Source organism: Microbacterium resistens NBRC 103078 (assembly GCF_001552355.1).
Classification (GTDB): domain Bacteria; phylum Actinomycetota; class Actinomycetes; order Actinomycetales; family Microbacteriaceae; genus Microbacterium; species Microbacterium resistens.
Genome location: NZ_BCRA01000040.1, coordinates 1 through 47916, shown reverse-complemented (window position 1 = coordinate 47916; position 47916 = coordinate 1). Strand labels below are relative to the sequence as shown.

41 protein-coding genes and 1 tRNA gene are annotated in these 47916 nt (G+C 71.1%); 25 read left to right on the top strand and 17 right to left on the bottom strand.

From position 1 onward, the window contains the following. The 5 genes from MR1_RS20050 to MR1_RS08420 form a co-directional block, all read left to right on the top strand. Positions 1-572 (top strand): FAD-dependent oxidoreductase (locus MR1_RS20050; RefSeq protein ID WP_169797669.1); only part of this gene is annotated, 572 nt, incomplete at its 5' end. A 175-nt stretch (positions 573-747) separates the two neighbouring features. Next, positions 748-1773 carry an SIS domain-containing protein gene (locus tag MR1_RS08435; RefSeq protein ID WP_169797668.1) on the top strand — a complete coding sequence of 342 codons (1026 nt, stop codon included), beginning with the start codon at positions 748-750 and terminating at the stop codon, positions 1771-1773. Between the two features lie 18 nt (positions 1774-1791). After that, positions 1792-2661, top strand: a complete 870-nt coding sequence (locus MR1_RS08430) for a PfkB family carbohydrate kinase (protein ID WP_067244990.1) — start codon at positions 1792-1794, stop codon at positions 2659-2661. After that, positions 2658-4721: a hydantoinase/oxoprolinase family protein gene (locus tag MR1_RS08425; RefSeq protein ID WP_067244988.1), complete on the top strand. Its 2064-nt coding sequence runs from the start codon at positions 2658-2660 to the stop codon at positions 4719-4721. The genes MR1_RS08430 and MR1_RS08425 overlap by 4 nt, the downstream gene beginning before the upstream one ends. Next, on the top strand, positions 4718-6352 hold the full coding sequence (locus tag MR1_RS08420; protein ID WP_067244986.1) for a hydantoinase B/oxoprolinase family protein: 1635 nt from the start codon (positions 4718-4720) through the stop codon (positions 6350-6352). The genes MR1_RS08425 and MR1_RS08420 overlap by 4 nt, the downstream gene beginning before the upstream one ends. Positions 6353-6362: 10 nt before the next feature. Here MR1_RS08420 and MR1_RS08415 read toward each other — a convergent pair whose 3' ends face one another. Next, the gene (locus tag MR1_RS08415) at positions 6363-7439 is read right to left on the bottom strand and encodes a LacI family DNA-binding transcriptional regulator (RefSeq protein WP_169797667.1); all 1077 of its coding nucleotides are present in this window, start codon (positions 7437-7439) and stop codon (positions 6363-6365) included. 337 nt (positions 7440-7776) lie between these two features. Between MR1_RS08415 and MR1_RS08410 the strand changes: the two genes are divergently transcribed. From MR1_RS08410 to MR1_RS08385, 6 genes are read left to right on the top strand one after another with little or no spacing between them, the layout of a single operon-like run. After that, entirely contained in the window at positions 7777-9381 is a 1605-nt protein-coding gene (locus tag MR1_RS08410) for an ABC transporter substrate-binding protein (RefSeq protein WP_067244982.1), read from the top strand. 40 nt (positions 9382-9421) lie between these two features. Further along, positions 9422-10378 carry an ABC transporter permease gene (locus MR1_RS08405; RefSeq protein ID WP_067244979.1) on the top strand — a complete coding sequence of 319 codons (957 nt, stop codon included), beginning with the start codon at positions 9422-9424 and terminating at the stop codon, positions 10376-10378. 5 nt (positions 10379-10383) lie between these two features. Then, entirely contained in the window at positions 10384-11298 is a 915-nt protein-coding gene (locus tag MR1_RS08400) for an ABC transporter permease (RefSeq protein ID WP_084344464.1), read from the top strand. Continuing rightward, positions 11295-12968, top strand: a complete 1674-nt coding sequence (locus tag MR1_RS08395; RefSeq protein WP_084344463.1) for a dipeptide ABC transporter ATP-binding protein — start codon at positions 11295-11297, stop codon at positions 12966-12968. Before MR1_RS08400 ends, MR1_RS08395 begins: the two co-directional genes overlap by 4 nt. A gap of 31 nt (positions 12969-12999) precedes the next feature. Beyond that, the gene (locus MR1_RS08390) at positions 13000-14601 is read left to right on the top strand and encodes a gamma-glutamyltransferase (protein WP_067244974.1); all 1602 of its coding nucleotides are present in this window, start codon (positions 13000-13002) and stop codon (positions 14599-14601) included. Between the two features lie 56 nt (positions 14602-14657). Continuing rightward, entirely contained in the window at positions 14658-15551 is an 894-nt protein-coding gene (locus MR1_RS08385; protein ID WP_174522522.1) for an alpha/beta fold hydrolase, read from the top strand. Here MR1_RS08385 and MR1_RS08380 read toward each other — a convergent pair. From MR1_RS08380 to MR1_RS08335, 10 genes are all read right to left on the bottom strand, one after another. Beyond that, positions 15533-16264: a glycosyltransferase family 2 protein gene (locus MR1_RS08380; RefSeq protein WP_067244969.1), complete on the bottom strand. Its 732-nt coding sequence runs from the start codon at positions 16262-16264 to the stop codon at positions 15533-15535. The genes MR1_RS08385 and MR1_RS08380 overlap by 19 nt on opposite strands. A gap of 83 nt (positions 16265-16347) precedes the next feature. Then, positions 16348-17805 (bottom strand): sugar porter family MFS transporter, encoded by a 1458-nt coding sequence (locus tag MR1_RS08375; protein WP_067244966.1) that lies wholly within the window; start codon positions 17803-17805, stop codon positions 16348-16350. Positions 17806-17840: 35 nt separating this feature from the next. Next, positions 17841-18242, bottom strand: coding sequence for a sensory rhodopsin transducer (locus tag MR1_RS08370; protein WP_067244964.1), 402 nt, complete (start codon positions 18240-18242; stop codon positions 17841-17843). After that, positions 18232-19020, bottom strand: coding sequence for an SDR family NAD(P)-dependent oxidoreductase (locus MR1_RS08365; RefSeq protein ID WP_067244962.1), 789 nt, complete (start codon positions 19018-19020; stop codon positions 18232-18234). The genes MR1_RS08370 and MR1_RS08365 overlap by 11 nt, the downstream gene beginning before the upstream one ends. Next, entirely contained in the window at positions 19017-19685 is a 669-nt protein-coding gene (locus tag MR1_RS08360) for a GntR family transcriptional regulator (RefSeq protein ID WP_067244960.1), read from the bottom strand. The genes MR1_RS08365 and MR1_RS08360 overlap by 4 nt, the downstream gene beginning before the upstream one ends. Positions 19686-19726: 41 nt before the next feature. After that, complete coding sequence (locus MR1_RS08355; protein WP_067244958.1) at positions 19727-21325, bottom strand: N-acyl-D-amino-acid deacylase family protein; 1599 nt, start codon at positions 21323-21325, stop codon at positions 19727-19729. Further along, positions 21325-22053, bottom strand: coding sequence for an amino acid ABC transporter ATP-binding protein (locus tag MR1_RS08350; RefSeq protein ID WP_067244955.1), 729 nt, complete (start codon positions 22051-22053; stop codon positions 21325-21327). Before MR1_RS08350 ends, MR1_RS08355 begins: the two co-directional genes overlap by 1 nt. Continuing rightward, a complete protein-coding gene (locus MR1_RS08345) occupies positions 22050-22757 on the bottom strand; it encodes an amino acid ABC transporter permease (protein WP_067244953.1) in 708 nt (235 codons plus the stop codon). The genes MR1_RS08350 and MR1_RS08345 overlap by 4 nt, the downstream gene beginning before the upstream one ends. Further along, positions 22757-23416, bottom strand: a complete 660-nt coding sequence (locus MR1_RS08340) for an amino acid ABC transporter permease (protein ID WP_067244951.1) — start codon at positions 23414-23416, stop codon at positions 22757-22759. Before MR1_RS08340 ends, MR1_RS08345 begins: the two co-directional genes overlap by 1 nt. A 46-nt stretch (positions 23417-23462) precedes the next feature. Continuing rightward, on the bottom strand, positions 23463-24278 hold the full coding sequence (locus tag MR1_RS08335; RefSeq protein ID WP_084344462.1) for a transporter substrate-binding domain-containing protein: 816 nt from the start codon (positions 24276-24278) through the stop codon (positions 23463-23465). A 192-nt stretch (positions 24279-24470) separates the two neighbouring features. Between MR1_RS08335 and MR1_RS08330 the strand changes: the two genes are divergently transcribed. Further along, positions 24471-25610 carry a mandelate racemase/muconate lactonizing enzyme family protein gene (locus MR1_RS08330; protein WP_067244948.1) on the top strand — a complete coding sequence of 380 codons (1140 nt, stop codon included), beginning with the start codon at positions 24471-24473 and terminating at the stop codon, positions 25608-25610. 32 nt (positions 25611-25642) lie between these two features. Here the strand turns inward: MR1_RS08330 and MR1_RS08325 are convergent, their stop codons facing one another. Further along, positions 25643-26935 (bottom strand): FAD-dependent oxidoreductase, encoded by a 1293-nt coding sequence (locus tag MR1_RS08325; protein ID WP_067244946.1) that lies wholly within the window; start codon positions 26933-26935, stop codon positions 25643-25645. An 86-nt stretch (positions 26936-27021) separates the two neighbouring features. On the opposite strand from MR1_RS08325, the gene MR1_RS08320 reads away from it, so the two are divergent. Then, complete coding sequence (locus MR1_RS08320; RefSeq protein WP_067244944.1) at positions 27022-27636, top strand: TetR/AcrR family transcriptional regulator; 615 nt, start codon at positions 27022-27024, stop codon at positions 27634-27636. Positions 27637-27795: 159 nt separating this feature from the next. Then, entirely contained in the window at positions 27796-28605 is an 810-nt protein-coding gene (locus tag MR1_RS08315) for a CPBP family intramembrane glutamic endopeptidase (protein ID WP_067244942.1), read from the top strand. Positions 28606-28614: 9 nt separating this feature from the next. Here MR1_RS08315 and MR1_RS08310 read toward each other — a convergent pair whose 3' ends face one another. Beyond that, positions 28615-31527 (bottom strand): FAD-binding and (Fe-S)-binding domain-containing protein, encoded by a 2913-nt coding sequence (locus MR1_RS08310; RefSeq protein WP_084344460.1) that lies wholly within the window; start codon positions 31525-31527, stop codon positions 28615-28617. Here MR1_RS08310 and MR1_RS08305 point away from each other — a divergent pair. Next, positions 31517-32179 (top strand): GntR family transcriptional regulator, encoded by a 663-nt coding sequence (locus MR1_RS08305; protein ID WP_084344467.1) that lies wholly within the window; start codon positions 31517-31519, stop codon positions 32177-32179. The two genes, MR1_RS08310 and MR1_RS08305, sit on opposite strands and share 11 nt — an antisense overlap. Before the next feature lie 169 nt (positions 32180-32348). Further along, positions 32349-34235, top strand: coding sequence for a VaFE repeat-containing surface-anchored protein (locus MR1_RS08300; protein WP_067244937.1), 1887 nt, complete (start codon positions 32349-32351; stop codon positions 34233-34235). A gap of 134 nt (positions 34236-34369) precedes the next feature. Here MR1_RS08300 and MR1_RS08295 read toward each other — a convergent pair whose 3' ends face one another. Further along, positions 34370-36679, bottom strand: coding sequence for an ATP-binding protein (locus MR1_RS08295; RefSeq protein WP_067244934.1), 2310 nt, complete (start codon positions 36677-36679; stop codon positions 34370-34372). Positions 36680-37113: 434 nt separating this feature from the next. After that, positions 37114-37761, bottom strand: coding sequence for a response regulator transcription factor (locus tag MR1_RS08290; protein WP_067244932.1), 648 nt, complete (start codon positions 37759-37761; stop codon positions 37114-37116). 210 nt (positions 37762-37971) lie between these two features. Between MR1_RS08290 and MR1_RS08285 the strand changes: the two genes are divergently transcribed. The 6 genes from MR1_RS08285 to MR1_RS08260 all read left to right on the top strand — a co-directional run bounded on the left by MR1_RS08285 (position 37972) and on the right by MR1_RS08260 (position 44068). Next, entirely contained in the window at positions 37972-39225 is a 1254-nt protein-coding gene (locus MR1_RS08285) for an extracellular solute-binding protein (RefSeq protein ID WP_084344458.1), read from the top strand. Positions 39226-39227: 2 nt separating this feature from the next. Then, positions 39228-40190 carry a carbohydrate ABC transporter permease gene (locus MR1_RS08280; protein ID WP_169797666.1) on the top strand — a complete coding sequence of 321 codons (963 nt, stop codon included), beginning with the start codon at positions 39228-39230 and terminating at the stop codon, positions 40188-40190. Then, complete coding sequence (locus tag MR1_RS08275; protein WP_217996206.1) at positions 40187-41068, top strand: carbohydrate ABC transporter permease; 882 nt, start codon at positions 40187-40189, stop codon at positions 41066-41068. The genes MR1_RS08280 and MR1_RS08275 overlap by 4 nt, the downstream gene beginning before the upstream one ends. A gap of 26 nt (positions 41069-41094) precedes the next feature. Then, the gene (locus MR1_RS08270) at positions 41095-42015 is read left to right on the top strand and encodes a dihydrodipicolinate synthase family protein (RefSeq protein WP_067244927.1); all 921 of its coding nucleotides are present in this window, start codon (positions 41095-41097) and stop codon (positions 42013-42015) included. Positions 42016-42031: 16 nt separating this feature from the next. Then, positions 42032-42721: a FadR/GntR family transcriptional regulator gene (locus MR1_RS08265; protein WP_067244925.1), complete on the top strand. Its 690-nt coding sequence runs from the start codon at positions 42032-42034 to the stop codon at positions 42719-42721. A 108-nt stretch (positions 42722-42829) separates the two neighbouring features. Then, positions 42830-44068, top strand: coding sequence for a sialidase family protein (locus MR1_RS08260; RefSeq protein WP_067244922.1), 1239 nt, complete (start codon positions 42830-42832; stop codon positions 44066-44068). 154 nt (positions 44069-44222) lie between these two features. Here the strand turns inward: MR1_RS08260 and MR1_RS08255 are convergent, their stop codons facing one another. Further along, positions 44223-44555, bottom strand: a complete 333-nt coding sequence (locus MR1_RS08255) for a carboxymuconolactone decarboxylase family protein (RefSeq protein ID WP_067244920.1) — start codon at positions 44553-44555, stop codon at positions 44223-44225. A gap of 128 nt (positions 44556-44683) precedes the next feature. On the opposite strand from MR1_RS08255, the gene MR1_RS08250 reads away from it, so the two are divergent. Together MR1_RS08250 and MR1_RS08245 are read left to right on the top strand one after the other, a co-directional pair. Continuing rightward, positions 44684-45580 (top strand): helix-turn-helix transcriptional regulator, encoded by an 897-nt coding sequence (locus MR1_RS08250; protein ID WP_067244918.1) that lies wholly within the window; start codon positions 44684-44686, stop codon positions 45578-45580. A 2-nt stretch (positions 45581-45582) separates the two neighbouring features. Continuing rightward, the gene (locus MR1_RS08245) at positions 45583-46569 is read left to right on the top strand and encodes an aldo/keto reductase (protein WP_067244915.1); all 987 of its coding nucleotides are present in this window, start codon (positions 45583-45585) and stop codon (positions 46567-46569) included. 436 nt (positions 46570-47005) lie between these two features. Here the strand turns inward: MR1_RS08245 and MR1_RS08240 are convergent. Next, positions 47006-47079, bottom strand: a tRNA-Gly gene (locus tag MR1_RS08240). A gap of 143 nt (positions 47080-47222) precedes the next feature. Here MR1_RS08240 and dcd point away from each other — a divergent pair. After that, positions 47223-47828 (top strand): dCTP deaminase, encoded by a 606-nt coding sequence (gene dcd, locus MR1_RS08235; RefSeq protein ID WP_067244913.1) that lies wholly within the window; start codon positions 47223-47225, stop codon positions 47826-47828. Positions 47829-47916: the final 88 nt, after the last annotated feature.

Below are 47916 nucleotides of genomic sequence, written 5' to 3'. Positions count from 1 at the left end.
TCCTCGCCGCCGGAGCGGCCACGCCCGCCCTGCTCGCGACGGTCGGCGTCGCGCTGCCGGAGGCCACGGTCCCGTCGTGCATCGTGCACACCGCGCCGCTGGCCGAGCGCGTGCGGATGGTCATGAACACCCCGCGCGTGGCCGTCCGCCCCCTTCCCGACGGAGGCCTCGCGCTCGACTCGGGGTGGGCGGCGCGGACCGTGCGCCGCTCCGAGGACGGGACGTGGACGGTGCCCGCGGAGACCGTGACGGGGCTCCTCGACGAAGCGTCCCGCGTCCTCGCGCGGACGGAGAGCCTCCGGGCGAGGCGCGTCGCGGCCGGCCCGAAGCCGATCCCGGCGGACGGCGACCCCGTCGTGGGCGCGGTGCCCGTCGTGCCGGGGCTGTCGGTGCTGTTCACCCACTCGGGCGCCACGCTCGGGCTCATCCTCGGCGAGCTGCTCGCCGAGGAGATCGACACCGGGGCGGCCTCCCCGGTGCTGGAACGGTTCCGGATCGACCGGTTCGACGGATCCGCCACCGCAGGGCCCGCCGCGGACGACGACGCCTGGACGCCGGTCGTCCCGGCCTGACGCCGTTTCCGCCGCGAGTCTGCCGGCCTGCGGGATTGCCCGACTCGCCGAGTCGAGTCGGGATCGTTGTCCTCGCCACTATTGACACCGTTCCCAATCTGCGTCAGAGTACCTGTGTGGGAACGTTCCACATTCTTGGCCCGCAGGGCGATCCGACGCAGAGAAAGCGATGGCGATGAGCGACTTGATCCCGGTTCCGGACGACTTCGAGGCGTGCGTGCAGCATGCGATCGACCAGGACGGCAAGGCGCGGTCCCTGGTGGCGCGCGCGGTCGAGCGCGGTGTCGAGCGCGTCTACCTCGTCGGTTGCGGCGGATCGCACTTCGGCACCTACCCCGCGTTCGACCTGCTCGACCGATACGCGCCCGAGCTGGTCACCCAGCGGATCACCAGCGCCGAGCTCACCTCCCGCGCTCCGGTGGGGCTGGACGAGAAGGCGCTCGTCGTCGCGGCCTCGCACTCCGGCAACACGCCCGAGACCGTCGCCGCCGCGGAGTTCGCGAAGGCGCGCGGCGCGCTCGTCGCGGGCATCTCCCGTCAGGGGGACAACGGGCTGTCGCGGATCGGCGACGTCCACCTCGACTATCCGGACACCATCTCGATCACCGAGCCCAAGCTCGTGCACAACGAGCAGATCGCGGCGGCTCTGCTGGAGGCGTACGGCGCGCCGGAGAAGGCCGCCGACCTCCGTGCCGGCATCCCGGCGCTGCCCGGCGCGCTCCGCGCGGTGAAGGACGAGGTCGCGGACGCGGGGGAGCGCGTCGCCGACCTCCTCGCCGCCCCCATCGCGCCCCTCAGCTACATCGTCGGCGGCGGGCCGGCGTACGGCATGGCGAAGATGATGGCCTGGTGCTACTTCCAGGAGATGAGCTGGATGAACTCCGCCGCCATCAACGCGGGGGACTTCTTCCACGGCCCGCTGGAGATGATCCTCGAGGACACCACCGTCGTGACGCTGGTGGCCGAGGACGACAGCCGCGCGCTCGGCGAGCGCGTCGTCCGCTTCGCCGAGGCCCGCACGCGCAACTCGGCCGCCGTCGACACGGCGGGCTTCAGCCTTCCGGGCATCCCCGCGGCGGCGCGTCCGGACCTGAGCGTCCTCGCCCTGATGAGCGCGGAGCGGCGCGTGCTCGACCATGTGGCCGCTCGGCGGGGGCACGACACCTCCCAGCGTCGCTACATGTACAAGATCGCCTACTGAGCGGGGCGGGAGCGACCGATGAGAGTCCTCGGTGCCGGTGACAACGTCGCCGATCGATACCTGCATCAGGCGATGATGTACCCGGGCGGGAACGCGGTGAACGTCGCGGTGTTCGCCGCTCGGCTCGGTGCGCGGGCCGGCTACCTCGGGGTCCTGGGGGACGATGCCGCAGGCCGCCAGATCCTGCGGGCCCTCGAGGCGGAGCACGTCGACACCGCCCTCACGCGGGTGGTCCACGCCCCCAACGCCACCGCGGACGTGGAGCTGATCGGCAACGATCGCGTCTTCCTGCGCTCGGATCGGACCACGGCGCTGTTCGACCTGGACTCCGCGCAGCTGGAGGCCATGGCGGCGTTCGACGTCGTGCACTCGGGCTACGCGGGGCCGCTGCTCGATCGCATCCCGGAGATGGCGGCGCGGACGCGGGTCTCCTTCGACTTCGGCAGCCGATTCGACGAGGCGTCCGTCCTCCCGTACCTGCGGCACCTCCACCTCGCCAGCTTCTCGGGCGGCCACCTGGCGGAACCCGAGGCGAGGGCGCTCGTGGCGCGCGCCCTCGACGCCGGCGCCGAGCATGCGCTCGTCACGATGGGGGCGGCGGGCGCGCTCCTCGGATCCGCCGAGGGCATCCGCCACCAGGAGGCGGACCGGGTGAATGTGCGAGACACTCTCGGAGCGGGAGACGCGTTCATCGCCGGAGTCCTGGTGGGACTGGGCACCGGACGCAGCATCCGCTCGACGCTGGTCGCGGCGAGCGCCCATGCCGCCCAGGTGTGCCAGGTGAACGGCGCGTTCGAGCACGGCATCCCCTTCGACGCGGAGGCCGTGCGGCGCCTCCACTCGACCGACGACAGCAACGACGACCAGGAAGAAGCGGTGACGGCATGACCCTTCGCATCGGAGTGGACACGGGAGGAACCTTCACCGATGTCTGCGCGTTCGACGAGGAGACGGGACGCGTCCACGTGCGCAAGGTCTCGAGCACCCCGGACGACCCGGGTCGGGCCATCGTCCAGGGGGTCACGGAGATCCTCGATCAGATCGGCGGGCGTGAGATCGGCGAGGTGGGCTACTTCGCGCACGGGACGACCGTCGGCACCAACGCGCTGCTGACGGGGCGCGGCGCGCGCACCGGCCTCATCACGACCCGCGGGTTCCGCGATCTGCTGGAGCTCGGACGAGGGCGCCGGCCGAGCATGTACGACCCGCAGGCGGACAAGCCGACCCCGCAGGTTCCTCGGCACCTGCGGATGGAGGTCACCGAGCGGGTGCGGCACACCGGAGCGGTCGAGACGCCGCTCGACGAGGCCGACGTGCGCCGGGCGGTCCGGGAGCTGCGGGGGGCGGGGGTCGGCGCGATCGCCGTCTGCCTGCTCTACAGCTACCTCAACCCCGACCACGAGCGGCGCATCGGCGAGATCATCCGCGAGGAGATGCCGGACGTGTACGTCTCGCTCTCCTGCGACGTCCTTCCGGAGTTCCGCGAGTACGAGCGGTTGTCGACGGTGGTGACCAACTCGTATGTCGGTCCCGTGGTCGCGAACTACCTCGCTCGGCTCCGCGGCGTCCTCGCCGACCGAGGGCTGACGGCCGTGCCGCACGTGACGCAGAGCAACGGCGGCGTGATCCCGTTCTCGACCGCCGAGGCCCTCCCGGTGCGCCTGGTCCTGTCCGGGCCGAGCACCGGCGTCGTGGGCGCCGCGCAGATCTGCGCGGCCGCCGGCTTCGAGGACATCATCACCTTCGACATGGGCGGCACGTCCTCCGACATCTCCCTCGTTCAGGAGGGGCGGCCGAAGGTCACCGCCGGGATGGAGCTGGACGGGCGTCCCGTGCGCTCGCCGATGCTGGACATCCACACGGTCGGCGCCGGCGGCGGGTCCCTCGCCTGGATCGACAGCGGAAACCACCTGCGCGTCGGGCCGCAGAGCGCGGGGGCCTTCCCCGGTCCCGCGTGCTACGGCAACGGGACCGACGCGGCCGTCACCGACGCGAACGTCGTCCTTCGGATGCTCAACCCGGACTACCTGTTGAACGGCCAGATGAAGATCGACCGCGAGGCGTCGGTCGCGGCCGTGGCCCGGCTGGCCGAGCCGCTGGGACTCTCCGTCGAGGAGACCGCGCTCGGGATCCTGCGCGTCGTCACGGCGAACATGGCCAGGGCGATCCGCGTCGTCAGCGTCCAGCGGGGATACGACCCCCGCGCCTACGCCCTCGTCCCGTTCGGTGGCGCCGGTCCGCTGCACGCCTCGCGCCTCGCGCGCGAGCTGGGCATGAAGACCATGGTCGTCCCGGAGATCCCCGGCGCCCAGTCGGCTCTCGGCCTGCTCATGACCGATGTGAAGACGGACTTCATGCGGACCCACATCACCCGCGTCGACGAGTCCACGGCCGCGGACGTCGACGAGGTCTTCGACGAGCTCACCGAGCGCGCCGCGGCCTGGTTCGTCGAGGAGGAGGTGGAGGAGGCCGGGCGCACGCTGCGGCCCCGACTGGACCTCCGCTACCGCGGCCAGAACTTCGAGCTCGCGGTGGAGGTGCCTGCGGGGCACCGGTTCGCGCGCGACGGTGTCGACGCCGTGGTCGAGCTGTTCCACGAGGCCCACGAGCGGGTGTACGGCTATCGCTCGGAGGACGCGACCGTGGAGGTCGTCACGTTCCGTCTCGAAGCGTCGGGCTCGGCGGCCCACGTGGACGTCCGACGCGACGAGATCCGCGCCTCGGAGCCGGAGAAGGCGATCATCGGCACGCGCAGCACCTGCTTCGACCCCGCGGAGGGCTACGTCGACACCCCCGTGTACGACCGCGCCCGTCTGACCCCGGGCGACGTCGTCACGGGCCCCGCCATCGTGGAGCAGATGGACACCACGACGGTGCTGCTGCCGTCCGACGTCTGCCGCGTGGACGCCTATCGGAACCTCATCGTGGAGATCGGAGACCAGTCATGACCGCCATCGAATTGGACGCGGTGCTCGTCGAGGTCGTGGGCTCAGCGCTCTCGACGATCGTCGAGGAGATGAGCGAGACCCTGGTGAAGGCGGCGTACTCGCCGAACATCAAGGAGCGCCGCGACTGCACGGCGAGCCTCTTCGACGCCGAGGGGCAGGCCATCGCCCAGGACGAAGGCGGCTCGCCGCTGCACCTGGGCTCGTTGATGGGGATCGTCGCCGCGCTGCGCGCGCAGTACCCGATGGAGCAGATCCGGCCCGGGGACGTCTTCATCGGCAACGACCCGTACACCGGCGGCGGATCCCATCTTCCCGACATCGTCCTCGCCACGCCGATCTTCGTCGGCGGGGAGCTGCGCGCCTGGGCGGCCACGCTGGCCCATCACGCGGACTTCGGCGACCGGGGGCACGCGCACATCTTCCAGGAGGCCATCCGGATCCCGCCCGTCCACCTCGTCCGGGAGGGCGTGCGGCAGGAGGAGCTGCTCCAGCTGATCCTGCTGAACTGCCAGGTGCCGGAGGAGCGCATCGCGGACCTGCGCGCGCAGGAGGCGGCGCTGCGGGTGGCCGTGACACGCTACGGCGAACTGTGCGAGCGCCATGGCACCGAGGTCGTCCAGGCGATCGGCGCGGAGCTCCTGGACTACACCGAGCGACGCACCCGTGCGGCGATCGCGGAGTTCCCCGACGGGGAGTACTCCTTCGAGGACCGCTTCGACTGCCCGGAGCTCGACGACGAGCTGGTGCTCCGCGTGCGCATCGTCGTCAGCGGCGAGCGGATGCTGTTCGACTTCGCCGGGAACCCTCCGCAGGTGCGGGCGAGCGTCAACGTCGTGTGGACCGGTCTCTACGCCGCGGTTTATTACACGATCAAGACGATGATCGATCCGGACATCGCGCCGAACGCGGGCCTGTACCGCCCGGTGACGATCGAGGCGCCGGAGAACTCGATCGTGAACTGCTCGGCCCCCGCCGCGGTCAACGGCCGCAGCGAGACCTGTCAGCGGATCGTGGACCTCATCCAGGGGGCCCTCGCGGAGGCCGTCCCGGAGCGCATCACGGCGGCGTCGAACGGGGCGAACACCGGCGTGCACTTCTCCGGCCACGACCCGGCACGGGGTCGGGACTTCGTCTACCTGGAGACGATCGGCGGCGGAAGCGGCGCCCGTCACAACAAGGACGGCCTCGACGGCGTCCAGGTCCACATGACCAACACCTCGAACCTCCCGGTGGAGAGCCTGGAGACCGAGTATCCGCTCATGGTGGAGGCCTACGAGTTTATCGAGGACTCCGGCGGCATCGGGGAGCACCGCGGCGGGATGGGGATCCGTCGGCGGATCCGGGCGGAGGCCGCGGACGTCCACTTCTGGCTGGACACGAGCCGCCAGCGCTCGCAGCCGTGGGGCGTGTTCGGCGGGGGCCCCGGCGCCTCGGCCCGATGCGTGCTCAGCGAGGGCGCCCGCCCCATCGACCACGGATACACGGTGCTGCAGCCCGGGCAATGGGCCTCGATCGAGACCGCGGGCGCCGGCGGCTACGGGGACCCGTCCGCACGGGAGGAGCACGCGCTGGAGGCGGACGTCCGCGACGGCCGCGTCTCGGAGGCCACCGCGCGGCGCTATCGCGCCTGAACGATCCGTGTCACCGCGGGGCGGCGGAACCGCGCACCAGCAGCTCGGCAGCGAGCATCTGGCGCCGCGGCTCCGCCGTCCCGCCGCGGATCATGCCGACGAGGGTCGTGGTGGCGGTCGCCCCCAGGCGCTGTCGCGGCTGCTCGACCACGGAGACGGGCGGCTGCACCATCGTCGTCCAGTCCTGATCGTCGAAGCCGATCAGGGAGAGGTCCTCGGGGATGCGGAGTCCGCGGGAGCGGATGCCCCGATAGGCGCCCGAGCTCAGCACCGCGTCGGTGGCGTGGAGGGCCGTGACGTCGGGGGAGCGGTCGAGGAAGGCCTCGACCGCCTCCTGGGCGAGCTCCGTGGTGTAGCCGGAGCGGATGATCAGGTCCTCGTCGATGGCGATCCCGGCCTGGCGCAGCGCCCGGAGATAGCCGATCAGGCGTTGCGCGGACGGACGCAGCAGCGACACGTCGGAGCCCTGGCCCGGACCCTCGGTGAAGGCCTCCAGGGTGGAGTGCACCTGGACCGCCTCGGTCAGCAGAGCGATCCGGCGATGCCCCAGCTCGATGAGCGAGCGGACAGCCTGCTCCGTGGCGTCGACGTGGTCGATCGAGACGAGCGGCAGCTCCTCCAGCCCGGGCATCCGGCGGTCGAGGAGGACGATGGGCATGCCCTCGTTCTGCAGCCGGATCAGCGCCGAGGGCTCGGGCTGGAACACCGGTGCGATGACGATGCCGTCGACACGCTGCTCGGCCAGCAGCTCCAGCGACCGCGCCTCGATGTCGGCGTCGTTGTCGGTGTTGCTCACCAGGACCTCGAAGCCTGCCGCTCGGGCCGTGTCGGTGAGTCCTCGCAGGACCGCGGAGAAGAACGGGATCGCTACGTCCGGCACGACGATGCCGATCGTGTTCGTGGCGCCGGACTTCATGGCCCTGGCCAACTGGTTGGGCCGGTAGCCCAGGCGATCCGCGGCCTCGAGGACCTTCTTCCGGGTGACGTCGCTCGCCGATCCGTTCTGCGCGAGCACGCGTGCGGCCGCCGACTTCGACACCCCCGCGGCCCGGGCGACGTCGATGATCGTCACTGCTCCGTGCGCCATGCGTGGTTCCCCCTCGGTCGATCGCATCGTAGCGGACGGGATCGCGCCGGCCCGGCCGCAGATCACCGCACGGTAAATCTTCCCCCATGATATTGACATCGTTCCCAACGTGCGTCAGAGTGGGACGGAAGCCGGTAGGGAACGTTCCCAAACCGGTTCGGATTCTCGCAGTTCTCCCAACGACGAAGACAGGAGGAGGAGGTTCACCGCAGAACCGGGCAGGACGCCTCGGAGCACCCGAACGGCTCGAGGCGACCGTGCCAGGAGCTCGGCATCGCCGCCGAGGACGACGCTCTTCCTCACGCCCCACGGGGCCCTCAAGGACGGAATCACAGCTATGGACAGTCTCATCACCCGACGGCTCGCCGCAGGCCGGTCCCGGCGCGGCGCGCGCCTGATCGCCCTCGCCGGCGTCGCCACCATGACCGCCACCCTGGGGCTCGCCGGTTGCGCGAGCGATCAGGGCGCGGCGGCCGGCGGCGGGGAGGCGGCCGCCGATCAGACCCTCTCGATCGGATTCTCGGCCGAGCCCCCCGGCTTCAAGACCGGTGTCGACCAGGGCTCGGCGAACCGGCAGCTCATCACGCTCGTGCGTCGAGGCCTCCTCTCCTACGGGCCCGACGGCGCGGTCGTGCCGGCCCTGGCGTCGGACTACGAGGTGAGCGACGACGGACTGACGTACACCTTCACGCTCCGGGACGGACTGGCCTTCTCCACTGGCGAGGAGCTGACCTCGGAGGACGTCAAGCGGACGTTCGAGTTCCTGGCCGTGCCGGAGAACGGCGCCGCCGACCAGACCTCCTTCGCGAACATCGCCGCGATCGACACCCCCGACGACACCACCGTCGTGCTCCGTCTGACGGAGCCGCAGACGGCTCTGCCCAAAGTCATCGCGAACCCGCTCAACGCGATCGTGCCGGAGGAGGCCGTCGCCGCCGACGGGACGCCGATCGGGGCCGGGCCGTTCATGGTGACCGAGTACAAGAAGGGCGTCTCCTACACGCTGGAGGCGGACCCGAACTACTACGACGCCGATGCGGTGCAGCTGGACGAGATCGACATGACGTTCATGGCCGACGCGCAGACGCGGGTCAAGGCGCTCGTCAGCGGTCAGGTGCAGTTCATCGACTACGTCCCCGCCGCCGACTACGCGACGCTCGAGAACGCGAACGGCATCACCCTCGACACGGCGCACGGTCTGTACGGGGCTCTCCAGTTCAACCTCACCGAGGGGCCGCTGGCGGTGCCGCAGGTCAGGCAGGCCATCGCGTACGCGCTCGATCTGGAGGCGCTGAACGAGGTCGGGACGCTCGGCTACGGAACCTCCAACGGCGGTCTGCCGATCCCGGAGGACAGCGAGTACTTCGACAAGGAGCAGGCGTCCCACTTCGCCCAGGACGTCGACAAGGCGAAGGATCTGCTCGCTCAGGGCGGGTACCCCGACGGCGGGTTCAGCCTCACCCTGCTCACCAACTCCCAGTACTTCGGCTACAGCGAGCGCGCACAGGTCATCAAGAGCGATCTGGAGGAGATCGGCATCACGGTCGAGATCGAGACCGGCGACTACGCCAACCAGATCGCCAAGGGCAACAGCGGGTCCTACGACCTGATGATCGGCGGCCCGCCCGCCGCCATCAACGACCCGTCGGCGCTCACCGGCGCGTTCATCGGCGGACCGACGTTCGTTCGCAGCTTCGGCATCGACCAGAACCTCTACGCCGCACTGCTGGACGAGGGCGCGAAGACCCCGGACGGCCCGGAGCGCGAGGCGATCTACCGTGAGATCGGGGAGATCTACCTCGAGGACGTGCCCTTCGTGACGTGGGGCCAGGGCGCCGCCGCCTACGCGTACTCGGACGCCCTCGAGGGCTTCGAGATGCTCAGCGGGCCGATCGTCTACTCCTCGATGTACAGCCTGGCCGGGGCACGTCTCACGAACTGAGTCGCGCCGCCACGGCGTCCAGGGATCGGATGGGTTCTCAATGATTCGCTACATACTGCTTCGGCTCGGACTCGGTGTCGTCACCGTCTGGGGCGTCGTGACGGCCGTCTTCCTGGCGCTGCACGCCGTTCCGGGCGGGCCGGCGGCGATCATCCTCCAGGGAGGCGCCGGCGGCGGGGACGTCAACCCCGCCGCCGTCGCGGCCCTGGAGAAGGAGCTCGGGCTGGACCGCCCGCTGCTGGTGCAGTACGTGACGTATCTGGCGGACCTCATCCGGGGCGACCTCGGAGACTCGATCAAGTACTCGGCGCCGGTGACGGAGATCATCGCCGCTCCGCTGGGCAACACCGTGGTCCTCGTGATCATGGCGCTGGTGATCGGCGGCGCGGTGGGCATCGCGTTCGGGGTGCTCTCGGGCAACTGGCCGGGCAGCGTCCTGGACCGGGTCCTGTCCGGGCTCATCTCGGTCGCGGTGTCCACGCCGGGCTTCGTGATCGCGATCTTCCTGTCCCTCGTCGTCGGCCTCGGCCTCGGCTGGTTCCCCTCCCTCGGGTACCGCGCGCCCGAGGACGGCATCGGGCCGTTCCTCTACCACGCCTTCCTGCCGAGCCTGGCGCTGTCGTTCGGCTTCCTCGCGATCGTCGGTCGTGTGACGAGGACGTCGATCCTGTCGGTTCGGCGGGAGGACTGGGTGCGCACGGCCAGGGGGATGGGGCTTGCGCCGGGACGAGTGTTCCGGCGTCACGTCTTCCGCAATGCGCTGAACCCCGTGGTGACCGTCGCCGGCCTGCAGCTCGGCGGCCTCCTGGGCGCCACGGTGCTCATCGAGCAGGTGTTCAACTGGCCGGGCATCGGCGGAACCCTGCTGAACGCCATCAACGGGCGGGACTATCCGCTGGTGCAGGGGATCGTGATCCTCTTCGCCGTCGTGTTCATCCTGACGAACCTGCTCGTGGACCTCCTGTACCGATTCCTCGACCCCCGAGTGGAGGGGTGACCCCGATGAAGACCGCCGTCCGTTCCCTGTGGAGAAGGTCCAGTCCTGGACTCTTCGTGACGAGCTGCGTGATGCTGCTCGTCGTCCTGTTCATCTTCGTCTACCCGATCCTCAGCCCGGTGAACCCGCTCGCGCAGGACGTGGCCAACGCGTTCGCGCCGGTGGGAACCCCGGGGCATCCGCTCGGAACCGACAATCTCGGCCGCGACACCTTCGCCCGTCTCGTCGTCGGGCTGCGCACGGAGATCATCGTCTGCGCGTCGGGGACCCTTCTCGCCGCCCTCCTCGGCACGCTGATCGGCATCCTGGCCGCGTACTTCCGCGGACTCGCCGACCTCCTGCTGATGCGGACGGTCGACATCGTCCTCGCCTTCCCCAACCTCGTCTTCGCGATGCTGATCGTGTCCCTGTACGGGGCCAGCGACCTCACCGTGGTGGCGGTGTGCACGATCGCCTTCTTCCCGAGCTTCGCGCGGCTGACCTACGGTGAGGTGCTGTCGCTGCGCCAGGCGCTGTACGTGGAGTCGGCGGAGCTGTTCGGCGGGACCCGCTGGCAGATCATCCGCGGACCGCTGCTGCGGGGCGTGGGGCCGCTCGTGCTCGCGCAGGGGTTCCTCACCCTCGCGTTCGCCGTCGGCCTGGAGTCGGGCCTGAGCTTCCTCGGACTCGGGATCACCCCGCCGCGTCCGTCGCTCGGCCTCATGATCGCGACCGGACAGCAGTACTTCATGCAGAGCCCGTGGCAGCTCCTGATCCCGAGCATCGTCCTCGTCGCGCTGCTGGTCTCGCTGGGGTACGTCGCGGACTGGGTCCGCGATCTGCTCGACCCGCGGGGCGTCACGCGTCGCCGCCGGACCGGGCGATCGCCGCTGGGTCAGGGAGGCACCGGCACGCCGGTCGGACAGGGGGTCAACGCATGAACGCACAGGACGACATCCTGCTGGAGGTCACGGACCTGGAGATCGCCGTCGACGGCACGCCGATCGTGCACGGCGTCTCGTTCACCGTGGCGCGTGGTCAGGTCGTGGCCCTGGTGGGCGAGTCCGGCGCCGGCAAGTCGATGACGGCCATGGCCGTCCCCGCCCTCCTTCCGCCCGGGATCTCGCGGGCCGGATCGATCCGCTTCGACGGGGTCGAGCTCATCGGGGCCACGGAGGCGGAGATGCGCCGGCGCCGGGGAGCGGAGATCGCCTGCGTGTACCAGGAGCCGATGACCGCGCTGAACCCGCTCCACACCGTCGGCGACTTCCTGTCCGAGGCCATCGGCGCGCATGAGGGCCACGGCCGCGGGCGCCGACGTGAGCCGCAGGAGCTGCTGGACCTCGTCGGCCTGGGCGGTCACGACGACCTGCTGCGCCGCTACCCGCATCAGCTCTCCGGCGGGCAGCGGCAGCGGATCATGGCGGCCGGCGCCGTGGCATGGGAGCCCAAGCTCCTGATCGCGGACGAGCCGACCACCGCCCTCGACGTCACCACCCAGCGGAACCTCCTGTCGATGTTCCGTGAGCTCGTGCAGCGGGAGCGCATGGGCATGGTCTTCGTCACCCACGACATGGGGGTCGTCGCCGACATCGCCGATGCCGTGGTGGTCATGCGGCACGGCCGCGTCGTCGAGGCGGGTGACGTGTTCTCGATCTTCGAGAACCCCCAGCACGAGTACACCCGTTCGCTGCTCGCCGCCGCGCGCGTGCTGCACGGCGCAGAGAGCGCCGAGGCGACGCCGCCCGAGGGGGAGTCCGAAGACCCGGCGGACCGCGGCCCCGCGATCGAGGTGCGCGATCTCGTCGTGGAGTACCGGCGGCGGGGTCTGCGCGCCCCGCACGCCGGGGGAGGACGCGGCGCCGCCGTCCAGTCCGCTCGCCTGACGGTGGCGCGGGGGGAGACGCTCGGCATCGTCGGGGAGTCGGGGTCCGGCAAGTCCACGATCGCCCGCGCGATCCTGGGCCTCGCCCCCGTGACCGGCGGGTCGGTCACGCTGGCGGGCACGGAGCTGGTCGGGCTGCGGGGGCGGAGGCGGCGCAAGGCGCTCTCGCGACTGGGCGTCGTGTTCCAGGATCCGACCTCGTCGCTCGATCCCAGCCTCCCGCTGTGGCGGGTGGTGACCGAGCCCCTGTGGCGCAGCGGCGCGGAGCGCGACGCACGTGAGCTGCGTCGCCGCGCGAGGGACCTGCTCGCCGACGTCGACCTCGACCCGGACTGGATCGACCGGCGCCGTCACGAGCTCTCCGGCGGGCAGCGGCAGAGGGTCGCCATCGCGAGGGCGGTCTCCCACCGGCCGGACGTGCTCATCGCCGATGAGCCGACCTCGGCGCTGGACGTCACCGTGCAGGTGACCGTGCTGGAACTGCTCGCGCGTCTCCAGCGGGAGCACGACTTCGCCTGCATCTTCATCAGCCACGACCTGTACGTCGTCTCGACGATCTCGGACCGCGTGCTCGTCATGAAGGACGGCAGGGTGGTCGAGGACGGTCCCACCGCGGACGTCATCCACGATCCCGAGAACGAGTACACGCGCACCCTGCTCGGCGCGATCCCCGTGCCGGACCCGGCGGTCCAGCGCGCGCGCCGGGAAGCGGGCGACCCGCGATGAACGTCCGGACGTGCGGGCACGAGGAGGAGTCATGAGAGCCGAGTACGCGACGCCCGGTCGGTTCGGGGTCAAGCAGGTGGCGACCGGCTCCGCCGGGATGGTCGTCAGTTCCGAGCCGATCGCGGTGGAGGCCGGGGCGGCGGTGCTCCGCGACGGGGGCAACGCCCTCGATGCCGCGCTCGCCGTCGCCGCGACGCAGCTCGTCACCGAGCCGCACATGACGGCGATCACCGGCGGGGTCTCCCTCGTCTACCGCGAGGCGTCGACCGGGGTCGCCGCCTACTTGTCGGGCAACGTCAACGCGCCGCTCGCCCCCCTGCCGGACTTCGGCGGAGCCGACCTCACCCGCGCCCGGGGCGTGCCCGTTCCCGGATGGTGGCCGGCCTTCACCGCCGCGCACGAGCGGTTCGGGACGATGCCCGTGGCCCGCCTGCTCGCCCCGGCCATCGACATCGCCCGCGAGGGATTCGCGGTCTCGCCCTACCTGTTCGGCGAGATGTACAACGCCCGGCAGAACCTGGGCCGCGATCCGCAGGCGCGGGAGATGTACTTCCGCGACGGATCGCTCATCGGCCCGGGACAGGAGCTGCGGCAGGAACGCATGGCGCGGACCCTGGAGCGGCTGCGCGACGAGGGCATGGACTACTACCTGGGCGACTTCGCCCGCGCGTTCTGCGCGGCGAGCGACGCCGACGGGGGCGTGATCACCCCCGAGGACTTCCACGCGTACGAGCCGGAGTGGGCGGACCCGGTCCGCGGGACATACCGGGGCTTCGAGATCGTCGGGTCGGCTCCGCCGGATGACGGCGGCCTTCAGCTGGTCGAGGCGTTCAACATCCTGGAGAACCTCGACCTCGCCGCGCTCGGCCCGGCCAGCGCCTCGCCCGAGACGCTCTCCGCGCTCATCGCCGCCCACAACGCGGTGTATTACGCCGCCCCGCGGGAGCGGCGGTTCCGCGACGACGCGCGGGTCATGGACGTGCTGCTGTCCAAGGAGTACGGCCGGCAGCGCTTCGCCCTCCTCGACACCCTCGCGGGGCCCGCGGGGACGGCGCCGCCGACCCCCGGGACGATCCACCTCTCGGTCATCGACGCGGCGCACAACGTGGCCACCCTGACCCACTCCCACATGGCGTCGCCCTGGGTGAACGGCCTCTTCGCCGAGGGCTTCCAGCTCGCCGGCGGCGGATCCTTCTTCCAGCGGGTCATGCCTCAGCCCGGCGAGCGCGCCACGATCTACCTCGCGCCCAGCATGGTGCTGCGCGACGGCGCCCCGGTGATCGTCGCAGGGTCTCCGTCCGTGTCCCTGGTCGCCTGCGTGCTGCAGAACCTCGTCAACCTGATGGACTTCGGAATGCCGATCGAGCAGAGCGTCGCCGAGCCCAGGTTCGGCGCCCGCCCGCACGAGCCCGCGCGAGGCTGGGTTCCCGGGACCACCCTGGAGTCCGGCTTCCCGGACGCGATCCTGCAGGACATCCGTCGATGGGCTGGTCGGAACCGGCTGTGGACGCGCGAGATCGGTCCCTGGAACTCCATGACGGGGAACTTCGACGGCATCACCGTCGACCCCGTCACGGGAGAGATGCGCTCCTGCGGGGATCCGCGCCGCATGGGCGTGGCCGTCGCCGTCTGAGCGCGACCGGGCAGCGCTCCGCCCCGACCCGGTCCGGCGCGGATATCGTGTGTCCCGTGACCACCTCGTCGTCGCTGGACGCCGAACGGCTCCTCGCCAGAGAGCGCGACCGTGCCCTGGCGGACATCGACTGGACGGAGCTGCCCCCGGATGCGGTGCGCGGCCGGTTCGCCGCACCGAGCGGTGAACTGGCGGTCGTGTCGATGGGCGATCCACAGGCCCCGCGGGTGGTCCTGGTCCCCGGCGTCACCGGGTCGAAGGAGGACTTCGTCCGGATGATGCCGATCCTGGCGTCCGCCGGCCACCACGTGCAGTCGTTCGACCTCGCCGGGCAATGGGAGTCGTCCGCGGCGGGTCCCGCGCCGGGGCGGCCGTTCACCGAGGAGCTGTTCGCGGAGGACCTGGTCGCGTTCCTCCGGGCGGGCCCGCCCGCGCACCTGCTCGGCTACTCCTTCGCCGGGATCGTCTCGCAGCTCGTCGCCGTCCGTCATCCGGAGCTCATCCGCTCCCTGGCGCTGCTGACGACGCCGCCCGGATCCGGCAACGTCTTCCGCGGCATGCGGGTGCTCGGGCCTGCGGCACCGCTGGCGAGCCCGAGGACCGGAGCGTCGCTCATGATCTGGGGGATCATGACGAACAAGAACCGGGTGCCGCCCGGACGACTCGCCTTCGTGCGCTCCCGGTTCGCACGGACGAGCCGCCGCAGCGTCGACGACATCATCGGGCTGATGATGCGCACACCCGACCGGCGTGCGGCGGTGCGCGCCCTGGACGTGCCCAAGCTCGTCGCGGTGGGTCGCCGCGACCTCTGGCCGCTGTCGGCGCACGAGCGCTTCGCGTGCGCGATCGGGGCGGAGATCCGGGCATACGACACCGGCCACAGCCCGTGCGAGACCACGCCCCACGAACTGTGCCTGGACCTCCGGGAGCTCTACCTCCGCGCGGCGTGAGCCGCCCGCAGCGCTCGCCGGTGCCGCATGGCGCGTGCGCCGGACGGATGCAGGCGCAGGGTGGGCACGACGCGGGAGAGCCGTCGGCGCAGAGACGGCCAGCCGTCGAACGGGCGCGCCGAGACGTCGACGATCAGGTCGGGGAGGTAGCGGACCGTCATGTCCGGTCGGATGTGGAACGAGAGGTCGAGGTCGTCGTGGATGCCCGGGTCGTCGCGGTGCACCTCGGCGCTCAGCGTCCGCCAGGCCTCGGCGCGCATCGCCATGTTCGATCCGTAGAGAGGCGGGTGTCCGAGGTAGGGGGTGAGGACGCCGTACATGCCGCCGATATAGAGGTGGCGCCCCGCCCACCGCACCGCGGCGGAGGCGCCGTAGAACCGGGCGCCCCCGGTGACGAAGTCCGGCGGCGGGTCGCCCTCGAAGGCGCGCTCCAGCGCGGCGAGCCACCCCGGCCCCGGCACGGAGTCGGCGTCCAGCCGGGCGATGACGTCTCCGGTCGCAGCGTCGTAGCCGGTGGCCGCGGCCCGCGGGATGCCGACGACCGGCTCCGCGACCACCTGGGCGCCGTGCCGTCGCGCGACGGCGGCGCCGTCATCGGAGCTCGCGTTGTCCACGACGACGACCTCGTCCGCCCGGCGGCTCTGCGCGGCCAGCGCCTGCAGGCACGCGTCGAGCATCCTCGCGTCGTCCCGCACCGGGATCACCACGCTCATCCGCACGATGACGGCCTCCTCGTCCGATCCTCCCCGTCGTACGCTACGCCCGGACCGCCCCTCCGCGGCGGACCGGCGGCGGCTCAGCCGCGCCGGCCGCTGCGCTCCGCGGTGCGCACGACCTCGGTGCGCATCTCCTCGAGCGTCCTGCCCTTCGTCTCCGGCACGAAGAAGTACACGAGGAGCCAGGAGAGCAGGGCCATGACCGCGTACACGGCGTAGCTCCCCGGCAGCGACAGGTCGCGCAGGGTCGGGAACGTGAAGTTGAGGACGACGCCCGCGATCCAGTTGGCCGACGCGCAGACCGAGAGCGCGACGCCGCGGATCCGGTTCGGGAACATCTCGCCGAGGAGCACCCACACGACCGGGCCCCAGGAAACCGCGAACGACACGACGAAGAGGTTCGCCGCGATGAGGGTGACCGGGCCCCAGGGGCCCGGGAGGGCCGGGGCGCCGTCGACGATCGTCGCGGTGGAGAACCCGATCGCCACCACGATGAGGGCGACGAACATCCCCACCGATCCGGCCAGGAGGAGCCGGCGACGACCGAGGCGGTCGATGAGCAGGATCGCGACGACGGTCGCGACGACGTTCACGAAGGAGCTCAGCACCGACAGGCCGAACGCCGCCTCCTCGTCGAACCCGACCGTCTGCCACAGCGAGGTGGAGTAATAGAAGATGACGTCGATCCCGACGAGCGCCTGCAGGGCCGCGATCCCGATCCCGACCCAGACGAGCGGGAGGAAGCCTCGCCGGCGGTCGATCACGTCGCGCAGCCGCCCGCTCGGGCGCTCGCGCAGGGTGGCCTCGATGTCCTCCGTGGTCCGTCGGGCCTGGTCCTCGGAGACTCCGAGGAGGCGCACGAGGACGCGGTGCGCCTGGTCGCTGCGGCCGCGGGCGACGAGGTGGCGGGGCGACTCCGGGACGGAGAAGGCCACGACGAGGTAGACGATCGCCGGCACCACGCCGGCGATGAACATCCAGCGCCACGCGGGGAGACCGAGGAACAGCTGTGCGTCGGCGCCGCCCAGCGTCATCGCGATGCCGGTGTCGGACAGCAGTGCGGCGAAGATCCCGAGGACGATCGCCATCTGCTGCATCGACGACAACCGGCCACGGAACTCCGCCGGCGCGATCTCGGAGATGTACAGGGGCGCGATCACCGTGGCGAAGCCGACCCCGTAGCCGGTGAGCAGGCGCCACAGGGCCAGGTCCCACAGGCCTTGGGAGAGGCCGCAGCCGATCGCGGCGACGAGGAAGACGGCGCCCGCGACCGCCATCGTCCGCGGTCGTCCGATTCGATCCGCGACGCTCCCGGCGCTCAGTGAGCCCAGGGCCGCGCCGACGAGCGTGACGGCGACGACGACGCCGAGCCCCACCGCGGAGAGGCCGAAGTTGTCCTCGATGGCTTGGACGGCGCCGTTGATGACGGCGGTGTCGAAGCCGAAGAGGAAGCCGCCGACGGCGGCCGCGACGGAGATGACGACGACGCGGGAAGTGAGGCGACCGCCGTGCGGCCGAGGAGGGAGGGAGCGGGTCACGGGGAACTCCTCTTGTCGATTGTCGACCACTTTGGTCAGGGGGAGACGGGAAAGGCGATCGTCGTCATCAGGGCGTTGGCCGCCTGGCGCGAGTCGAGCCGGGTGTGCTGCACGACGATCGGCCGGTCCGAGCGGATCACCAGGCAGTAGTCGACGCCCGGCGGCACCGGTTCCGGGTCGTCGAGTCGGTTCACCTGCTGGTGGAACGCGCGGCGGGCGGGCGCGACGAGCCGGTAGGGCCCCGCCGGCTCGCGGTCGGCGAAGTACACGAGGACGATGATCTGCGCGTCCTCATCGCCCGCGTTCAGGACGCAGAAGCTCTCGTGGCTCTGCAGCGCGGGGTCGTCGCCGGTGCTCCCGGGAGGGATGCATCCATCGGCGATGACCCAGGTCCGTGCGCCGAGACCGGCGCGGTCGTCCCGCACGTCAGAAGTCATTCGCGCTCCGGGCCATCAGGCCGCCGTCGCACACGAGGTGACTCCCCGTGACGTACGAGGCGGAGTCCGAGAGCAGCCACAGGCAGGCCTCGGCGATCTCGTCCGGCCGCGCCATCCGCCGCAGCGGGATCTGCTCCTCGGCGCTCGCCCGGAGACGCTCTCGCTCGGCCTCCAGAGCGTCGCCGCTGAGCCCGAAGTAGAGCATCGGCGTGTCCGTGGCCCCGGGGACCACCGCGTTCACGCGGATCCCGTCGTCGGCGAGGTCGATGGCCGCCGCGCGCACCAGTGCGGACACGCCGCCCTTCGAAGCGCCGTAGGCGGCGTTGGACCCGCCGGCGAACCCGGTGAACGCGGACGGGGAGGACAGGCACACGATCGCGCCCGGGGAGCGCTGGGCCCGGAACCGTCGTGCGGCCTCCTGGACCGTGTGGAAGACCCCCGTGAGATTGACGTCGACGACCCGTCGCCACAGGTCCTCGGGGATCTCTCCGAGCCGGGCGTTGCGCTCGATGCCCGCCGCGGCGACGACGCCGGTGAGTGGTCCGAGCTGCTCGGCGGCGGCGACCACGGCGGCGGACACATCCTCCTCGCGCGCGGTGTCGGCGGTGAGGACCGCGATCCCGGCCGCGCCGAGGGACAGGGCCTCCTCGCCGGCGGATCGCCCCGCCTCGGGGTCCACGTCGACGATCGCGATCGCGGCGCCGCGCGCGGCGGCCGCGCGGACCACGGCGCGACCGATCCCGCTCGCGCCGCCGGTGACGAGGACGACGTCCGTCATGACCGGGGTGCCTCCGATTCCGTGAAGTGGGTGCGGATGTGGTGGGCGACGACCTGCTCCAGCGCCTCGGTGTCGCCGGCGCGCAGGGCGGCGAGGAGCTCCCGGTGCTGCGCGGCGATCTCGGAGGCGTCCTGGTAGTAGCCGGCGTCGCGGCGGAAGTACGCGCGGACGCGCGGCTGGATCGACCGCCAGATCTGCAGGCAGTGCGGTTGCGCGGAGTACGTCACGACGGCCTCGTGGAACCGGACGTCCTGGTCCGCGAGCGCCGTCGCGTCCCCGGCGGCCGCGGCCTTCTCCATGTCGGCGATGATCGTCTCCAGCTGTGCCAGCCGCTCCTCCGTCAGGAGCGGGACGGCCTTGCGGAAGGCGTACTGCTCGAGCGAGATGCGCACGGGGACGAGGACGTTCTCGATCTCCTCCTGCGAGACCCCGAGCACCTCCGTCCCCCGGTACGGGTAGGACACGACCAGGCCCTCCTGTTCCAACTGACGCAGCGCCTCGCGGACGGGGGCCCGGCTGGTGCCGAGTTGCTGGGACAGGGCGATCTCGGTGAGCTTCTGCCCGGGCTGGAGCTGGCCCGAGGTGATGGCGTCCCGCAGCCGATCCGCCACGGCCTCTCGGCGAGAAGCGACGGGGATGGGCGGAAGACTGTGCAGATCGGACATGGCCGGAGCGTAACACGATTGCACTTTGTCGACATTCCTGCTCATCGCGCACTCAACCGCCGACCGGGGCGCAGGGCCGTGCGGAGCCCGTCGGCCACCGCCGGCACGCCGTTGACCCAGACGTGGCGGGCCGCATCCGAATAGCCGTCGGGCACGGAGAACGTGTCGACGGACGCGAGGCGGACCGGATCGAACACGACCAGGTCGGCGATGGCTCCGTCGCGCACGACGCCGCGGTCGCGGATGCCGAAGTGATCCGCGACCGCTCCGGTCATCTTGTGGATCGCCGTCGCCATGCTCAGCGTCCCCGTCCGCAGCACGTGGTGAGACAGGTAGTGCGTGTGCCCGTAGGAGAAGAGGGGGTGCCGGGTCCGCGCCGCGAGCGGGCCGTCCCGGCGGCTGGTGTAGGCGTCCACGCCCAGGAGGAAGTCGTCGTGGCCGATGGCCTCCGCGAGGTGCTCGGGGGTGAACAGCTCGCCCAGGAGCTGGACGGCGCCCATGTCGGCCCCGGCGGCGACGAGGACGTCGAACAGGGCGTCCCATTCGTCCTTCCCCGTGGACTCCGCGATCTCCGGGAACGACAGCCCCTCCAGGGTCGGAGTGGCCGGGCTCACCCCCAGGCGGACGCGATGCCATTCGCCCCGGTGGAGGAAGCGCCAGTACCGGTCCGCGTCGGCGCGGACCCGCGCGCGCACCTCGGGGTCCCGCAGGAGCCGCGCCGCCGCGATCGGGCCGTCCGCCAGCAGCCAGTCCGGCAGCAGCCCGGTCGCGAGCCCGATCCCGTCGGGGTACGGGGTCATGTCGGCGCGCACGGCGGTGCCGCGGTCGCGTTCCCTGCCCAGGCGATCGACCGCGCGGAGCCAGGCGTCCTCCTTCGCCCCGGTGCCGTGGCGCACGTTGAGGTGGGAGAGCTGTGCGCGCACGTCGCCGGCGCGCACGACGGCGAAGAACTCGTCGACGGCCTCGGCGAGGGCGCTGTCGCGGTTGCGGATGTGGCTGGCGTACATGGCCCCGCGCTCGCCGAGGACGCGCGCGAGCCGCTGCAGCTCGGCGGTGTCCGCGAAGCGTCCGTCGCCGTACTCCAGCCCGCTCGACATCCCGATCGCGCCGGCGTCGAGGGCCTCCCGCAGCCGGCGCTCCAGGGCGGAGTCGAGGTCGACGCCGGTGTCGTCCGCGTCCGCGCGGGCAGCCCGGCGCAGTCCGGTGTGGCCGACGAACCACAGCAGGTTCTGCGCCGTGCCGCCCCCGTGCACGTGCGCGAGGTAGTCGTCGAAGGCCCGCCAGGACACCCCGCCCTCGAAGCCGAACGCGGCGAGCGCGGCACGGGTGGCGGCGGCGTCGCGGTCGGCGACCGGCGCGTACGTCACGCCGCAGTTGCCCACGATCTCGGTGGTGACGCCCTGATGGATGGTGCTCAGCGCGTCCCGGTTGCCGAGGATCGACCAGTCGCTGTGGCTGTGCGGGTCGATGAGGCCGGGCGTGAGCAGCATGCCGTCCGCGTCGACGATCCGCACCGCCTCCGTCCCGCTGCCGGGAGGGAGCACCGCGATCCGGTCGCCGAGGATGCCGACGTCGCGCCGCTGCGGGGGGCGGCCGGTCCCGTCGAGCACGTCGGCGCCGGTGATGAGCGTGTCGAGCATCAGAGCACCTTGCTCAGGAAGGCTCGGGTGCGCTCCTCGCGAGGCGAGCCGAACAGCGCCTCGGGGGCGCCGGTCTCGACGATGCGCCCCTGGTCCATGTAGATCACGCGATCGGCCACCTCGCGCGCGAAGCCCATCTCGTGCGTGACGACGACCATGGTCATGCCCTCGGCCGCGAGCTCCTGCATGACGGCGAGGACCTCGCCCACGATCTCCGGGTCCAGCGCGGACGTGGGCTCGTCGAAGAGCATCACCCGCGGCTGCATGGCCAGTGCGCGGGCGATCGCCACCCGCTGCGCCTGACCGCCGGAGAGCGAGCCGGGGTAGGCGTCGATCTTGGTGCGGAGACCGACCTTCTCCAGGAGAGTCTCGGCGCGGGAGCGGGCCTCGTCGCGGGAGACCGCCAGGACCTTGCGCGGGGCAAGCATGATGTTGTCGCCCACCGTGAGGTGCGGGAAGAGGTTGAAGGACTGGAACACCATCCCGACGTCCCGCCGCACGGCCTCCAGGTCCGCCTTGGCCTCGTCGGGACCTAGACGGTGGCCGTTGATCTCGATGGCGCCATGGCTCGGCTTCTCGAGGCCGTTCATGCTGCGAAGCAGCGTGCTCTTGCCCGAGCCCGAGGCGCCGATGACGCAGACGACCTCGCTCTCGGCGACCGTGCACGAGATGCCGTGCAGGACCTCGGTGTCCCCGAAGCTGAGACGCAGGTCAGTGACAGTGATCATCGGCGGGCTCCTTTGGCCGGGGTCAGGGCGTCGCCGATCTTCGGCGTCGCGACGCGCACGCTGAGTCGTCGCTCGTAGCGGCGCGCGAGAGAGGTGAGGGCGAAGCAGATGACGAAGTACACCGCTCCGACGATGAGGTAGGAGGAGATGGGCTGGCCGGTCTGCGACGCGACGATGTTCCCGGCCCTGGTGAGCTCGATCAGGCCGATCACGGCGACGAGCGAGCTGTCCTTGATGAGGATGACGAGGAAGCCGATCCCGGGCGGGACGATGATCTTGGCAGCCTGGGGGAGGATCACCCACCGCAGCCGCGAGACGTAGGAGAGGCCGAGCGCCTCCGCCGCCTCGAACTGGCCTCGGGGGATCGCCTGGATGCTGCCGCGCACGATCTCGCTGACGTACGCCGACGCGAACACCGACAGCGCCACGACGGCGGCCCAGTACTCCGGGACGTTGCTCCCCGGGGACAGCAGCGGCAGGCCGAAATAGACGAAGAAGATGATGAGGAGGACGGGGACGCCGCGGATCGCGCCGACCCAGATCGCGCCGATCCACCGGAGGACCCGGACGGGGCCGGTCGAGGCGATCCCGAACAGCAGGCCCAGCGCGCCGCCGAAGAGGACGGAGAGCGCGCAGATCTGCAGGGTGACGATCGTCCCCTGGAGGATGAGCGACAGGTCCTGGCCGTCGAGGGGAGTGAACATCAGGCCACCTTCCAGCGGACTCGGGATTCGAGGGCACGGGATCCTGCCGCGATGACGAAGGCGACCGCGAAGTACATGAGCCCGCCGACGACGAAGGTCTCGATCGTGCGGAACGTGGTCGTGGTGATGCCCATCATCACGTGCATGAGCTCGGGCACGGCGACGACGGAGGCGATGGACGAGGCCAGGAACAGCAGGATCACCTGGTTGGTCATCGCTGGCGTGACCGCGCGCAGGGCCGGGGTGAGCAGCACGTGGACGAACGTCGTGCGGCGGGAGAGGCCCAGCGCGGCGGCGGCCTCGCCGAGGCCCTTCGGCAGGGAGGCGAATCCGGCGCGGTAGATCTCGGCGACGTACGCGGAGTGGTTCACGCTCAGCGCGATGATCCCTGCGGTGACGGGGTCCAGGTTGACCCCGACCGAAGGGAGAGCGAAGTAGACGAGGTAGAGCTGGAGCAGCAGCGGTGTGTTGCGGATCACCTCGATGTACGCCGCACCCAGCCAGCGCGCGGGTGCCACGTGCGACGCGCGAGCGAGGTGGACGAGGATCCCGAGCACGCTGCCGATCGCCACCGCGGCGAGGGTGACCAGGATGCTGACGCCGAGACCGGCCAGCAGCACGCCGGCGTAGGGGAGGAGGTCCCCGAAATAGAGTTGCATTCTTCCTCCGGACCGGGTGGCGCCGCGCGCCACCCGGCGTCGTGGGTCACTTGATCAGGTCGGGGACGTCCGTGCCGAGCCACTCGTTGTACGAGTCGTTCGCCGCGTCGCTGATGTTGTAGTTCAGGAGGAAGTTGTTCAGATAGTTCAGCCAGAGCTGGTCGCCCATCTTGACGCCGAAGGAGACCACGGAGGGGCTGAGCTCGGGGGCGTCCACGATCGTGAACTCATCCGATTCGGCCACGATCCCCGCCGCGACGGAATGGCTCTCCATCAGCGCGTCGACCTTGGCGCTGCGCAGGGCCTGCACCGAGTCGGCGACCGCCTCGAACAGGCTCGCCTTCGCCTCGGGGAAGCGCGACTCCAGGATCGTCGCGGGCACGCTGCCGCGGGTGGCCGCGACCGTGCGCCCGGCCAGGTCGTCGTAGGAGTCGATGTCGCTGCCCTTCGGCACGAGCACGACCTGACCCTCGGCGGCGTACGGGCGCGTCATGGCGACCACCTGGGCCCGCTCGTCGAGGTTCGTCAGGGCGGCGATGACGACGTCCACCTTGCCGGTCTCCAGCAGCGGGATCCGGTTCGCGTTGGTGGTCGACACGAACTCGATCTCGGCGCCCAGGGAGTCCGCGAGGGCCTGCGCCTTGTCGATGTCGAAGCCCTCGTACTCGCCGGAGCTGCTGAGCACCCCGTACGGCGGAGCATCCGCGAAGACGCCGACCACGAGCTTCTTGGAGGTGAGGACCTTGGTCAGGATGCTCTCGCCCGCACTCGTCGCGGACGTGGTCGGGGAGGTGCAGGCCGTCAGCGCGGCTGCGGCGAGGACGGCGGCCGCGCCGGCGGTGATCCATCGGGTGTACTTCATCGTGCTGCCCTTCTCTGGGTGGGTGTTCTCACGCGCGACGCCGCGTCGTCGTGGCGATCGCGCCGGCCGTTCCCGGGCCGGGCGTTCCGCGCCGACGCCGATGCTAGCCGACAATTGGCTTATTGTCGACAATCGACTATCGTCATGACTCACGTCGGCGGTGACCGACGGCGATCCCGAGGAAAGGCGCTCATGAAGATCACCGGCATCGAGACATGCGGACTGCGCGGGGCCACGCCCGAGGGGGGCTGGTCGAACGAGCTGAAACCGGACGACGTCGTCCACACCCTCGTCGCGGTCCACACGGACGAGGGCCTCGTCGGCATCGGCAGCGCCTTCACCAGCGAGAGCCTCGTTCGTGGGGCGATCGAGCTGCTCGCTCCGCACCTGTACGGGCAGGACCCGCGGGAGGTCGAGCGGCTCACCGAGACGCTGCACCAGACGGCGTTCTGGATGGGCAGGGGCGGATCGCTGACGCATGCCACCAGCGCCATCGACATCGCGCTCTGGGACATCGCCGGTCAGGCGCTGCGGCGGCCGGTGGGGGCGCTCCTGGGCGGGCGGTACCGCGATCGGGTGCGGCCGTACGCGTCCGTGCTCATGGACGAGGAGGGCCCCATGACCGAGAACCTCCTCGCGCTCGCCGCTCAGGGGTTCCGCGCCTTCAAGATCGGCTGGTGGAAGTTCGGGCGCGTCGACGCGCGCACCGATGAGCGGACGGTCGCGGCGGCCAGGGAGGCGGTCGGCGACGCGCTGCTCGCGGTGGACGCGGGCGGATCCGAAGGGTACTTCCCCGGCTCACTGAGCTGGGCGAAACGGACGGCGCGGATGCTCGCCGACTACGACGTGGCGTGGTTCGAGGAGGCGTTGGCCCCGGACGACATCGACGGGTTCGTCGAGCTCCGCGCGAGCTCACCGGTGCCCATCAGCGGCGGCGAGGTGCTCACGCGCCGGCAGAGCTTCGCCCCGTACCTCGCGCGCCGCGCCTTCGACATCGTCCAGCCCGACACCACCAAGGGCGGCGGGCTCAGCGAGTCCCGGCGAATCGGCTGGGCGGCCCAGGACGCGGGGGTCCGGCTGATCCCCCACGGCTGGAACACAGCCATCGGTCTCGCCGCCGACCTGCAGCTCTCCTCAGCCCTTGCTCACACCGACCTGGTCGAGTACAAGACCGGGTCCGAGTACGTCGATGCGCTCGTCGAGGGCGGATGGACGCTCGACACGGACGGGATGCTGCCCATCCCGAGCGCACCGGGCCTCGGGGTATCGCTGAGTCGCGAGACGCTGGAGCGCTACGGCACGCGACCGGACTTCGCCCGTCCGCGGGGGTGAGGAGCCGTCGTCGCCCACGCTCGTCCCCGGGGTCACACCGCTCCCGGGCCGCCGGCCGGGAGCGCGATGCCCGCCCTGGTGAGCATCGCCGCCGGCTCCGGGCGCGCGGACATGAGGCGGACGATCGGGCCGAGCGCGGCGCGCGCGCTCGCCAGGCGCAGTGCCGTCTCGCGAACCGTCGTGAGAAGGCGGCCCTGTCGGAACATCACGCGCGCGAGCAGGCGCGAGTTCGACTGCGCCGACTCGACGCGAGGACGCTGCTCCTGCTCCCACGCGGCAAGAACGGCCGGCAGCGTGCGTCGGTCCGCGTGGGGGAGGACGCGAGAGAGCGTCCACGCGGACTCCAGCGCCATCGCCGCGCCGATCCCCGCCGTGGGCAGGAAGGCTGCGGCGGCGTCCCCGAGGAGGATGGCGCCCGGGGCGGTCCACGCCGCGGCGCGCGCGTCCTCCAGCCGCCACCAGTAGGGGGACGGATCGGCGGCCGCCGCGTCGAGGGCAGCTGCCAGGCGCGGCGTCGGAGCGGGCACGCCGTGGCGGACCCGCTGGGCGAACACGGCCGCACCCTTCTCCCGGATCTCTGCCGGCCCGCCGAGGAACACCCCGCGCCGGCTCCCCGTGCCGCCTCCGACGGGGTAGGCGCCGAGGAAGAAGCCGTTCCCCCAGAGCTCGTCGCCGGTGTGGGGGTCCTCGTCGTCCTCGCTCCAGAGCACCCATCCGCCCCACCCTGTCCGAGTCCTCTCGATCGGCTGCACCGGGAGCAGAGCCCGTAGCGCGGAGCCGATGCCGTCCGCGCCGACCACGAGGTCGAACCGCTCCGCTCGGACGGCGGAGCGCGGGGCGTCAGCGCCCTCCGCGGGCGCCGACGCGAGGGTCACGCGGCGGCCGCCGCGCTCGGGCGTGCACGAGGCCACAGTGAGACCGGGGGTCACGGTGCAGCCGTCCGCCGTGAGGACGTCCAGCAGTGTCCCGCGGTCGATGCCTCGGTAGTCGCCGTGCGCCGAGAGCAGGTCTCCGAGCGGGTCCCGGCGGAGGACGCGTCCGCGGTGCGAGTGGAAGGCGAACGTGCGCAATGCCACGCTGCGCTCTCGGTAGAGCGCGGTCGAGCCGAGATCTCGGAAGACGGGATCCGCGTTGGGCATCAGTGCGAGCATGTACCCGGGGTGCTCGCCCGGCGCCGTGCGTTCCACCAGCGCGGGGTGCAGTCCTCGCCGTCTGAGCAGCTGGGCGAGCGCGGTGCCCGCGACGCCGGCGCCCACGATGAGGATCCGCAGCGGGTCGTCCCGCTGGGCGTGGAGCTGGTCGTCGAGCGATGCGGTGATGAACACGGTGCCTCCCGGGCGAGTCGGATTGGACCGGGTGGTCCAATCCGAGGATACGCCTAGTGGACCACCCGGTCCACTAGGCTCGGGGCATGCCAGGACCGCTGCCGCTCGCTCCCGACCGCCGTGACGCCCTGATCGCGGCGACTCTCGCGGAGTTCGACGCGCAGGGATACGACGGCGCCTCCCTCAATCGGATCATCCGGACCGTCGGGATGAGCAAGAGCTCCTTCTACCACTTCGTCGGATCCAAGGCGGAGCTCTTCGACGCCGTCATCGCGCTCCTCCTCGACGATGTCTCCGAGCGCTGGCGCCCGCCGTCGGCGGAGACGTTCCGGGCCGACTTCTGGGGGTCCGCGCGTGCGGTGCTCGACGACGCGGGGGCCCTGACCGCGACGGATCCGGCTCTCCGTGCGCTCGGCCGGATCTTCTACCTTCCCGGTGCGCCCGAGGACACCGGGGAGCGGGCGCGGCTGCTCGCGGCGGTCCGCGGATGGGTCGGGGACGTGCTGGACGTCGGAAGGGAGACGGGAGCCGTGCGCGCGGACCTGCCGGCGTCCCTCCTCGCCGACGCCGCCTTCGCGGTGCTCCGGACGATCGACGAATGGGTGCTGCGCGAGGAGCGCACGCCTGCGGACGCCGAGATCGCCGAGCGCGCCTCGCTGTCGTTGATCCGAGGGCTCCTCTCATCCGACGGCGACCGCTGAACCGCTGTCCCGGGCGCCGTGCACGTCACGAAGGGCTCCCGCGAACTCCGGGTTTCCGTGCCCAGGCGTCGGGTTTCCCCCGTTCCGGGCATCGGAGAGCGGTGCCTAGATTGCAGTGGGCGCGGGATCCCGGGCCCTTCCCCGAACCGAGGACACCCCATGCCGCCGTCCCCCGCGCGCCCCATCGCCCGTGCCGCGACCATCGAGGTCGTCTGGTTCTTCGCGATCGCGATCCTGCTGTGCTTCGCCCTGTCCGTGCCCATGGTGTTCCGGCTGGTGCCGACCGACCTCAACAACCTGATCACCCCGATCCTCCAGCTGACCCCGCTGATCGCCGCGGTCATCCTGTGGCTCGTCCGCCGGCCGGGGACGTTCCGCGAGACCTTCGCCACCGGGTGGCGCGGCACGCCCCGATGGGCGGGCATCGGGATCGGGCTCATCGCCGGGATCGCCGCGATCCAGACGGCCATCGCCCTCGCGACCGGGATCTGGCCGCTCAATCCGCTCGACGAGATCCTGGCGGCGACGCTGTGGATCGTCCCGGTCTTCCTCATGCAGTCGGTGTTCGCGATCGGCGAGGAGTTCGGATGGCGCGGATGGCTGGCCACCCGCGCCGCGAGCTGGGGGTTCTGGCGGCTGTCCGTCATCAGCGGCCTCGTCTGGATCGTCTGGCACCTCCCGGTGCTCGCGGTGATCGGGGACCGGCCGCTCTGGGACATCGTGATCTACTACGCGGGCATGCTGCCGTGGGCCCCGCTGCTGCTGGCGCTGCGGTGGCGCTCCGGCAGCGTCTGGCCGGCAGTCCTCACCCACGGGGCGATCAACAGCGTCCGCGTGTATCTGCTGCAGTCCGTCCCGAACGCGACGGATCACCTGCTCATCGAGGTGATCGGCTGGGTGCTGACCCTCGCCGCAGCCGCGTGGCTGATGCGCACTCGCCCGGCCTTCGCCGGACCGGCGGTGCGATGAGCACCGCCGTCAGGGGCGGGTGAGCTCCTCCAGGATCTCGACGATGTGACGGTAGCCGTGGCCGGTCGCCCGCGTCATGCCGATCTCGCACGTGCGGTTCGCCGAGACGAAGGCGTCGAAGGGGCGCTCGGTCTCGGCGTCGCGGATCTCGGCCGCCTCCACGGCCGTCGCCGAGGCCGTGAGCTCCGGGTGGAGCATGCCCCGGTCGCCCGCGAACGCGCAGCATCCCCATCCTTCGGGGACGAAGACGTCGTCGGCCACGGCGGCCGCGAGCTGCGTCAGCGCGCCGGTGGCGCCGAGAGCCGTCGTCGAGCACGTCGGGTGCACGGCGATGCGATCGAGCTTCACCGGGACGTCGAGTCGAGGCAGCAGCTCCCGGGCGGCGAACGTCGTCGCGTCCTCGATGACGAGTCCCGCGTACTCCGGGTGCTCGGCCACCGCGTGGGCGAGCATGACGTGCAGGCCCTCGGTGCAGGACGCCGCGTCGCAGACGACCGGAAGCTCTCCCTCCCTGCTCGCGGCCCACAGTGCGGAGAGCACCCGATCCGTCATCCGGCCGTACCCGGCGAGATGCCCCTTCGACTTCCACGGGGTGCCGCAGCAGAGACCGCCCGCGTCCTCCGGGACGACCACGGGGACGCCCGCGCGATCCAGCAGGGTGCGGAGGGCGTCGCGCGAGCCGTCCCCGTCGCCTTCCGCGCCGAACATCGTGCCGATGCACGCGCCGAAGAAGACCGCACGGGCGTCCGCCGGATCCCCGGGCCGCGGAGGCCGTGTGCCGCCACGGGGGAGCCCCGCGTCGTACAGGGGCACGGTGTCCGCCCCCAGCACGGCGCGCCCGAGCTTCGTCGCCCCGCGGACGAGGGGAGCGGGCAGGGCGTCGGCGACGGTGAGGGCGGCGGAGCCCAGCCGCGTCACGGCGCCCCAGCCCCTCGCGGCGGCGTCCCACAGGCCGTCCTCCACGGCGGACGCCTGCTCCGCGCGCAGTCGGCGGACGAGATCGCCGGTGTTGATGTCGACCGGACAGGCGACCCCGCACATGCCGTCCACGGCACAGGTCTGGACGCCCTCGTAGTCGTAGTCGGCGCGGAGGTCCCGCAGCAGCTCGGTGTCGCCCTGCTCCTCGGCCCAGGCCATGTCACGGCGCAGCACGATCCGCTGCCTCGGGGTCAGCGTGAGGTCCTTGCTCGGGCACGTCGGCTCGCAGTAGCCGCACTCCACGCAGCGATCGACCTCGTTCTCGACCGTCGGCACTCGCTTGAGGTCACGCAGGTACGAGTCGGGGTCCTCGGACAGGACGACGCCGGGATTGAGGAGCCCGGACGGATCGATGAGCCGTTTGATGTCCCACATGAGGTCGGTGAGCTCGTCGCCGTACTGCCGGCGCACGAACGGCGCCATGATCCGGCCCGTGCCGTGCTCGGCCTTCAGCGACCCCTGCTGGGACAGCACGAGCTCCACGAGGTCGTCCGTGAACCGCCGATAGCGGGCGATGCTGTCCGGGTCGTCGAAGCGCTCGTTGAGCAGGAAGTGCACGTTGCCGTCCTTGGCGTGCCCGAAGATGACGGACCCCTCGTAGCCGTGCAGGGCGAACAGCTCGATCAGTCGCTCGCAGGTGGCCAGGAGCCGGTCCACCGGGACGACGATGTCCTCGAGCAGCGCCGTCGTGCCGGAGGGCCGGGCCCCCGCCACCGCCGTGTAGAGGCCCTTGCGCACATGCCAGAGCGCGGCGCGCTCGGCGGCGTCGGTGGTCAGGGAGGCCTCGACGGCGAGGGGGAGCGCGTCGATGTGCACGAGGGCCGCCGCCGATGCGCGGCCGAGCTCGTCCGTGTCTTTCGCATGGATCTCGACGAGCAGGGCGGCGTGCTGGTCGACGGCGATGTCCGCGATCGCGGCGGGCACGTCGCTGAGGCCCTGGGCCACGCGGAGGGAGGCCGCGTCCATGAGCTCGATCGTCGCGAGACCGAGGCCGGTGAGACCGGGGAGGGCCGCCATCGCATCCGACAGCGTCTCGAACACGAGCAGACCCGTCGCGATCGCCGGACGGACCTCGATCGTGCGGAAGCGTGCCTCCGCGACGAAGGCGAGCGTGCCCTCCGAACCGATCACGAGATGCTCCAGGATCCGCACCGGATCGTCGAAGTCGAGCAGTGCGTTGATGCCGTAGCCCATGGTGTTCTTCATCGAGAACTGCTGCCGGACGAACGCGACCTGCTCGGGGGAGGCGCGCAGGCGATCCCGCAGCGCGAGCAGCCCGTCGGCGATCTCCGGCTCCTGCCTGCGCAGCCGCTCCTCCGCGTCGGGCGCCCCGGTGTCGAGGATCGTCCCGCTCGGGAGGACGAGCAGCAGCGACTCGATGGTGCGGTAGGAGTTCTCGACGATGCCGCAGGCCATGCCGCTGGAGTTGTTGGCGACGACGCCGCCGATCGTGCAGGCGATCTCGCTCGCGGGATCCGGGCCGAGCTTGCGTCCGTGGCGGGCGAGGCGCGTGTTCACCTGTCGCACCGTCGCGCCCGGTCCCACCCGTACGGACGCTCCGGCGTCCTCGACCGTGATCCGGCGGAAGTGAGAGCGGGTGTCGACGAGGACGTCGCCGCTGACGCCCTGGCCGGACAGGCTCGTGCCTCCGGAGCGGAACGTCAGGGTGCGCCCCGCGGCGCGCACGGCGTCGAACGCGCGGGCCACGCCCTCCGCGTCGGTCGGGGAGAGCACGGCGTCGGGCACGAGCAGATAGTGAGATGCGTCGTGCGCCCGGGAGAAGCGATCGATGGAGCGGACCTGGACCTCGGTGCCCGGGGCGAGCAGTGCGGTGTCGAGTGGGGCGGCGAGTGCGGGGGCCACGATGCTCCTCGGGTGGGAAAGATTGTCAGACAAGTGTACCGACTCGCGCGAGCGTCGGTAGGCTGGAACGGTGACGAGCATCGCGGAGACCGGTCTCGGGGTCGTGGGCGTCGTGGACGCCGTCACCGCACAGCTGCGGGCGCGGATCCTCCACGGCGACATCCGCCCGGGCGCGCCGTTGACCGAGGCGGCCGTGTCCCAGGCGTACGGAGTCGCCCGTCCGAGTGCGAAGGCGGCGATCGAGCAGCTCGTCGCGAACGGGCTGCTCGTCCGCACCGCCCATCGCAGCGCCCGCGTCGCGGAGATCGACCCGGAAACCGTGCGCGACGTCTATCGCACCCGCACGCGTCTGGAGAGCGCGGCGCTGCGCGAGCTCGCCGAGACCCGGTCGGTGCCCGCGGCGGCCGCCGCGGCGAACGCGGAGATCCTGGCGATGCCACCCGGCCCGGATCCCGCCACGGTCGACCCGGACCTGCGCTTCCACGCCGCCCTCATCGACGCGCTCGACAGTGACCGCACTGCACGGATGTACCGCAGCGTCCTGGACGAGGTGCGCCTCTGCATGGCGCAGGTGCAGGGGCGGCGACTGCTCGACGCCGCCGCCATTGCCGCGCAGCACGCCGCCATGCTCGACGCCGTCGCGGCCGGAGAGGGCGAGCGTGCCGCGGGCCTCCTCGCCGCGCACCTCGCATCGGCCGAGCAGCGGCTCGTCGAGGCGCTCCTCGCCGACTGACGGGGCGGCCGCGACCCCGCCCGGGGGGCATTTTCCGGCAACACGTTGAACACGCCTTCAAGTCATGCCAGAATATCGGTCCTACAGGCGCGCGCGGCGGGGGCCGCGTGCGCGATTCATGATGGGGATGGGGGCTTCTGTGGTCGTGCAACGACGAAGGATCACGCGGATGGGGCGGTGGCTCGTCGCCGCGGCACTGGCGCTCGGGGCGGTCGTCGCGCCGGCGGCTGTCTCGGCGGCCGCGGCCGCGGAGATCGTGCCGGGCAGTTCCGTGTACATCGGCGGCAAGCAGGGATACGGCGGGACGGGACTGTACCCGATCTGGTCGAGCGGGACGCCGACCGGGGAGCCCGACTACTGGGCGTACTGCATCGAGCACGACGTGCCGGCCAAGACCGGCGTCACCGGCGGCGCCAGCGACCCCGGCGACTATCTCGGCAGCAACTACTTCACCGACCCGGCGGTCCAGGGCAAGGTGCTCTGGGTGCTCGCCCACAGCTATCCGGCGCTGAGCCTGGAGGAGTTCGGGGCCGCCGCGGGCGTGCCCGACATCGCCCGCAACGACGCGATCGAGGCGGCGCAGTACGCGATCTGGCGGTACACGGACCTGACATTCGACGCGCCGTGGGCATTCGAGACCCCGGACTCCGAGGCTGCGTACTGGTACCTCGTGAACACCGCGAACGCGAGTCCCGGCATGACTCCGGGTGAGTTCGACGTCTCGGTCTCGGTCAGCGCACCGGCCGGCCCGCACACCGCGGGCTCCCTGGTCGGGCCGTTCGTCGTGTCCACGGACCAGCCGGCCGCGACCGTCACCGTCGACCCGGAGGTCGCGGTGACCGACGCGGACGGCAATCCCGTCGACCTGTCCAGCGTGACCGACGGGCAGGAGCTCTACCTGGACCTGCGCACCGCCACGGTCGCGGGGAGCGCCACCGTCACCGCGAGCGTCACCGGGTCGAGCAGCTCGGGCATGATCCTCTCCGTGCCGACCACGCCGGGCGAGACCCCGACGGCGGAGGACCACGCGCAGTCGATGATGCTCATCGCCCCTGACACGCTGACGACCGACGCGGAGGCCACGGTGTCGTGGGCCGCGCTGCCGGGAAGCGCCGTGCCGGCGATCGGGACCTCGCTCGTCGACTCCGCGGACGGAGACCGGATCCTGCCGTGGAACGGCGGGACGGTCGTCGACACCGTGCACTACGAGGGGCTGACCCCCGGGGAGACCTACACCGTCTCCGGTGAGCTGATGCGCAAGTCGGACGGGTCCGGCACGGGGATCACCGGATCGACCACGTTCGTGCCGGCTGCGGCGGAGGGCACGGTGGATGTGACGTTCGTCGTCCCCGAGGGGTACGCGGGCGAGACGCTGGTGGCGTTCGAGGATCTCTTCGTCGGTCCGGAGGTCTCCGGGGAGCCGGTGGCCGACCACCGCGACATCGACGACCCGGCGCAGACCGTCGTGGTCGAGGAGGCCCCGCAGGCCCCCGCGCCGGCGATCGGGACCTCGCTGACGGACTCGGCGGACGGCGACCGGGTGCTGGGGTGGAACGGTGGGACGGTCATCGACACGGTCGCCTATCAGAACCTGACTCCGGGTACGGAGTACACCCTGACGGGTGAGCTGATGCGGAAGTCGGACGGCTCGGCGACGGGCATCACGGGGTCGGTGACGTTCGTGCCGACGGAGCCGAACGGGTCCGTGGATGTGACGTTCGTGGTGCCGGCCGGATATGCCGGTGAGACGCTCGTGGCGTTCGAGGAGCTGCGCCTTTCCGGGGAGCCCGATGGCGAGCCGGTGGCCGTGCACACGGACATCGACGACCCGGCCCAGACCGTCCTGGTCGAGGAGGGGGAGACGCCGGGCGTGCCGTCGACGCCGACTCCGACGCCGGTTCCTTCGGCGCCGAGCCCGTCGGCGCCGAAGCCCGGGCACGGGGGCGACCTCGCCGTGACCGGTGCCGCGGCACCGATCGCCCTGGCCGGCGCGGCCGGTCTCGCGGTCATCGCCGGGCTCACCCTGATGGCGGCGCGACGCCGGTCCACCCGCTGACCGATCACGGGGCGGAAGGGCGGTTCCCCGCCCTTCCGCCCCGTGTCGTCTCCGTGTCGTCCCCGTGCCGTCAGGCCGCGGCCGTCGCGAGACCTCCGTGCAGCGCCGGCTGGCCGCCGGCCCGGGGCGTCGGCTCAGGAGCGCGGGGAGGGGGCCGGTGCGGCCATCGTCGCCTCGATGAGCGTGTGGTCCGCGAAGCGCTCGACCGCCAGGTCCAGGGTTCGCGAGGCGGACGAGCCCAGGCGATCCGCGAGCTCGGGATCGCCGGTCGCGACGAGCAGCATCCGCAGATCGGCGCCGCGCGGGAGCAGCGTCACGACGAGCTCGCTGCCGGGCCGACTCTGCGCGATGCAGTCGAGGACGAGACGACCGAGGGGATCGGCCCGGGCGTCGTCGATCCGCACCTGATCCGGCGAGTGCAGGTGCAGGCGCACCTCCCTGAGGCGAGACTCCGCGAGCGCGAGGGTGAACCACCGGGTCATCCGGGTCGCGTCCTGCGCCACGGCGCTGACCTGGCGGAGGTACGTCTCCTCGTCGCCGCATCGCCGGCGCGTCTCGGGGTCGGCGGGTGAGACAGTGCCGTCCACGAGTGCCTGCAGCAGCTCGAGCGGCTTCCGGAGGCCGGAGGCGCTCCACTGGACCTGCACCTCCGTCGCTGCCTCGAGCCTCGCTGCTTCTCGGGCGGAGCGTTCCGCGGCCAGGCGGGTGTGTGCGATCTGCGCGCCGATCGAGCGGAACAGCCGGAAGAAGATGTGGCACACGATCGTGAGCACGAACGGCGGTGCGGCGAGCAGGACGATCTCCGTCGTCGCGTCCGGGTGCCCCACCGTCGCCGTCGCCGCGATGATGGCGACGCTGAGGACCTGCGTGACGAGCGCCGCGACGAAGGCTCGAAGCGAGGGGCGAGCGACGTGGAGCAGGACGGGAAGGACCGTCAGCGACATGCCCTGGAACAGGTACGGCGCGTCGTCGCCGTAGTCCACGGCGACGAACGCGCACACGTTCGCCACGGGGATCGCGGCGAGCAGCAGCGCGACCAACCACCGCGGTGCCGGCTCGAGGCCCCGGCAGCGGATCCAGACCGTGGCCCCGCTCGTGACGATCATGACCAGCAGGAGGTAGGCCGCCAGGCTGCCCTCCCGGGGGCGGATGGTCTCCAGCGCGAGTCCGATGGCGGTGGCCTGGGCGACCCAGGCCATGGCCGTGCGCAGCAGGAAGGTCTGCAGGGGCGCGCTCGTCGGGCCGGCGGGCTCCGGGTCCTGCCCGGGGGCGCTGAGCGGCACGGCCAGGGTCACGGTCGTGCCCGCCCCGGGAGCACTGTGCAGCGTCACCCGGATCCCATGCGCCCGGCCCCGTGCGAACAGGGAGGACGCGATCCCCCGCAAGGGGGTCTGGGTGCGATCGAAGCCGCAGCCGTCGTCCGACACGACGATCCGCAGCTCGTCGTCCGCGTACCGGACGTCGATCGCGACATGGTCGGCTCCGGAGTGCTTGGCCGCGTTGCGGACCGCCTCGGACGCGCATCCGTAGACGGCGTCGAGCACCGGGGCGGGCAGCAGCGCCTGGAAGCGGCGGAGATCGTCGCCCGAGATCCCCGACCAGCGGACGGGGAGGCCCTCGTCGTCGAGGTCGGTCAGGCTGAAGCGGGGTTCGCGGCCGACCTGGTGGCGCTGGAAGTCGCGGATGCGCTCCAGGTCTCGTCGGCATCGCTCCCGGGCCTCCTCCGGATCCATGCCGCGGGTGCGATCGCGCGCGAGCGCGCCGAAGGTGTTGATGATCGTGTCGTGCAGCACGCGGACGTACTCGGCGGTCGTCTCCCGCAGCGCCCCGGCGCGTTCGGCGCGCAGCTCCTCGTCGGCCGCCTCCTCCCGCTGCCGGTCCAGGGCGCCGGCGATCCGGCGCAGTGCGTTCGCGAACAGCACGCTCGTCGCGACGAGCACGACGTTCGTGGCCACCGATGCGCTCAGCACGGCGCGGTCCCAGTCCGGGTGGGCGAGCAGGATGACGCCGCCGAACCCGACCGTGAGCGCGGCGGCCGCCACGACCGGCCACGCGCCAGGACGCAGCATGATCGGGAGGATGACCGTCCATGCCGTGAGCGGGACCAGGAGGCCGAGGAGCGGATCGTCCGGGTCGACAACGACGACGAACCAGAACGCGACGGCGAGATAGTAGGGCACGATGAGGACCAACGCCGGCGCGCGGAGGGCGAGGACGAGGATCCCGGCGACGGCGACCGCCGCGGCGACGAGGACCACGGTGGTCTTCGGCACGGCCACCCGGGAGGCGAGGGCGGCGGCCATCAGCAGGAACTGCACCATCACCAGACCGAGGAACTGCGCACGGCGCATGGCGTCGGAGAGGCTCGAGCCGAGCCAGCGGTCCGCGTCCGAGCGCGGCGCGGCGCGGCGGGACCTCCCCGGTGATGCGGTGTCTCGTGGCATGCGGGGATCCTCTCACGCGGGCACGGCGCGAGTGGCCGTGGCGTGGTCGGGTCCGGATCGACGCTGGGGGGAAATGGCCGATCCGAACCCGACTCCTGCACCTCGCCGCGTGGCGGGGTCGTCGGTCCGATGCTGCACGCGATTCCTCCCGTGATCACGAGCCGACCCCAGGGCTCGTGGCGCCGACCGACGAGAAGGAGGCATCCGGAATCACCGGTACGACATCACCGCGGTGCGCCGACGTGCATCGCTGACGCCCTGCGATGCCCGCGATCTCCGCGGTGATGGCAGGGCGTCCGTGGCCTCCCTCACCCTCGAGTCAACGACTCGGGCGCCTCGGGTTCTTCCCGTGCCGGCGTTTTGACACCCCTGCGGGGTCGCTTCCGGCCGATTTGACCCCCGCCGGGGGTCACGCGGGGGGCCCGGCCTGCGGATCAGTCGTGGAGGGTGAGGTACCCGTCGCGCGCGGCGGTCCTGCTCCACTCCGCGCGGGAGGACAGCGGCCGGTCCACGGCCGCGTACTTGTTCCGGACCCGCTGCAGGTACTTCTTGGCCGTGTCCGGCCGGACGCCGATGGAGGAGGCGACGGCCTCGATCGAGAGGCCGGAGGCGTACAGGATCAGGGCCCGCTCCTCCTGATCGCTGAGCTTGGGCTGGTTCGGGTCCTGCGCGATCAGCACCGCGAGCTCCGGTGAGACCCACCACTGTCCGGAGAGGACCGCGCGCAGGGCCGCGAGGATGCTGGATTCCGTGTCGCGCTTTCCGATCAGGCCGTGGACGCCCAACTGGATCATCCGCCGTGCCAGAGGCGGTGAGGTGAGCGCGGAGAAGAGCACCACGCGCATCCCGGTCGCGAGCAGACGCCGGACGGTCTTCGGCTTCGCGTGCGGCCCGCGCTCGACCATGAGGTCGAGCAGGACCAGGTTCGGCCGTGCGAGCCGGTCCGTCGACTCCAGCCAGGTCATGAAGGACGGGAGGTCCTCCCCGTCGTACACCACGGACATGTCGGACTGTGCGTTGATCAACGCCATCGCGTACTTGCGCTGCAGCAGATGGTCCTCGATGACCGCGATCCGATACATGTCTCCCCTTGCCACCGTGCGCGCGGCGCACACCTCGCGGCCCCCCACGGTGGCACAGGACCGCCGTTCCCCGAATCGTCAGAAACGTCGACTCTCAGCATACGAACCGGCCGGGCCGTGCGGGAACCCGCGACTCTTGACGAGTTATCAGATATCTGATCTACTGAGGCGGTCCCGAGTTCCGATGACGAAACACACCTGGAGGACCGCATGACCCGAACACGAGCTCTTCGCCGATCCGCCGTCACGGCGCTGGCGTTGACGACCACGATGTCCCTCGCAGCATGCGGCAGCCTCGGCGGCGGGGGAGCGGCGGCCGGCGGCGAGGGCGACGGGGTCGTCACCTTCTGGCACTACTACGGCTCTCCGCACGGCGACGCGCTCACCGCGATCCTCGACGACTACACCGCGGAGACGGGCGTCGAGGTCGAGGCCCGGTTCATCCCCTACGACGACTTCAACCGCACGCTCCAGCAGGCGGCCGCTGCGGGCGAACTTCCCGACATCGCGCTGATCAACGCGTTCGACACGGCGCAGATGGCCGAGGCCGGGATCATCGAGGATCTCGACTCCCGCGTCGAGGCGTGGGGCGAGAAGGACGCGTACTACGAGACCGGGTGGGAGTCCGGGCAGGTGGACGGCGTGACCTACGGCATCCCGCATCTGGCGGATGTCTACGCGCTGTACTACAACGAGGACATCCTCGCGAAGGCGGGCGTGTCCGTGCCCACCACCTGGGATGAGCTGGAGGCCGCCGCCGCCAGGATCACCGAGAGCGGCGCCGCGTCCTACGGCATGGCCATGTCGGGGATCGAAGGGGCCGAGGGCGCCACGGGCATCCTGCTGCGCACCCTCGCCGCCGGGGGCGACCTCGCTGACGTCGGCGGCGAGGCCGGCGTCGCCGCGCTCGAGTCGGTCCAGCGGATGACCGCGTCCGGAGCCCTTTCGCCGGGTTTCCTCACCTGGAACGAGGACGACGCCATGGCGGCGTTCACCAATGGCGAGGCGGGCATGGCCATCAACTCCGCGAGCGCGATCAACGTCGTGCGAGACAACGCCCCGGACATGGTCTGGAACGTCGCTCCGCTGCCTCGGGACGCGACCGAGGCGACCTACCTGTCCGCGGAGAACCTCACGATCGGCGCGGGCAGCGGGGACGCCGACGCGGCGTGGGAGCTCATCGAGTGGATGCAGAGGCCCGAGGTCCTGGAGAAGTACCTGCCCGCGCGGAACAAGCTGCCCGCGCGGGACGACGTCCCCGGCGCCGTGACCGACCCGATCCGCGCGACGTTCGCCGACCAGCTCGTCCACGCCTGGGCTCCGAACGGCGAACTGGCCTCCCGGTCGAACGAGGCGCTGTCGCTGCTCCAGCAAGCGCTGCAGGCGGTCGTCAGCGGTGCGGCAGCCCCCGCAGAGGCGGCGAAGACCGCACAGGCCGGGATCGACGAGGCACTGGGGAACTGAGCGTGTCGGTGTCCGCCCCGCCCCGCCCTGCCGCGCGACCGCGCGTCGCCTCTCCTCCGGCTCCCGTCCGGCGCCGGAGGGGCGCCGTCCGACGGCTCGCCGCGCCAGCGCTGTTCGTCCTCCCCGCCGTGCTGTTCGTGGGGGCGACCGTCGTCTACCCGCTGCTGTACAGCGTTCTGCAGAGCTTCTTCGACGTCGGGCTCCGCGAGGTGGTGCAGGGCGGAGCCCAGTGGGTCGGGATCGACAACTACGTCGACCAGTTCGGCCGCCCGCGGTTCTGGTACGCGTTCGGGATCTCGATCCTGTATGCCGCCGGCAGCGTCGCGCTCACCTTCCTGCTCGGGCTCGGACTCGCGCTGCTGCTGCGCCGCGCCTTCCGCGGACGCAACGTGCTCCGTGCGCTGATCCTGATCGCCTGGGTGCTGCCCACGGTCGTCAGCGCCAACGTCTGGCGGTGGCTCCTCGACGGCAGCTACGGGCTCCTCAACGCCGTCCTGCGTTCGCTCGGGATCGTGGACGGGGACGTGTTCTGGCTCGGCCAGCCGGTGACGGCGATCGCGGCGGTGATCCTCGCGACGGCCTGGAGCTTCGCTCCCTTCGCCATGATCCTTCTCTCCGCGGGGCTCGAGGCGATCCCCGGCACGCTGTACGAGGCCGCGCGCATCGACGGGGCCTCGCCGTGGCAGCAGTTCCGCTACGTCACTCTGCCCCAGCTGCGCCCTGTGGCTCTCGCGTCCTTGCTGCTCATCTTCATCTACACCTTCAAGACGTTCGACACGATCTTCCTCATGACGGCGGGTGGCCCGGGAGGCGCCACTGCCACCCTTCCCGTCTACGCCTACAACGAGGCCTTCGAGTTCTCCCGTTTCGATACGGCGGCCGTCGCGACCACGGTGCTGATGATCGTGCCGGTCGTGCTGTCCGTCGCCTACTTCCGGTCCCTGCGCAAGGAGAACGACTCGTGACCGTCACACAGGCACTCCTGACCCCGGCCCGGAGGGCGACCGGATCCGGACGCGATCGCGCTGTGCGGCGGTGGCTGGCCGGCCTCGGCGTCCTCGTGACCGTCATCTATCTCGTGCCCGTCTACTGGATGGTGGTCACGTCCCTCAAGACCAACGACGCCGTGTTCCGGGTCCCACCGGACCTCATCCCCCTCCCCGCCACCGTCGAGTCCTATGCCACGGCCGTGTTCCGGGACCCCGACATCGCGCGGGGGCTGACGAACAGCGCGATCATCGCGATCGGCACCACGCTGGTGACCTTGGCGCTCGCGCTGCCCGCCGCGTACGGCCTCGCGAAGCTGCGCGTACGCGGGATCGGCGTCGTGATGATGCTCATGCTCATCGTGCAGATGGTGCCGTCCGTCAACCTTGCGTTGCCGATGTTCGTGCTCTTCAGCAGCGCAGGCCTCGTCAACTCCTACCTCGGGTTGATCATCGCCAACTGCGCGTTGGCGGTCCCCCTGGCGATCACGATTATGCGCCCCTACTTCCTCAGCGTGCCCGCCGAGGTGGTGGAGGCGGCCAAGATGGACGGCTGCAACGAGCTCACCTCGTTCCTGCGGATCGCGCTGCCGATCTCGATGCCGGGGATCATCACGGTCGCCGTCATCAGCTTCCTCGGCGCCTGGGGGGAGTTCGTCTTCGGGCTCTCCCTTGCCACCAGCGAGAGCATCCAGCCCATCACGATCGTGCTCGCCGAGATCACGAACGAGTTCGGCGTGCGATGGAACGACCTCATGGCGGTCTCGGCCGTCGTCGCTCTCCCGGTGATCGCGGCGTTCATTTTCCTCCAGCGGTACATCGTCGCCGGGCTGACCGACGGCGCCACGAAGGCGTGACCAGTCACGCGAAGAAAGGATGGCTCATGAGCCGGTTCGAATTCTGGGCGGCCTCGTTGGCCCCGTACGACGACGCGGGACGCGTCGACGTCTCCCGGGTCCCGGAGCAGGCGGAGCATCTGCGCTCCATCGGGGTGCGCGGCGCGTTCGTGAACGGCACGAGCGGGGAGTTCCCGTTCCTCACCGTCGACGAGCGGATGGCCATCCTCGAGGCATGGGCTTCGGCCCGCCCCGACGGCTTCGCCCTCGGGGTTCAGGTCGGGGGGCTTCCGCTCGAGCCCACGAAGGAGCTCGCCGCGCATGCTGCGGGCCTGGGCGTCGACCTCATCTCCAGTGTCGCCCCCTACTACGGGCAGCCGTCGAGCGTCGCGCACACCGTGCGTTGGCTTGCGGAGGTGAGCGCGGCGGCCAGTGGCGTCCCGTTCTGCTACTACCAGATCCCCTCGATGACCGGATCCACGCAGCGACCGAGCGAGATCCTGCGTGCGGCCGCGGGCGAGGTCCCCGCGCTGAGCGCCGTGAAGTTCACGGATGAGGACCTGATGGAGCTGGACGCGATCCGGAAGGACCGGCCGGACATCGACGTCTATTTCGGCCGCGACGAGCTGCTCCCTGCGGCGCTCGCCTGCGGCGCGGAATCGGCGATCGGCAGCCTCTACAACGCCCTGGCTCCCATCGGTCACGCGGTCGTGGACGCCTTCGACGCGGGGGAGACGGCTCGCGCGTACGATCTGCACCGTCCCTTCCGCGACATCGCGCGGGTGGCGACCGGGCCCGGTTTCGTGAAGGAGCTCATGAACCGCCTCGGACCGGACGTCGGACCGGCGCGCGGTGTGTGGGGCCCGGTGAGCGCGGAGGAGCGAACCGTGATCGACGCCCTGGTGCCGGCGCTGCGCGAGGAGATCGCTGCGGCGTCCGAGCGCGCGTCAGCCGTGAGCGCGGCCTGAGAGGTAGCGTCTGAGCATGAGATCCGGAGGACCGATCTATGTCGTTGCGCAGCGCCGGCTCCGCGACTACATCCGAGAGCACGATCTCGCCCCGGGGGACAGGCTCCCCAGTGAGGCGGAGCTCGCGGCAGAGCTGGGCGTCAGTCGGCTGTCCCTCCGCGAGGCCTCGCGCAGCCTGCAGACGCTCGGGGTGATCGAGGCGCAGCACGGGAACGGGCTGTTCGTGTCCGAGTTCTCGTTCCGGCCGATCATCGACCAGCTCCCCTACGGCGTCGCCGGCTCGGGCGCGGCCCTGCGGGAGGTCCTGGTCGCACGGGAGTCGATGGAGGTCGGACTGATGTCGGCCGTGGTGCGCGCCGACCCGGGGGAAGAGCTCGGACGCTGTGCCGAGATCGCTGCGGAGATGGTCGCACGCGACTCCCGGGGCGAGGATTTCCGCGATCTCGACGAGGAGTTCCACCGCACGCTGTACTCCGGTCTCCGCAACCCGCTCGTGGACAACCTCATCGACCTGTTCTGGCATCTGTTCGGCGAGCTCAGCCGCGAGGCCGGGGAGCGGATGCCTGCTCCCGCCTCCGACCGCGGCGTCGTCCACCAGCGCATCATCGATGCGCTGATCGCGCGGGACGAAGAGCTGGCGGTTCGCCGGATGCGAGAGCATTTCGACGACCTGCGCCGGCGCGTCGCCGCCCTCGACCCGCGCTGACCCCACCCGGTCCGCCCGGGAGGGCCGCCGTTTCGTTCCCTGATCCTCGGCGCCGATAGCGGCGCCGTCCGCGTCGACGCTGTCGATGCCCCTTCCCGGAGGTCGAAGATGACTGTCTCGAAGCAGGAACTGTCCCGTCGTCACGTGCTCGGACTCGCGTCCGCGGCCGCGCTCGGCGCTGCCCTCTCCGGAGCCTCGGTGCTCGCCCCGTCCGCAGCGGAGGCAGCGGTCGGCTCGGAGACGGCGAACGGAGCGGTGTTGTCCGTCACGCCCCTGACCATGGCGGTGAGACGCGTGTCGCCTGCCACGTCCTTTCCGACGAACGCGTGGCCGCAGGGAAAGACCGGCGTGTCGAGCACGGGGCGGATCTACCAGGGGTACAACCGGTCGAGCGGTCACGGGGCGACCGACACCAAGCCGCTGGTCACCTTCTCGGACGACCTCGGGGCGACGTGGTCCACGCCGGTGGTCATCGTGCCCGGAGAGTCGAATGCACGCGGGACGGACTGCTTCGCGCTGGGGGTCGACGCCGGGAACACGCTCTGGGCCATCATTCGCAGCCGTGGCGCCACCAACGCGGTCGGGACGACCCGGCACACCCTCTATTCCTCGGTCGACGGCGGCGTCTCCTGGGCGTCCAGGGTCGTGCTCGACGCCGTGCAGCAGGGCGGCTTCGTCCCGGAGCTCTTCCACGACCTCGAACTCGTCGGAGACCGGATGATGTCCGGCTTCCACTTCGCCGGGTCCTCACGGCTGGGGTTCCTGACGTTCGATCCGGCGGACCCGGTGGCGAGCGTGGCCTTCTTCGACGTCGTGGGCGACGGGAACACCGCCTATCCGCCGGTGACCTACTGCGAACCGACCATCACGTGGGATCCCGTCGCGGGGAGGGTCGTCGGGGGACTGCGGACGCAGAAGGCCTCCGGCGCGCCCACGCAGTTCTACTCCATGAACCCGGACGGCTCGGGCTTCGCGCGATGGAACGCTCCGGAGGGGTTCGCATACAGCCCGCTGCCTGTCGAGATCGTCGGGGAAACGGTCTACGCGTTGATCGTGGAGCGGTACGGTTCCTGCCGCATGGCGCTGTGGATCGGCGACCGCAGCCAGTTTCACGCGAAGAACACCGCATCGCCGGTCTTCCGCAGCATCGCGCTCGGGACCATGGGAGGGATCCCGATCTCCGGCTCCACCGAGATGGGGGTCCCGGATCTGGCGTCCGTCGGCTCCACACTGGTGCTCTCCTGGAGCTTCGAGGCGGACGACGGCTCCTCGAAAGTCCTCCTGGGGACGATCGACCTGACGGCGCCCTCGCGCGCGATCACCTACGCCGCGATCGCGGCGCTCTGACGAGGTGACGCAGTGTGAGAGCAGGAGACGAACCTGTGGTGTGAGTTCTCCATCTGTTTGAGATCACAGCGGATACGTGAGACTTGCGTCGGTCGGCCTTTTGGTGGGCTGAATACGGTGATCGCACGCATGGCGGAACGGTTCAGACAGTCGATCAATCGCGCTCGATGACGTCCTTCAGCACGCCGGTCGCGGCCATGCCGTTAGGCCATCCGGCGTAGAAGGCGAGGTGCAGCAGGGCTTCCTCGAGCTCGATGTCGGTGACGCCGTTCTGCCGGGCGAAGGCGAGGTGGAAGGCCAGTTGGTCGGGCTTGCCCATCGCGGTGAGGGCGGCGACGGTGATCAGCGACCGGTCGCGTTTGGACAGTTCCTGCCGTTCCCAGACCTCGTCGAAGAGGACGCGGTCGGTGTAGTGCACCATCGCCGGTGCGAAGTCGCCGAAGGCGTTCTTCCCGCCGCTCCAGCCTGTGCTCCGTTCGTCGCTCATGGTCGTTCTCCTCTGCTGTTCATCGGACAGTGCGATCCCACACCCGCCGGTCGCGTTGAGGGAGTCTCTCGCGAGGGGTGTACCAGTGGGGTCTCCCTGACGGACTCGGGCCGACTTACGTTTGAGGCATGGATGCACGGACTGAAGCGCGGGAGTTCCTCATGTCGCGCCGCGCCAAGGTGAGCCCCGAGGCGGCCGGGCTGACCGCCACCGGGCACCGGCGCGTGGCGGGGTTGCGGCGCAGCGAGGTGGCGATGCTCGCGGACGTGAGCCCGGAGTACTACGCGAAGATCGAGCGGGGCAATCTCGTCGGGGTTTCGGATGCGGTGCTCGAGGCGGTCGCCCGCGCCCTACAGCTCGATGACGCCGAACGTGAGCACCTCTTCGACCTCGCCCGCACGGCGAATGGTGGCGCTCGGCCGGTGCGACGGCGCAAGCCGAAGGCCTGGGCGGCGCGGGAGGGATTGATCCGGGCGCTCGAGGTCATCACCGAGGGTCCCGCATTCGTGCGCAACGGACGCATGGATGTTCTCGCGACCAACCCGCTGGGTCGCGCGTTCTACGATGAGGTCTTCGACGGGCCCGGGCAGGGCAACCTCGCCCGATACTGCTTCCTCGACCAGCGGGCGCAGGTCTTCTATCCGGATTGGGAGAAAGCCGCGGACATCACGGTGGCGATCCTGCGCACCGAGGCGGGTCACGACCCGCGCGACAAGCTGCTGCAGGATCTGGTCGGGGAGCTCTCCACCCGCTCGGACGCCTTCCGCACCCGGTGGGGCGCGCACGATGTGCGCCGCCACGGGTCGGGGACGAAGCAGTTTCACCACCACGCCGTCGGCGAACTCACGCTCTCATACGAGGGGCTGGAGCTGACGGCGGAGCCGGGCCTGTCGTTCCTCATCTACACGGCTGAGGCGGGTTCGGCGAGCCAGGAGCGGCTGAACCTGCTGGCCAGCCTCGCCGCCACATCCGCGGAGACGCCGCGTGAAGCGGCACGCAGTGAATCCACCATGACGAAGGAGTGAGCATGCACACCAGGACTCTCGGTCAGGGCCTTCAGGTCTCCGCCATCGGGCTCGGCGCGATGGGCATGTCGCAGAGCTACGGCCCCAATCCCGGCGACCGTGACGACATGATCGCAGTGCTGCGCTCCGCCGTCGACGAGGGCGTCACGTTCTTCGACACGGCCGAGGTGTACGGTCCCTACGTCAACGAGGAGCTCGTCGGCGAGGCGCTGGAGCCGATCCGAGACCAGGTGATCATCGCCACGAAGTTCGGCTGGGACATCCAGGACGGGCGGATGGCGGGACTGGACAGCCGTCCTGAGCAGATCCGCCGCGTCGCCGATGCGTCGCTCGGGCGCCTGCGCACGGACGTGATCGACCTGTTCTACCAGCATCGCGTCGACCCTGCCGTGCCCATCGAGGATGTCGCCGGCACAGTCGGCGAGCTCATCGCGGAGGGCAAGGTGCGCCACTTCGGCCTCTCCGAGGCATCCGCCGCCACGATCCGCGCCGCCCATGCCGTGCAGCCGGTCACGGCCGTGCAGAGCGAGTACTCACTGTGGACCCGCGACCCCGAGGCGGAAGTGATGCCGACGCTCGCGGAGCTCGGCATCGGCTTCGTGCCGTTCAGCCCGCTCGGGAAAGGCTTCCTCACCGGGACTGTCGACGCGTCCAAGGAGTTCGCGCCGGGCGACATCCGCAGCAGGGTGCCGCGGTTCGAGGCCGAGAACCTCGCCGCGAATCAGGCTGTCGTCGATCACGTGAGGCGGATGGCGGAGGCGAAGGATGCGACGCCGGGACAGGTCGCGCTGGCCTGGCTGCTGGCGCAGCAGCCGTGGATCGTCCCGATCCCGGGAACTCGCCGCACCACCCGCATCCGCGAGAACGCGGCGGCGACGCAGGTCGCGCTGTCCGCCGACGAGCGCGCGGATCTCGACGCACTGGTCCGGCGCATCGGCGTGCACGGCGACCGGTACAACGCCGAGCACATGGCATACGTCGACCGCTGACAGAGGGAACCGTCATCACCGACGACGGATTCGAGCAGATCTTTCCGCTCGGGAACCCAACGACGCCTACGCCCAGTACTTCGTCGGGCAGAGCTTCCTCGCCCCGCTGACCGGTGGCAGCGTGCCGGTGAGCAACGTCTCGTTCGAGCCCGGATGCCGCAACAATTGGCACATCCACCACGGAACCGCCGGCGGGGTGGACGAGGGGGGGCAAAGCGCGTCTTCATCAAGTCCGGATGCCGGTTCCAGGATCAGGGAGGCATCACCATCGGGGACGACTCGGTGATCGCCGCCGGATCGGTGGTCGCCAAGGACATCCCTGCCGGCGTGGTCGCCGTCGGCTCGCCCGCGCGCGTGGTGCGTGCGATCGACCAGTGGGACGGACGGCAGTCTCATCCGGGTCGAGATAGTCTCAACGGCGTTGAGAACTCACATGTGGAGGGGCTGACGGGAATCGAACCCGCGCTGTCTGCTTGGGAAGCAGAAGTTCTGCCATTGAACTACAGCCCCGGAGCCTTGCGGCGTCTGGCCAGCATAACAAACGCCGCGCCCACCCGGTGACACCGCGGCTCCGCGCCTCGCGACGCCGGAAGGGCGCGGGCACGGCGACAGGTCTGCAGGCGAGCGTCGGAGCGGGCCGCTACGCTGAAAACGTGCTGCTCTCCGATCGGGATATCCGTGCCGGCCTGGACGAGGGAAGAATCGGGCTCGACCCGCTCGAGCCGTCGATGATCCAGCCGTCCAGCATCGATGTGCGCCTGGACCGCTACTTCCGGCTGTTCGACAACCACAAGTACCCGTTCATCGACCCGTCCGCCGACCAGCCCGAGCTGACCCGGCTCATCGAGGTCGATCCGGATGAGCCGTTCATCCTCCACCCGGGGGAGTTTGCCCTGGGCGCCACGTTCGAGCAGGTCTCCCTCGCCGACGACGTCGCGGCGCGGCTGGAGGGCAAGTCGTCGCTCGGGCGCCTCGGCCTCATCACGCATTCGACGGCAGGGTTCATCGATCCCGGCTTCCGCGGGCACGTCACGCTGGAGCTCGCGAACGTCGCCACGCTCCCGATCAAGCTCTGGCCGGGGATGAAGATCGGTCAGCTCTGCTTCTTCCAGCTGACCTCCCCGGCCGAGAACCCGTACGGGTCCGGTCCGTACGGCAACCGCTACCAGGGGCAGCGCGGACCGACGGCGTCGCGGTCGTTCCAGAACTTCCATCGCACGAACGTCGGCGTGACCGACGCGGGATCCACAGGGGGCTGACATGCAGGGCGACGCGACCGATCCGGAGAACGGCGCGGGCATCCCGGACCCCGAGCCCGGGAGCGCGGCGGACGCCGGAGCGGTCCCG

What these genes read in the sequence shown, in the direction of transcription:
- MR1_RS08435 (WP_169797668.1), top strand. Translation starts at nt 748, where the DNA reads ATGAGCGACTTGATCCCGGTTCCGGACGACTTCGAGGCGTGCGTGCAG.
- MR1_RS08430 (WP_067244990.1), top strand. Translation starts at nt 1,792, where the DNA reads ATGAGAGTCCTCGGTGCCGGTGACAACGTCGCCGATCGATACCTGCAT.
- MR1_RS08425 (WP_067244988.1), top strand. Translation starts at nt 2,658, where the DNA reads ATGACCCTTCGCATCGGAGTGGACACGGGAGGAACCTTCACCGATGTC.
- MR1_RS08420 (WP_067244986.1), top strand. Translation starts at nt 4,718, where the DNA reads ATGACCGCCATCGAATTGGACGCGGTGCTCGTCGAGGTCGTGGGCTCA.
- MR1_RS08415 (WP_169797667.1), bottom strand. Translation starts at nt 7,439, where the DNA reads ATGGCGCACGGAGCAGTGACGATCATCGACGTCGCCCGGGCCGCGGGG.
- MR1_RS08410 (WP_067244982.1), top strand. Translation starts at nt 7,777, where the DNA reads ATGGACAGTCTCATCACCCGACGGCTCGCCGCAGGCCGGTCCCGGCGC.
- MR1_RS08405 (WP_067244979.1), top strand. Translation starts at nt 9,422, where the DNA reads ATGATTCGCTACATACTGCTTCGGCTCGGACTCGGTGTCGTCACCGTC.
- MR1_RS08400 (WP_084344464.1), top strand. Translation starts at nt 10,384, where the DNA reads ATGAAGACCGCCGTCCGTTCCCTGTGGAGAAGGTCCAGTCCTGGACTC.
- MR1_RS08395 (WP_084344463.1), top strand. Translation starts at nt 11,295, where the DNA reads ATGAACGCACAGGACGACATCCTGCTGGAGGTCACGGACCTGGAGATC.
- MR1_RS08390 (WP_067244974.1), top strand. Translation starts at nt 13,000, where the DNA reads ATGAGAGCCGAGTACGCGACGCCCGGTCGGTTCGGGGTCAAGCAGGTG.
- MR1_RS08380 (WP_067244969.1), bottom strand. Translation starts at nt 16,264, where the DNA reads ATGAGCGTGGTGATCCCGGTGCGGGACGACGCGAGGATGCTCGACGCG.
- MR1_RS08370 (WP_067244964.1), bottom strand. Translation starts at nt 18,242, where the DNA reads ATGACTTCTGACGTGCGGGACGACCGCGCCGGTCTCGGCGCACGGACC.
- MR1_RS08365 (WP_067244962.1), bottom strand. Translation starts at nt 19,020, where the DNA reads ATGACGGACGTCGTCCTCGTCACCGGCGGCGCGAGCGGGATCGGTCGC.
- MR1_RS08360 (WP_067244960.1), bottom strand. Translation starts at nt 19,685, where the DNA reads ATGTCCGATCTGCACAGTCTTCCGCCCATCCCCGTCGCTTCTCGCCGA.
- MR1_RS08355 (WP_067244958.1), bottom strand. Translation starts at nt 21,325, where the DNA reads ATGCTCGACACGCTCATCACCGGCGCCGACGTGCTCGACGGGACCGGC.
- MR1_RS08350 (WP_067244955.1), bottom strand. Translation starts at nt 22,053, where the DNA reads ATGATCACTGTCACTGACCTGCGTCTCAGCTTCGGGGACACCGAGGTC.
- MR1_RS08345 (WP_067244953.1), bottom strand. Translation starts at nt 22,757, where the DNA reads ATGTTCACTCCCCTCGACGGCCAGGACCTGTCGCTCATCCTCCAGGGG.
- MR1_RS08340 (WP_067244951.1), bottom strand. Translation starts at nt 23,416, where the DNA reads ATGCAACTCTATTTCGGGGACCTCCTCCCCTACGCCGGCGTGCTGCTG.
- MR1_RS08335 (WP_084344462.1), bottom strand. Translation starts at nt 24,278, where the DNA reads ATGAAGTACACCCGATGGATCACCGCCGGCGCGGCCGCCGTCCTCGCC.
- MR1_RS08330 (WP_067244948.1), top strand. Translation starts at nt 24,471, where the DNA reads ATGAAGATCACCGGCATCGAGACATGCGGACTGCGCGGGGCCACGCCC.
- MR1_RS08320 (WP_067244944.1), top strand. Translation starts at nt 27,022, where the DNA reads ATGCCAGGACCGCTGCCGCTCGCTCCCGACCGCCGTGACGCCCTGATC.
- MR1_RS08315 (WP_067244942.1), top strand. Translation starts at nt 27,796, where the DNA reads ATGCCGCCGTCCCCCGCGCGCCCCATCGCCCGTGCCGCGACCATCGAG.
- MR1_RS08310 (WP_084344460.1), bottom strand. Translation starts at nt 31,527, where the DNA reads ATGCTCGTCACCGTTCCAGCCTACCGACGCTCGCGCGAGTCGGTACAC.
- MR1_RS08300 (WP_067244937.1), top strand. Translation starts at nt 32,349, where the DNA reads ATGGGGCGGTGGCTCGTCGCCGCGGCACTGGCGCTCGGGGCGGTCGTC.
- MR1_RS08295 (WP_067244934.1), bottom strand. Translation starts at nt 36,679, where the DNA reads ATGCCACGAGACACCGCATCACCGGGGAGGTCCCGCCGCGCCGCGCCG.
- MR1_RS08290 (WP_067244932.1), bottom strand. Translation starts at nt 37,761, where the DNA reads ATGTATCGGATCGCGGTCATCGAGGACCATCTGCTGCAGCGCAAGTAC.
- MR1_RS08285 (WP_084344458.1), top strand. Translation starts at nt 37,972, where the DNA reads ATGACCCGAACACGAGCTCTTCGCCGATCCGCCGTCACGGCGCTGGCG.
- MR1_RS08270 (WP_067244927.1), top strand. Translation starts at nt 41,095, where the DNA reads ATGAGCCGGTTCGAATTCTGGGCGGCCTCGTTGGCCCCGTACGACGAC.
- MR1_RS08265 (WP_067244925.1), top strand. Translation starts at nt 42,032, where the DNA reads ATGAGATCCGGAGGACCGATCTATGTCGTTGCGCAGCGCCGGCTCCGC.
- MR1_RS08260 (WP_067244922.1), top strand. Translation starts at nt 42,830, where the DNA reads ATGACTGTCTCGAAGCAGGAACTGTCCCGTCGTCACGTGCTCGGACTC.
- MR1_RS08255 (WP_067244920.1), bottom strand. Translation starts at nt 44,555, where the DNA reads ATGAGCGACGAACGGAGCACAGGCTGGAGCGGCGGGAAGAACGCCTTC.
- MR1_RS08250 (WP_067244918.1), top strand. Translation starts at nt 44,684, where the DNA reads ATGGATGCACGGACTGAAGCGCGGGAGTTCCTCATGTCGCGCCGCGCC.
- MR1_RS08245 (WP_067244915.1), top strand. Translation starts at nt 45,583, where the DNA reads ATGCACACCAGGACTCTCGGTCAGGGCCTTCAGGTCTCCGCCATCGGG.